Below are 54,790 nucleotides of genomic sequence, written 5' to 3' on the forward strand. Positions count from 1 at the left end.
GCCCTTCTGCGGCTGCTTGATGAAGTCCGCCGGGGCCAGGTTGAGGCCGCCGAACTCGATGGCGGTGGTGTTGATGTTGTCCACCGTGCGCCCCAGCTGCAGGGTGGGTTTGCCTTCGCGCTCCAGGTGCCCGGCGTAGTACTGGTACACCCGGCTTGGGTAGGCACCACTGTTGCCGGCCCGGGGCGGTACGGTCTGCACCGGGTTGGCGCCGACGTTGGCGCCGTCGGACTTGGTGATGTCGTAGGCCAGCAGCTGGGCGTGCAGGCCCACGTGGCTGGAGGGGCGCATCAGGTTGTTGTTGAAGGCGGTGGAGCCTTCACCGTCGAAGCGGTCGCGCTTGACCACGTTCTGCATCACGGCGGTGCTCGGCAAGTCGGGCATCACCAGCGGCAGGCGGTTCTCCAGGGTGATGCTGATGCAGTCGCCGGCGTTGGCCCGCAGCACCAGCGGCTCCACCGGCACCCCGGCCTTGAGCTTGCCGGTGCCCGGGTCGAGGTCGGCCTTGCGCACGTACAGCACCGCGGTCGGGTCGTGCAGCGGCGCGCTGTGGCCGCCGATGGTGAAGGGCTCGCCATCCTCAGGGTCGACCCCACTGACCAGCGGGATGCTGGTACGGCGGCTGTTGAACACCAGGGTGCCTCCGTTGGCCTTGAGCGCGCCGCCGACATGCTGGCCGATGCCGGCCGGGTCGTTGATGCTCACGCCGTGACGGTTCTCGAGGATGTCGTTGGCCAGGGCCGCAACGATCTCGTAGCTGCGCTTGACCGTCGGCCGGGTACCCACGCCATTGGCGTTGGCCGTGGTTTTCGGGCAGATGCCGTCGAAGTTGACGGTATTGCGCATGGCCACCGGCTGCGGGTTGTTGGGCAGCGCGAACAGGTCGGCGCGCTGGGCGGTGTAGTTGCGCATCACGCCCCAGATACCGTTCCAGTAGCCTTCCAGGGCGGCATCCATGGAGTACAGGTAATCGCCGTTGGTGGCGGCGGAGCTGGAGATCATCGACACCGGCGCCATGAAGCCCATCTGCTCGGAGATACCGATCATCTGCGACGACTTCCACCCGGAGTTGGAACTGTTGCCGAAGCCTGAGCCGTTCTGCAGCCACTTCACGCCGTGCAGGGTGACGTTGTGCTCCTCTTCATGGCCGCCGGCATGCAGGCGCAGGCGCACGTTGTCGCCGCTGTAGGTGCGCAGCATCGGCGTGAACGGGTCGCCCGGCTCGCTGCCGGCCTTGTTGATGTGCGGCGGGAACTGCGTGGTGCCGCCGGTGGGGCCGACCGCCTGGGTGATCGCCGAGGGCGCCAGGTTCATCGCCGGGATGGCGCGGTCGGTGCGTGACTGCAGGGCGTAGGCCAGGTCGCCGCCGAGGCCGTCGGCCTGCATGCCGCGCTTGCCGTCCGGGCCGACCTTGTTCGGGTCGAACACGCGCAGGGCCAGGGGCTCGTTGCGGTAGTTGACGACGAACATGCCGGGGTCATCCACCGAGATCGCCTGCGGGCATGGCCGGCTCGGGCAACCGGGGTTCAGCCCGCCACGGGACTCGACCACCGACTCCAGCAGGTTGGAGGCGGCCTGGCGCACCGGTGGGTTGATGGCGTAGCGGAAGCTGTCGGCGGTGGCCGGGTAGCTCTGCCCGTCGGGGATGCCGTTGGGGCCGGCGCCCACGTACACACCGGCTTCATAGGCGTGCTGGAAGTCGCTGTATTCGAGGAAGAACTCGCGGTAGCTGTCGTTCTTGCCGTCGCCGTCGTGGTCGCCGGTCTGGATTACCGCCTGCCACGAGGTCGGCCCGCCGTCCTGGCGAGTCGCCGGGTTGTACAGCTGCTCGCCGGTTTCGGCGTGGTACCAGGTAGACCCGGCAGGCTCCGCCAGCACGGTGGCGTACAGCCCAAGCTGCTGGTGGGTCGATGGGCCAAGGTGGTCGTGGGTGAAGATGGTGCCCAGGCCACGGTCGACGTTATGCACGTTGACCAGGGGGTCGGCGAACCAGCGTTGCATGGCGGTGCGCGCACCCAGCCAGTCGGCCCGGCCGAAGCGGCCGAAGAACGGGTGCTGCTTGGCTTTCGGGCAGGCGGCGGTGCCTTCGCGGGCATCGCCCTCGGTGCAGTTGTTGAAGCTGCGGATGGCCTGCACGCGCTCGACCACGCTGCCGGGCGAGAGGATGCCGTCCTCGTAGTTCCAGCCGTTGGCCGAGCCGTCGGCGGCGGTCAGGTCCCACTTGGGCAGGTGGATGTGCTGGCCGATCACGTCCGTGGGAGTGCGCACCTGGTAGTCGTCCATTTCATAGAACGACGGGATCAGGTTGGTGTGCACGTACTGGGTGCAGTCGAAGGTGTTCATGCGCATCACCAGCGGCTCCGGCGGGCGTTGCTTGGTGATCACCGGCCAGGCGTCCTCCCACAGGGCGAGGATGCGCGCCTGCGGGAAGTGGTAGCCGACCTTGTTGTATACCGCGTCGAACTGGATGTTGGCGGCCTTGTAGATACGTGGGCGGTCGGCGGTGAAGGCGGACGAGCCGCGGAAGCTCATGCCGGTCAGGGTCTCGCCACTGTTGAACTCGCCCACCCCGGACGACTGGGTCAGGCGCTTGCCACGGTCATCCATGCAGGGCTCGTAGAACGGCGCGCCGGCGGTGGGCAAGGCGCCGTTGGTGCGGAACGCCTTGGCCACCGGCGCGCCGCCGGGGACCAGGGCGAAGCTTGGGTGTTCGGCCTTGGCATGGAACTGCATGGCCGCCTGTTCGACCTCGGTGCCCTCTTCGGGCAGGTAGATCGGCTTGGCCTTGTGCAGCACCTTGGAGAAGTCCAGCCGGGTGGTGGTGGTGACCGCCTCGCCACCGGCGGACACGCCGTCCAGGGCGTGGCGACCGAGGCCACCGTCCCAGCCATCGACCTGGTTGGCGTCGAGGTTGGCCCACAGTGCCTTGCCGCTGTCCTTGAGCTGGCGCGCCAGGGCCGGGTCGAGCATGTCCAGTGGCGGAGTTGGCGGGCGCTGGCCGACGCTGCTTTCCATGCCGCCGATCCAGAACGGATAGCCGGGGTTTTTCAGGCTGCCGTCGGCGTTGCGGTTGCTTTCGCTGCGATCGACCAGGGCCAGGGAGCCTACGGCGCGTGGGGTGGCAGGCTGATTCGAATGATCGTCGTCGCCCTCCTCCTGGTCATCGTCGTCATGCTGGGCTACCTGCGTCTCGCCGAGCTTGGGCACCACGGTGACCTTGCCCGGCATCGGCGCCATGGCCTTGCCCGGCAGCGGCACGATGGCCGGGATCGGCGTGCCGGCGATGATCTCGCCGTCGGGCAAGGCCCGCGCGCCATTGGCCGGCTTGCCGCTGCGCAGGGCGAACGGCGTGCTGTGGAAGCCGTTCTCGCCCTCGCCGCTGACCTCGAGCCGGGTGCCTGGCTCGAACACATCGTGCACCCGCCACATGGCCCACATGCCCTGGGCGAAGTGCGGGTAGAAGTGGCAGTGGTAGATGGCATCGCCCGCGACCCGGTTGCGGTTGCCCGAACCGCCGTTGGCGATTTCGTAGGTGTAGCCCACGCCCGGGCCGATGCCCTGGGCGTCGATGTAGTCGGAGTTGTCGTCGTTGGGGTTGAACAGCCACTGGTGCCCGTGCAGGTGGAAGATGTGCTGCTCGTGGCCATTGTGGGTGTTGCGGAACTTGGTGAAGTCACCGATGTAGCTGTGGTGCACGTTGGCCGGCTCCGCCGGGTACAGGGCCATGGTGGCCTTGACCCCGGTGGCGCTGGCCGGCGGTACTTCGCCCGGGCGGATGCGCTCCAGGCCGACGTTGGCCGGGATGTCCACCAGGGTGCCGATATCGCCGACCGTATGGGCACTGAGGAAGAACTCCTCGTAGGCGCACGACAGGCAGTCGTGCATCGGCCCTACGCCGAGCCGGTTGGCCACCACCTCGGCGCCCATGCCGCCGGAGCCGTAGTTGATCATGAACGAGTCGCGGGTCGGCTCCAGCACATGGCCCATCACCGGGTCTGCCCAGTAGCCGGGGAAGGCCTGGGTGCCGGCCACTTCGTCGGCGAACTGCGCGGCGAAGTCGCGGAACGCTTCCAGGCGGTTGGGCAGCGCCGGGTTGCGCTTGCCGACGCTTTCCAGCGGGTAGGTGTTCTTGGGGAAGCTGCCGTCGGGGTTGGGGCCCATGACGATGGCGTCGGTCTCGCTGTTGAGGATCTCGTTGCCGTCGACCATGGCGATGATCGGCTTGCCGGCCTTGCCTTCGGCGATCCAGGGTTCCAGCTGCGGGTAGCGTGCTTCGTAGTTGATCACCGGCTGGCCGGTGGCGGTGCGGCCGGTGGTGGCCAGGCGCATTTCTTCTTCGGTGAGGGTGTTGCGGTAGGTGCGCCCACCTTTGGGCACTACCGCCACTTGGCCAAACAGACCGTTGGCGACGTTGCCGGCACCGCCCTGGCCGCCGAAGGTGGCGCCCTGGCTGGTGACGGCGAAGGCGCCTTCGCGCTCGGCGTACAGGGTGTAGCTGCGGGTGCCACCGGGGGCGACCAGGAAGTTGCCGTTGCGCCCGGTGTTGGCGGCGATGTCGGCGATGCTGGTGACCGCCTGCATGCCGTTGACCTGGAAGCCGACGTGACGGTCGCTGACCTGCTCGTCGGCGATGAAGTGCTCGCCGCCTTCAGCGTCCGGCAACTCGACTTCTTCACCCTCCTCGCCTTCGGGCTCCTCGGGTTCGATGCCGTGCTTGTTGGGGTTGGCCTGGTAGGCCAGCAGGTTGGTCAGGTTGACCGTCAGGCAGTCACCGGCGGCCACCCGCAGCACGATCGGCCGCGGGCGTTTGTCCGGGCGCAGGGTGACCTTGCCGGGGACGGCCGCGCCGCCTTTGCTCAGCGGCACCAGGTGCTCGTCCACCACATCCTGGCGCAGGGCGAACAGCATGCCGTTGGCATTCTGCGCGCCGAGGCGGTTGTACATCAGCGGCTGGTCGAGGGCCACCACGTTGGCGGTCAGGGTGCGTTGGCATTGCACGGCCGCTTCGCCGCTTTCCTGCCAGCCCAGCAGGGCCAGCACCAAGGTGGTCAGGGCGGGGCCTTTGCGAGGGGTCGTCATGGGTCACCTCCGTGGGGCGCAAGGACTCTGCGAGGAGGTGAGCAAGGCTCATGCCACTAAAATTTTCTTTTTATTTCAATAGCTTGAGATTGGCACTGGTTAACAATCGGGGAAGATCACCCAATTGAGACCCTTAATCGGGGGCATCAGCGCTGCATGCAGCGCTGATAGCGCTCGTCCACTCGGCCTGCGAACCAGGCCGTGGTCAGCTTGCGGGTGATCTTCGGGCTTTTCAGCTCGATCCCCGGCAGTACCGCGCGCGGCAGCGGCTTGCCTGCCTTGGTTTCGGCCAGCCGGAACACGCCCTGGTACAGCTCGGTTTCTTCAAGCTCCAGGCTACCCTCCTGCTCCAGCTGCGCACGGATCTGCGGGTTGCGCAGCCCGAGTTTCGGCCCCAGCTTGCGCGCCGCCTGCTCGGTCTTGCCGGGCAGGATTGCACCGGGGGCAATCAGGTCGCCGTCCAGTGCCAGGGTGGTTACGCTGGCGCGGCCCAACGCCGCCTGGAACGCCGCGTTGCGGCTGGCGTACCAGCCGGCGTTGAAGTCGGCGAAGCGGTACAGCGGGCGCTCGTAGTGGGTGGGGTAACCCAGCAGGTGAGCGATGCCGAAGTACATGCCGCCGCGCCTGCTGAACACTTCCTGGCGAATCGTGCCTTGATAGGCGTAGGGGTAGCCCTTGGCATGCTGCTCGGCAAAGTCGATGCTGACCTGCATCGGCCCACCGGTGTGCACCGGGTTGAGCCCGTCGAGCAGGGTGCGCCCGAGGGGCAGGCGGCCGATCACTTCGTCATACAGGGCGCTGAGCTGTTTTTCGCTGCGCACGGCGAGCAGCCGCTGCTGGTAGGTCTTGCCGTTGCTGGAGGTTGTTTGCAGCGCGCCGTCGACCAGCAGCTTGGGGATATGCAGGCGCGCGGCGCGGCGGTCGATTTCCTCACGGGCGATACGGCCCAGGTTGGGCACCTGCGGGTCGGCGTTGAAGGTCGACTCCTGCTCGGTCACCGCCAGCACGGCGCACAGGTTGCCCTTGCTCGGCGCGATACCCTGGGCCTGGAACGCCACCTGGATGTCCTCGGCCCAGCCCTGGCGGTCCTTGAGCTGCGCCGGCAGCAGGCGCAGCAGCTGGGCACGGACCTTGGCCGGGTCGCTTTCAGCGGCCTGCTCCGGGCGACCGGCGCAGCCCTGAAGCAGTACCAGGAAGGATGCGCTCATCAGTAGCAACCGTTTTGTCATCGGTCATGCTCTCCGGTTCTGTGGCTGGCAAGCATAGGCTCATTGCAAACCCCAAAAGAAGGGAGGTAGAAAAATACTGAGCTCAGGTGTTGCACTCAGCTTTCGCCCTTGGCCTCACGACCCGCACCATCAAAAGAAAAATCAACACCTAACCTGCCTCAGCGCTGCATCTGCATGAACTTGTTGCCTTGGGGGCGCACGACTTCTCGTTGCAGATGGTCATTATTTAGTTCTCAAGAAATTTCCCCCAAAAAATCTCAATCGCTTCTGCCGCGCCTTCATCTTCGTACTCATCCCACAAAAACTGCAAGACGCTTGCTATCGCTTTTTGCTTCTCAACACTCAAAAGGCTTAGCCTATATGTAGCATCCTTGCTGATATATAAGCTTAATCTATAAGCCAGGGACTGCGTCAAAACATCACCTTCCTCGTATCGCTCGGTCGCCATTAGCAAATACGCCGGAAGATAGTAATCAATGCCAAGAGGCGTCATAAACGTAAGACACGCCGACGAGTCCCCTACGTAGTCATCATGGAAGCCCTTTAAAGTAAGAACCCACCAACTCCTTCCCGAAAAATACTCTCGGATCTGTAACGGCTCGGGGCACACGGAATCCACTATACTACTTGCATTAGGCGCATCTTCCCTTCCAAAGGCAGCTTCAATCATATTCCTAATCGCTTTCTTTCTTGAGCTCAGCGAATCTTCTTCTCGCATATTGACCCCTTCTCAGGCTTCTGGGTCTGTCTCAGCTGATTACCCCTGGTGGGGGACGATTTTGCGGTGCAGGTTATCGCGTTCGTAGGCCAGCATTTCGTGATGATCAAGCATGATGCCCAGCAGGTAACTGGCCTATAGATATTCACTTCAGTGCATAGACCTTTTACAAATAATCCGCCCACATATAATTCAAGGCCTCTTGCGCATCTTCATCATCAAATTCAGACGCCAGAAATCGCAGCACTTTTGCAACCGCTCTCTTCTCATCGTCACTCAAGGTGGAGATTTTATAGTAATGATCATCCTTAGCATACATAAGCAACCTTGAAGCAAACTCCAAGGTCACAACATCACCCTCATAATAACGCTCTACAGCAAGCAACAAATACAGCGGGATATAATAGTTTCTGCCTTTTGGTGACATAAACGAAAGACATGCTGAGCTGTCCCCAGAATAGTCAGAGCACAGGATTTCGAGTGTAATATCCCACCAAGCCCTACCATTAAAAAAATCCCTGATTCTTATAGGCTCAATAAATTCAGTATTGATTATCTCGTCAGACCTTGGTGGGTTTTTCTTACCGAAAGCATGCTCCACGTCAAAGCGGACCTCTAATTGCGCATCACTTAGTGAATTATGCTCTCGCATCTAGCTGCCGCCTCCCACGCCTTAATTGATTCATTACGATATCCCAAGTCACCGCGCTGCAATTGTTTCGGCGTACGCTCGGCGTCCCACCGGGGCTGGCGCCAGGGCATCCCAATATTCATCTTGTTTCTTACGCTAGTGTGGTGCTTCAGAAATACCGCTGAAAATCTGAGCTAGGCTTTGTAGGAGCTTACTTATTCTTGCCCACCCGAGTTTATATATTCATCCCCCCAGCGCACAGCAATCGCCCTCATCGCTTCCAACGCCTCCTCGTCACCGTACTCCTTCCAAAGAAAAACCAAAACCTCAACAATTGCTTTCTTTTTTTCAGTGCCATAAAGGCTCATACGATATAAGTCATCTCTCATTATCGACCTCTTTAACCCATAAGCAAAGTCTTCCGTAACAATGCCTCCATCATAATAATGCTCAGCTGCCATCAGCAGGTAGGCTGGCAGGTAGTATTCAACACCAGCTGAAGTCATAAATGTCAGGCAAGCAGACGAATCACCTATATAATCATCAAAAAGCCCTTGCAAAGTAATATCCCACCATCTTTTGCCGGCAAAGTAATCCTTGACTTGCAAAGGTTCCAAATGTAATGAGGATATAATTTCACTTGCGTCAGGTGGATTCTCTTTCTTGAAAGCTGCCTCAACCATTTTTCGGATACTTCCCTGTCTAGCATTTAACGTATCTTGGACTCGCATAATGCTACTCCCTCCCATGCCCTGATAGCTTGCTCTCTATGTGTCGCATCACCACCGGCGAAACAACGATTATTGACAGCCTCACGGGCCATCGCGCACTGCAAATTGACCTCTCGCAACTCTGACGCCAGAACAGGATCAGTAACCGACCTGCAACTCCGCTTGCCTCCTTTGCACGAAGCGTTTACCTCATCTTGCAGTTTTCTATGCTCTCCAGGCTGACAGTTTCCTGGTGGTGGCATATCAATACTCAACGGGCTGATTTTGCGCCCAATCAGGTCACGGTCTGCATCCTCTGACTTGGCGGTGTCTCCAGAAGTGCTAAGAACTGCCCCGACCGCAACAGCACCTGCAAGCGTTCCTATCAATGCTCCTGCACCACACCCAAGTGGTCCGGCCCAAGAACCTGCTGCACATCCGACCACTGGATTCAATCCCAAGGGGTCGACATAACGCAACGGATTCAAGGAAGCGTAGCTATAAGTATTAAGCCCCCCCTTCAGTCCGGAAGGATCCCTCGACACAAATCGACCGGTCTTCGGGTCCTGGTATCTAAACCGGTTGTAGCTCAGTCCGTTCTCATAGTCATGGTACTGCCCCTGGAAGCGAAGCGGGTTGCCTAGGCCGTGCTGCTTGGCCCACGCCGAGCGCTCTTCGCGCACCTCACCCCAGGCCTTGTACTGTCCGGCCCAAGCGACATTGCCTTGCTCATCGGTCAGTTCCATCGGTGTGCCGAGGTGATCGCAGTGGTACCAGGTCATGGCATCGAACGGCACGGGCTTCACGTCTGTGTGCCACAGCGGATCCTGATCGAAGTCGTACTCGCGCTGGCTCCAGTCCGGCACCTTGTGCAGCCGGATCGGGCTCTTGCGCAGGGCCTGAGCCACCGGCACGAAGCTGTCCGGTTCATACAGGTAATGCACCGTACGCCCGGAATCGCCTTCATCGAGAGGCGGTGAGCTTTCCCAGGCCAGCGTGTCGCCATCCCAACCGAACAAGGTAAAGCCGCAGCCCAACTCGCGCTGGCGTTTGGCCCGTTGCAGCTGGTTCCAGCCGGTGCCCGCCTCGGGGCGATCCCAGAAGTGCGCCACCGAATGCTTGTGCAGGCGACGACCCAGGGCGTCGTAGCTGTAATCGACCTTGAGCTTGTCGTCGTTGTAACCGGCCAGCCGGTCGAACAGGTCCCAGGTGAAGTGGGCATGGGACCCGTTGTGCAACCGGTGGATCAGGTTGCCGCGTTCGTCGTACTTGTAGTGGGTCCCGGCGTACTCGCGCAACAGGTTGTCCATCAGTTTGTTATGGCGTGCATCGGCTTCCAGCGGGCGATTCAGCTCCTGAGTCTTCTGGTCCAGCAGGTTACCGGCCGGGTCGAAGGCAAAGGTTTCCACGCCCAGGCGGCTGGTGGCCTTAAGCAGGCGGCCCACCGGGTCGTACTGGTACTCCAACGGACCACGACGGCTGTCGTGGATGTTGGTCAGCTGGCCGGCGACGTCGTAGCGGTACTGACGCTTGAGCAACGTGGATTGGCCGTCATGGCTGCCCAGCAGCTGTTCCTGCAAACGCCCTGCAGGGTCCCAGGCCTGGGTCTGCATCAACTTATTGCCCTGATGCCGCACGACTTCGCGGTGCAGGTCATCGCGCTCGTAGGCCAGCATTTCGTGCTGGTCGAGGGTCATGCCGAGCAGGTGGCCGCTGCCGTAAGTCAGCCAGCTGACCTTGTGGCCGTCCGGGCGAATCGTCGCGGTGCGCTGGTTGAGCGCGTCGTACTGGTGCTGCCACACCGCAACCATCGGCGTGCCGGTGGCCTGGTAGTACTGATGCTCGCGGCTCAGGTTGCCGGCGTCATCAAAGAACCATTGCAGCTTGCTGGCGGCGTTCACGGCCTGGATCAACTGGCCGTTACCGTCGTAGGCGAAGGTTTCGCACTGGCTCTGGTTGCCCAGGCGGGCCGTACGCTCACTCAATCGGCCCATGGGGTCGAAGGTCAAGTCGATACGGCGCTGGCCAACCTGGGTCGAGGCGAGGCGACCGTTGTGCGGGTCGTACTGGTAACGGGTGACCAGGCCATCGAAGCCAGTCTCCTGCAGCAGCCGGCCCATCGGGTCGTAGAGGAAAGTGGCCTTGCTCGCGTTCTCGTTTTCCAGGCCGATCAAACGGCCAAGCTTGTCCCAGCGATAACGCAGGGTATGTTCATTGGCGTCGACGCGTTCGCTCAGCAGGCCTGCGGCACTGTAGGCCCAGGTGGTGCAGCGGTCGAGGGCATCGACATGCGCCAGCAGACGCCCTTCGGCGTCGTAGTTGAAGCGTTCCTCGGTGTTGTCGCGATGGGTGACCTTCGCCAGTTGTCCGGCCTGGTATTCGTAGGCGGTGGTGTGGCCGGCCGCATCGGTGAAGTCGCTCAGCTGGCCGAAGGCGTTGTATGTCCACTGGCTGCGCTTACCCGAGCAGTCGGTGTACTCAAGCAACTGCCCGGCGGCGTTGTAGGCGAGTGTCTTTTCGTTGCCCAGCGCATCCTTGATCGCCTTGACCAGCCCGGCCGGGGTGTAGGCGAACTCGGTCTTGTTGCCCAGCGGGTCGACCGTTTCGACCAGGTTGCCGGCATCGTCGTAGCCGCGCAGCCACAGGCCGTCTTCGGCATCGCTGATCTTGATCAGCTGGTCCTTGTCGTCGTAGGCGTAGTGCACCACGCTGTGGTCGGCACGGATGTGCTGCAGGCGGTTGCTGCGCTCATCGTAGGTGTAGCGATCCTGGCTGCCGTCGGCGTGCAGGTGGCGGATCACGTTCTTGCGGGCGTCGCGGAACAGCCACTCCGAGCGCTGGTCGGCGTGCTGGATGCGGTAGGTGTAGCCCTCGGCGTCGTAGTAGTGGCGGGTCTGGCCGCCGTGGGCGTCGGTCACGGTGGTCAGGCGGATGTGTTCATCCCACGCCAGGCGGGTTTCGAAGCTGCCGTCGTCGGCCCACTCTCGGATTGCTCGGGCGTGCGGGCCGCTGACGTCCCATTCCAGGTTGAGGCCGCGCTCGGTGCGGTCGGTGTAGCGGGTGATCAGGTGGTGCTGGTACTGGTAGCGCCAGGCGGCGCCGTGTTCGTCCTGGGCGGCGATCAGGTCGCCCTGGTCGTCGTAGTGGTAGGCGCACAATTGGCGCAGCGGCTTGCCGTCGACCACCTGCCACAGGCCCTGGATATGGCCGTGGTCATCGAGCAGCGTGCCCAGTTGCAGGTGCACCTTGCTCAGGTCGTTGTCGGCGTAGGTGTTGATGTCCGACAGCACCGGGCGGCCGTTGTGGTTGTGCTCGTAGTGCAGCATCGCGCCGACGCCATTGCGCATGACGATATGCACCAGGTGGAAGCGCTCGCCGACGCGCTCGTAGGTCTCGTGGCGCTCCTGCCCGCGCGACAGGATGAGCTGGGTGTCGGTGGTGCGGGTCAGGCCACGGTACTCGACCGCGTCGTAATGGGTTTTGCCGACCTTGGGCAGCGGGTAGGCGTGGCTGCGGCCGTCGATATCGTGCAGCAGCAGCCCGTCGTCCTGCACATCGATGCAGGTGGTGAAGGCGGTGATCCAGCGGGCGCCGAGGCTGCCGCTGTCGAGGGCGAAAAGGCGCGAGTGGTAGGTGCGGGTCCAGGTGATCGGGAACGGGCCGGGCAGGCTGAAGTCGGTGTGCTGCAGGGTCTCGCTGCCCAGGGCGAAGTTGATGCTGTTGCAGGTGTTGGCCGGGGCGCCGTTCTTGCACGGGTTGGCGGCCTGGGACGCGGGCGCCTGCTCTTTTTGGGTTTCCAGCTTGCCTTCAGCCAGCTGGTGGCGAGCCTTGCTGGTGCCGCCGGGCTTGATGTTGGCCACCACCACCTGGGGGTTGCGTTGGCGCCACTGTTTGACGCTGCTGGCCAGGGTCTGACTCAGGGCCTCGATGGAGCCGGGGCTGCTGGCATCGCCCAGCTTGAGGATCATGCCGCGTATCAGTGGGGCCAAGGTGCGCAGGTGCGCGCTGTGGGTGAGCAGTTCGGTTTTGGCCGCTGCGCTGAACGTAAGGCCGACACTGGTCATACCCTTGCCAGCGTGCTTGTAGGCACTGAAGGCACCGGCCAGGTAGTTGTCGAGCGTGGCCAGCGGGTTGTGCATCAGCGCGCTGTTCGTGGCGGATGCCGGGCGGGCGTTTCTTGGGCCGGCGCCTTCGGCCAGGGTGGCTAGGCCGCTGGCAATGTCGAGGATGATCCGCTCGCCGAGTGTGGCGGCCTCGGCGAGGATGCCCTTGAGTTTGCCGGCGGCCTGGGTGACGAAATTATCAAGGCTGCCGACGATATCGGCGTTGAGGTGGCCGGCCAGCAGTTCGACCGAGGCATCGCCGAGCACCTGCTTGCCCTCCTGGCGCACGAACAACAGCATCGGCCGCAAGCTCATGCGCGCCGGCGCCTCACTGGCGGGCGAGGTGACCAGGCCGATCAAGTTGAGGGCAAAGGTGGCGCAGTCGAGCGGGTCGGGCCCCTTGCTGCGAGCCAGGGTAGCGATAGCGCCCAGTACTTCGATCAGGGCGATGCTGTTGCCCGCCACCGGCACATTGCCGGCGACGGCCTTGAGGCGCTCGAGGGTGGCATGGCCGGCACTGACTTCCCGCAGCCAGGTGTCGAACACTGCGGCGCCACGGCCGACGTCCTCGGCCTGGATTTCGGCGAGTGGTGTGATCGCCACCTGCAAGGCGCAGGGCTTCACATGGGTGTCGCAAGACCTTCCGGGCATGGAATCGCTGCTCCTGGTACCTGATCATCAAGGGCATCCAGGCAGATCGATTGCGCAGCACAGACAAGTTGCATACCAGGCCGCAGCCATGGTGCCCGGCGCGCCGGGCACGCAACGGTTTACTCAGTTGAGCCAGCCATCAGTCAGCCTGAATCGAGGCGAGAGACGATACTCAGGCGCTGGCACTTGAAGGAGTCAGGAACCACCCCGGCGGAATGAGGGCGCTTTCCCATTTGGCTGTAGTGGAGTTCTTACAAACATCATCAGCAGACAAACAGCCGCCACCGACAACGCCTGCAACGAGGGCTATGCCGGCGGGCTCTTGGCCGCGTCGTACCGAGGGCAACCGTCAGGGCTGTTCACCCACCAGGTAGGTCTTGCTGATATGGCGGAACAGCGGGTGGCTGGCGCTGCCCATCAGTTCGAACAGCACCATCTCGCGGGTGACGATCTGTGCCCCGGCGGCGCGCATGCGTGCCAGGCCTGCGGCCTTGCTGGCGGCGGTACGGCTGTCGCAGGCGTCCTCTACCACGAACACCTGTTTGCCCAGGGCGAGCAGGCCGAGCACGGTCTGCAGCACGCAGACGTGGGTTTCCATGCCGCACACGATCACCTGCTCACGGCCCAGCAGGCTGGCCGGCAGGCAGTCGGCGGCGACGCAGGAAAAGTGGGTCTTCTCGACGATGACGGCGCTTGGCGCAACGGCCTTGAGGGATTCGAGGGTGTGGCCAAGGCCTTTTGGGTACTGCTCGGAAATCACCGTAGGCAGCTCCAGGTCGGCGGTGGCTGCCAGCAACCAGCGCGCCCGGGCCTCTGTGCCTGCGGGGTCGCTCATGGCGCCGATGAGTTTTTCCTGGATGTCGACCACCAGCAGCGTGGCGCGTGTTGAATCGATCAGCATTGTCAGCCCCTTGCCTGGAAAACCGTGGCCGTGACGCCACGCAGGCGACAAGCCTCGCCCAGTCAAGGGGTAACGTCAATCAGGCGGTGAGCCGCAACGGTTCGAGTGCGCCGGTGAGCGCACCCAGCACACGGTCTTCATGTTCGTGGATGAAGAAGTGCCCGCCGGGGAACATCTCGAGGCTGAACTCGCCCTGAGATTCGCGGCGCCAGGCCTGCAGCTGTTCGGCGTTGGCGCGGTCGGTGTCGCCGCCGAGCACATGCAGCGGGCAGTGCAACGGCGCCCGCTGACGGTAGGCATAGCGGCCGCACAGCAGGAAGTCGGCGCGCACCACCGGCAGCGTCAGGCTCATCAGCTCTTCGTTGGCCAGCACTTCCTCGGGCGTGCCGCCCAGCTTGCGCAGCTCGGCCAGCAGCGCTTCGTCGCTCTTCGGCTCGCGCCAGTTCGCGCCGTCGTAGTCCTCGCGCCGGGTCGGGGCCGCCGTGCCGCAGGCGAACAGCGCCAAGGGTGGCGGGCAGCCCAGTGCCTGCAGCTCGTGGGCCAGCTCGAAGGCCACCAGCGCCCCCAGGCTGTGCCCGAGCAAGGCGTAAGGGGCGTTGGCCGCCAGGCGTTGCTCGCTGGCCAGTTGCCGGGCCAGGGCCTGCATGTCGGTGTGCAGCGCCTCGCCCAGCCGCGCGCCACGGCCCGGCAGCTCCACCGGGCGCACCTGCAGCCAGGCCGGCAGCTTGCGCCGCCAGCGGCTGTAGACCATGGCGCTGGCCCCGGAGTACGGCAGGCACAGCAGGTTCACGGTGCTCACTGCGCGGCGGCTGCGGCCATCTGCTGGCGCAGGCTCAGCGGGCGCATGTCGGTCCAGACTTCGTCGATCCAGGCCAGGCAGTCCTGCTTCAGGCCGCTTTTGCCGGCCGCGCGCCAGCCATTGGGGATGGCCTTGTAGTCTGGCCAGATGGAATATTGCTCTTCGTGGTTGATCACTACCTGGAACACGATGTCGTCGCGGTCGAAAACGGAAGTCATTGCCTGTCTCCTTGGATGATGAGGGCCGAATGCGCGGGGCGCAGCGTGGCTCTCAAGGAAACGAAAAGCGCCTGGGGAAAATTAGCCGGGTACGCCGGTCGATGACCTGGCCTGGGCAATGGCGGCCTGGATCGCGCTGCGGGCCTGGGGGCTGTTCTTCCAGCAACTGGAGCCGACCAGGCTGGCGGCGGCTTCGACAATCTGCCGGGCGTCGGCCTGGGCCAGTTGTGCCAGCGAGCTGTAGCCCAGCTGTTCCAGGCGCTGCAGCACGGTCGGGCCAACGCCCTTGACCGCCAGCAGTTGCTCACGTTCATCGGTTGAAAACGCCATCCTCACCTCCTTGTGATGTTGCGGCTTTGCAAGCGCCGCGGATGATGGCATATATCGTCTTCTGCCCGCCAACCCCGCACCTGGAGAACTCCCCCATGCTCGGCGTGACCGACTACGGCGCTTTCGTGATTGCGTTCCTGATCCTGCTGGCGATCCCCGGCCCCGGCAACTTCGCCCTGATCACCGCCACCGGCAAGGGCGGCATCAAGGGCGGGCTGGCCGCCACCTTCGGGGTGATCCTTGGTGACCAGGTGCTGATGTGGCTGGCGGTGGCCGGCGTGGCCACCTTGCTGGCCGCGTACCCGGCAGCCTTCCACGTGGTGCAGTGGGCCGGCGCCGCCTACCTGGCCTGGCTCGGTTTGCGCATGGTACTGAGCAAGCCCGGCGCGGCGCCGCGCGACAGCGGCATGGCCGGCGGCCGCTACCTGCGTCAGACCATGATGATCACCCTGCTCAACCCCAAGGCGATCATGTTCTACATGGCGTTCTTCCCACTGTTCATCGACCCGGTAAAACACCAGGGCATGTTGACCTTCGGCTTCATGGCAGTGACCGTGGCAGCGCTGACCCTGCTCTACGGGCTGGTGGCCGTGCTGCTCACCCACCACCTGGCCGAGCGCATGCGTGCCAGCCCACGGGTCAGCAACCTGCTGGAGCGGTTGGCGGGTGCCTGCCTGGTAGGGTTCGGGATCAAGCTGGCGGCGATGCGCTAGGCACCACCCAGCAGGTCATGGGCATCCAGCAGGCGATATGCCACCTGCGGATTGCGCTCCAGGCCACGGCGGATGGCGGCGGGGATCGCCTGGCGGGTCTTGCGGCACAGGCCAGGCAGCGCCTCCAGCTCGATGACGATGCCGCGCATAGTGCGTACCTCGTTGTAGCCGGGGGCGATGTGCACACGGATACCGAGGTTCTGGTACAGGCGCCCTTGCAGATGGTGGAGGTCGTCGAGGTCCTTGAGGTTTTCCAGGCGTTCGACCAGGCGCTTTTCTTCCTCGCGGGTAAGCAGCAGGATGCGCCGCCCTTCGGCCGGGCCGTCGAGCAGCTGCTCGCGGCCGCAGTCACAGGCGCCTGGGGGGCATGGGTGACGTAGTGGAGGTTGGTTGGTCATGGGGCAAGGATAGCGCCTTTCATGAGGTTGGCCGCAGGCCCCACAACCTCGGCAAGCCAGGCACTGCCATCGCGTCAACCGGGGCTGCGTTGCAGCCCTTCGCGGGCAAGCCCGCTCCCACAGGTACAGCGCATGATTCAAGCAATGCGCACATCCTGTGGGAGCGGGCTTGCCCGCGAAGGGCCGCAAGGCGGCCCCAGTCACTCATGGGAACAGCACGACGTCACTTGAACGGGCCTTTCACCCAGCCACTGTGCCGGCCTGATCAGGTAGCCGTCGGGGTCCTGCACCAGGAACTGGCGCAGCCCCACTTCAGCCTCGCCCACCCGGTACCACACCTCCTCGCAGGGCCTGAACAGGGGCCAGCGTTGCTGCTCAAGACGTTCGATCAGTGGCTCGACCGCCACCACGTCGATCTGCAGGTGCATGCCCCGCCCCAGGGGTTTTTCCATCGGGCCGGTAAGCCAGTTGTCATCGGGATCGAGCTGTTCGAGCATGACCTGCGAGCCGTTCAGGTCCAGGTAGGCGAAACGCTGTTCCGGGCGTTGATAGGCGATGTCGAAACCCAGCAGTGAAACCCAGAAACCGAGGCTGGCCTCGAGGTCGCTGACGATCAGTTCGGGGACCAGGCTGTTGCGCTTGAGCATTGCGATCTTCCATGACGTGTTGGTTGGGCTAGCCCCTCACAGGGTGTCAGTGCGAACGCCGGGCGTCCACCAACGTGGCCGCGAGGTGCTGAACGAATGCGCGGTCGGCCGAAAGGCATCGGCCCCTTTCGCGTCAAAACACCCCAGCAGCAAGGCCACCGTGGGCGCATCGTCGATGGCCCCGAGCGAGCTGCCGCAGGTCGGGCAGAAAGCGCGGCTGGAGCCTTCGGATGAGCGATACAGGCTCGGCGCCCCGCCCTCCCCGGTCCACGACACGTCGGCCTTGTCGAATTCCACCCAGCACAGGGTAAGGCTGCCGGAGTGACGCTGGCACATGTGGCAGGAGCAGGTGTGTGGAAACCGCGGCGTACCGCGAGCGCTGAAGCGGATACGGCCGCACAGGCAGCCGCCGTTGTGAGTAGGCATGGGGGCGCGTCCTTGGCTGATGAAAACGCCAGGACGGTAGCTGGGCATGCTCAACTGTAAAGCGTGAAAATGTTACGGCGAAATGCAACGGCGCTATGCTGGCCTGCCAACTGGTAAAGTGCGCGCCCTCCTTTGCGCCAATGATGGAAAGCAACCGATGCACAAGATGATCGAGTTCCTCGCGGTGGTGGTGGTGTGCACCGTCATCGGCGTGGCCTGCGAACAGTACGACGTGAACCGCTACCTCAAATGGTTGCTGATGGCCCTGCCGGCGATCGTCTGGGTGCGTCTGCGCAACCCCTTCCTGCGCTGACTGGAGCCAGCATGCACGACCTGCAACTGAACGCCGACCTGTCCCGCCCCGTGACCGTGCACGGCGCCGCATTGCCGTGGCTGCCCAGCCCACTGCCGGGCGTCGAGCGGCGCATGCTGTACCGGGTCGGCGGCGAGCAGGCGCGGGCCACCTCGCTGGTGCGCTATGCGCCGGGCAGCCGTTTCAGTGCCCATGTGCACGGTGCCGGCGAGGAGTTCGTGGTGCTGGAAGGGGTGTTCGAGGATGAGCACGGCCGTTACCCGGTCGGCAGCTACGTGCGCAACCCACCGGGCAGCGCCCATGCCCCGGGCGCCAGCGAGGGTTGTGTGATCTTCGTGCGCCTGCGCCAGTTCCATCCGCAGGATCGCCAGGCGCTGGTGATGCAGTTACCCGCGCAGGGCGGCATGCTGTTCGAAAACGACCATGAACGGGTCTGGCTGCAGGTGCTGCAGCCCGCTGATACATGCCGCTGGGACAGTGGCCGTGGGCTGGAGCTGCTGGTACTGGCCGGCCAGTTGCACGGCTCGGCGGGCAGCCTGCCGACCTGGAGCTGGATGCGTCTGCCGGCGGGGCAGGCCGTCGAACTCAAGGCCGGCAGCGAGGGCGCGCGGGTCTGGCTGAAAGAGGCCGCGCTGAACCTGGGGGGCTAAGCCCCGCCCAGCGCCTCACGGAAGCGCCGGGTGCTGGCCGCAGCCAGCAGCAGCCCGACCACCGCCACGCCCCCGCCAACCATGCCGATATTCGCCACACCCGTTTGACTGCTGACGATACTGCCCAGCAGCGCACCACCGCCGATGCCGATGTTGTAGATGCCCGAGAACAGCGCCATGGCCACATCGGTTGCATCCGAGGCGAGCTTGAGGGTCTTGGATTGCAGCGACAGGCTGAAGCTGAGGATCGCGATGCCCCAGACCATGCTCAGGCCAGCGAACAGGTAGAAGTTGCCCGACAGCGGCAACAGCAACAGCAGGCACGCCGCCAGCGCACCGATCGAACCGACCAGGAAGCCATGGGGGAAGCGATCGCTGTAGCGACTGAACAGCAGCGAACCGAACACGCCCGCGCCACCGAACAGCAACAGCAGCAGCGTGGTGCGCTCGCCGCCGATCTGCGCCACGTGCAGGGCGAAGGGTTCGATGTAGCTATAGGCCGTGAACTGCGCGGTGATCACCAGCGTCACCAGCACATAGGTGATCACCAGCGCCGGGCGCTTGAACAGGATCGGCAGGCTGCGCAGCGAGCCCGAGTTCTGGCTGGGCAGCAGCGGCAGCGATTTCATCAGGCAGAGCATGGTCGCCAGCGCCACCCCGGCGATGCCCAGGAAGGTCACCCGCCAGCCCAGCGCCTCACCCACCACCCGCCCCAGCGGAATACCCATGACCATGGCCAGGGTGGTGCCGGTGGCCAGCAGCCCGAGCGCCTTGGCCTGTTGCCCCGGCGGCGCCACCCGCACCGCCAGCGACGCGGTGATTGCCCAGAACACCGCGTGGGCCAGGGCGATGCCGATGCGGCTGACCAGCAGCATGGCGAAGCTTTGCGCCTGCCACGACAGCACATGGCTGACGATGAACACCAGGAACACCAGCAACAGCAGGCGGCGGCGCTCGATGTTGCGGGTCATCAGCATCATCGGCAGCGAGGCCAGCGCCACCACCCAGGCGTAGATGGTCAGCATCAGGCCGACCTGCGCGGTGGTCATGTCAAAGCTGCGGCCGATGTCGCTGAGCAGCGCCACCGGGACGAACTCGGTGGTGTTGAAGATGAACGCCGCCAGCGCCAGGGCGATGACGCTCAGCCAGCTGCCGGTGCCGGCGGTGGGCGGCATTGTGGTAGGTACGGGGCCATTCATGTGAAGGGGTGATTCTCCGCGGGCAAGGCAACAGGGCGCGCGCCGGCGGCCGGGGATCAGGGCCGTTGACGCACGTGTTGTTATTGGAAGGATGCCAGGCATGGTACGCATCGAGGCCGGGTGTCACAACCGAACAGATGTTCGCCGGTGTTTTTGCAGCGCCTGTGAGATCGAGCGCCGCGCGGGCGGCGCTCGATCTTGAGGGCGCTGCACCTCTATCGCCCTGCACCTGGTCGCCCTCATGCACCCTCAAAGCAGGCAAACCTTCAGCCCTGCAACGTCGCCATGTCGATCACGAACCGATACTTCACATCCCCGACGATCATCCGCTCATACGCCTGGTTGATGTTGCGGATATCGAGCATCTCGATATCACAGCTGATCCCGTGCTCGGCACAGAACTCAAGCACCTCCTGGGTTTCAGCAATTCCGCCGATCAACGAACCGGCCAGCACCCGGCGCTTCATCACCAGGTTGGCGGCATGCACCGGCGGATCGACCGGTTCGATCAGCCCGACCAGAATATGCACGCCACCGAACGCCAGGGTTTCCAGGTAAGGGTTGAGGTCATGCTGCACCGGAATAGTGTCGAGCAGGAAATCGAAACGCCCGGCAGCGGCGCGCATCTGCTCGGCATCGGTGGACACGATCACATGGTCGGCGCCCTGGCGGCGGGCTTCTTCGGCCTTGCTCGCCGAGCGGGTGAACAGGGTCACTTCGGCGCCCAGCGCCTTGGCGAACTTGATGCCCATGTGGCCCAGGCCGCCCATGCCCAGCACCCCGACCTTGTGGCCAGGGCCGACGCCATGGTGCTTGAGTGGCGAGTAGGTGGTGATGCCGGCGCACAGAATCGGCGCTGCGCTGGCCAGGTCCAGGCCCTGGGGAATGCGCAGCACGAAGTGTTCGCTGACCACGATGCTGTTGGAGTAGCCGCCCATGGTGTTGCTGCCGTCCACACGATCAGGGGTGGCATAAGTCATGGTCGGGCCTTGCAGGCAGTACTGCTCGACGTCCTGACGGCAGGCCTCGCAGTGCCGGCAGGAGTCGACCATGCAGCCCACGCCGACCAGGTCACCGACCTGATAGCGGCTGACTTTTTCGCCCACCGCCGTGACCCGGCCAACGATCTCGTGGCCCGGCATCAGCGGGTACACGGCAATGCCCCACTCGTTGCGCGCCTGGTGAATGTCGGAGTGGCACACGCCGCAGTAGAGGATTTCGATGGCAACGTCATCGGCGCGCGGGCTGCGGCGCTGGAAGGTCATGGGAGCCAGGGGGCTGCTAGGGGTCTGGGCGGCGTAGCCGATGGCGTTGTACATGGGGAACCTCGCAGGAGTGAAACGATTCAGGCGGCGCATTTTGGGCGCCCAAACCGCCCTCGCCCATCGCCGATTCTCCGGCATGCATGCCTGATTCTCCGGAATCGCCAGGCCACCTCTGGCGCTGAACTGCGATTCTGCGAAGATGCCACTGTCCGATTCTCTGCCCAGGTTGACCATGCACCTCACCCGCCATGTGGATGCCAACGCCACGCTTTGCTCATTGATACGCGGCCTCGCCACGCGCCCAGGCTTCGTCCCAACCATGCTGTCTCAGGTAAAGGTGCTGACCTGGGACCACTACGTGGCCAGCAGCCCGCAGATCTACGAGCCCAGCCTGATCATCCTGGCCCAGGGCAGCAAACTGGCTCGCCTGGGCCCGCGCACCCTGGAGTACGGAGCCGGGCATTACCTGATCCAGGCGCTGTCGGTCCCCTTCATGTGCGAAACCTTCGCCACCCCGGACGCGCCGCTACTGGGTGTAGCGGTGGACATCGACCGGGCGCAGCTGGGTGAGCTGGTGCAAAGCATGAACCTGGCACCGGATCCGGCGGTGCAGGTGCAAACCCCGCAGTCGATGAGCTCGGCGGCGTTGGACGCGGCCATGCGCGACAGCGTCGAACGCCTGCTGCAGTGCCTGCAGGACCCACTGGACGCCAAGGTGCTGGGCCCGGCACGGGTGCGCGAGGTGCTCTATTGCGCCTTGCGCGGGCCACAGGCCGGGGTGCTGCGGGCGCTGGTCGAACAGCAGGGGCACTTCGCCCGCATCGGCGCCGCCCTGGCCTTCCTGCGCGAGCATTACGCCCAAGCCCTGAGCGTGGAAGAGCTGGCCAGCCGGGCCAACATGAGCGTGTCGACCTTCCACGAGCACTTCAAGCGCAGCACCGACCTGGCGCCGATGCAGTACCTCAAGCGCCTGCGCCTGCTCAAGGCCCAGCAGATGCTGATCGGCGAAGGCCTGGGTGTGGCCCAGGCGGCGCACCGGGTCGGCTACCAGAGCACCTCGCAGTTCAGCCGCGAGTACAAGCGCGAGTTCGCCCGCAGCCCAGGGGAAGAGCAGCCGTACCAGAGCTTGCCGGTGTAATGCTGGCAGACCGCCCGGGCACCAGACGCGCAAAAGCAAGAAGGGCGACCCTTTCGGATCGCCCTTCTTGATGCCCGTAAACCGGGACTTTGTTTGGTAGGCACAATTGGACTCGAACCAACGACCCCCACCATGTCAAGGTGGTGCTCTAACCAACTGAGCTATGTGCCTGTCGTGTGGTGCGCATATTAGTGATCGAAGCCCTACCTGTAAAGCGTTTTTTTCAAAAAAATCAAAAACTTTGCGAAACAAGCCAGATTGGCCGGCAAATGGCCAACCTGTGGTTGCTGCAGACCAGCGACATGCTGTCGGTGGCGTCCGGTCGGGTGGAAGGTACAACGGTCGACACAGTAACTTGCATAATGAAAGTTACTAGAGGATAGTCACTCCATCCAAGGCATGACATCCAAGGTCAAGACCATGAAGAAAGCCAGCTTCCAACCCATGCCCTGCCCGGTGGCCCGCGCCCTCGAACACATCGGCGACGGCTGGAGCCTGCTGATCCTGCGCGACGCCTTCTACGGCCTGCGCCGCTTCGATGAGTTCCAGCACAGCCTGGGCATCGCCAGCAACACCCTCACCCGCCGGCTCAACGACCTGACCGCATCAAACCTGCTCGTGCGCCAGCCCTACCAGCACAACCCACCCCGGTTCGAATACCACCTCACCGAGGCCGGCCGAGACCTGCGCCCGGTGATCCTGACCCTGATGGCCTGGGGAGCGAAGCATGCCGAGGGCTCGAAGAAGGTCTACCTCGCCGACGAGCACACCGGCGAGCCGGTTGCCCTGGCGCTGGTGGATACCAACACCGGCCGCCCCATCACTGCGGACGACCACCGGCTGCGCATTTCGCCCGATGCCGACCCGCTGACCCATTGGCGCGCCGAAACCGGGCGGGCCCACCGCCAGGGCGATGCCCTGGCCAGCCCCCTCCCCAGCCAAGCCTCTGCAGAGGACTGAACGCCATGAACGCTCACGTTGCCCCCACCCCCGAGCAGTCCGCCCCGCCCACGACTAACAAGCCGGGCAGGAAAAAAGCGGCCTTGCGCCTGGCCGCGCTGGCACTCGCGGTGGTCGGCGCCGTGGGCTATGCCGGCCACTGGTGGTCGAGCGCGCGTTTCATCGAAGACACCGACGATGCCTACGTGGGCGCCGACGTCACCGTGATCAGCGCCAAAGTGCCGGGGTATATCAGCGAAGTCGCGGTGCTGGACAACCAGTTCGTCAAAGCCGGTGACCTGCTGGCGCGCATCGATGTGCGCGACTACCAGGCGGCACTGGCCAAAGCCGACGGCGCCGTGGCCGCGCAACGGGCTCGCCTGGCCAACCTGGATGCAGTCGAGCTGCTGCAGCAGGCCATCATCAGCCAGGCCAAGGCCCAGATCGACGCGCGCAGCGCTGAGGCGCAAAGGGCCCAGCACGACCGCGCCCGTTACCAGACCCTGGTGAACAGCCAGGCGGTGTCGGTGCAAAGTGCCCAGCAGGTCGAAGCCACCTGGAAAACCGCGCTGGCCGACCGCGCCCACGCCGATGCAGGGTTACTGGCGGCGCGCCAGCAACTGGCGGTGATCGGCACCCAGCGTGAGCAGGCCCTTGCGGCCCTGGCCCAAACCGAAGCGGACCGCCAGCAGGCGCAACTGAACATCGGCTACACCGAACTGCGCGCTCCGGTGGACGGTTATGTGGGCAACCGCCGGGCCAAGGTGGGGGCTTATGCCGCCGCCGGTAGCCAGTTGATTTCGGTGGTACCCGCCCACGGCCTGTGGGTGGACGCCAATTTCAAGGAGGATCAGCTCTCCCGCATGCAGGTGGGCCAGGCCGTCAAGGTTACCGCCGACATCCTGCCGGGCCGCACCTTCCAGGGCCACGTCGAGAGCATCGCGCCGGCTACGGGCGCACAGTTCAGCGTGCTGCCCGCCGAGAACGCCACGGGCAACTTCACCAAGATCGTGCAACGGGTGCCGGTACGCGTTCGCCTGCAAGGCAGCGATGCCGAATTCGGCGCGCTGCGCCCGGGCCTGTCGGTGGTTGCCGAAGTCGATACCAGGCCCCAGCCCCTGCCGCAGCCTGAGGTTGCGTCGGCAGGCCGGCCGTGATCAGCGAACTGCCCGCCCTCAGCCCCGCGCAAAAGGTCACGGCCTTTGCCTGCATGTGCGTCGGGATGTTCATTGCCCTGATCGATATCCAGATTGTCTCGGCGTCACTGAAGGACATCGGAGGCGGGCTCTCTGCCGGCGCCGACGACACCGCCTGGGTGCAGACGGCCTACTTGATCGCGGAGATCATCGTCATCCCATTGTCGGGCTGGCTGTCGCGGGTGATGAGCACACGCTGGCTGTTCGCCGCCTCGGCCGCCGGCTTCACCCTGACCAGCCTGCTGTGCGCATTGGCCTGGAACATCCAGAGCATGATCGCCTTTCGCGCACTGCAAGGGTTTCTCGGCGGGTCGATGATCCCGCTGGTATTCACCACAGCGTTCATCTACTTCAGTGGCAAGCAACGGGTGATCGCCGCCTCGGTGATCGGCGCCATCGCTTCGCTTGCCCCCACCCTGGGCCCGGCGGTGGGTGGTTTGATCACCGATATCTCGTCCTGGCACTGGCTGTTCTACATCAACCTGGTGCCCGGCCTGTTCGTCACCGTCGCCGTGCCGCTTCTGGTCAAGGTCGACCGCCCCAACCTGGCCTTGCTCAAGGGCGCCGACTACCTGGGCATGGGCTTGATGGCGCTGTTTCTGGGCTGCCTGGAATACACCCTGGAAGAAGGCCCGCGCTGGAACTGGTTCAGTGACAGCATCATCGCCACCACGGCCTGGGTGGCCGCCATCTGCGGTGTGTTGTTCGTCTGGCGCAGCCTGAAGATCGACGACCCCATTGTTGATCTGCGCGCCCTGCGCGAGCGCAACTTTGCCCTGGGCTGCCTGTTTTCCTTCATTACCAGGATCGGGATTTTCGCCACGATCTACCTCACACCACTGTTCCTCGGCCGGGTTCGCGGCTACGGCGCACTGGATATCGGCCTGGCGGTGTTCTCCACCGGGGTGTTCCAGTTGCTGGCCATCCCGGTCTACGCCTTTCTGGCCAACCGCGTGGACCTGCGCTGGATCCTGATGCTGGGGTTGGCGCTGTTCGGCATTTCGATGTGGGACTTCTCGTCGATCACCCATGACTGGGGCGCCAAGGAACTGCTGCTGCCCCAGGCCATACGCGGGTTCGCCCAGCAGATGGCGGTGCCGCCGACCGTCACCCTGACCCTGGGCGCACTGTCGCCGGCGCGCCTGAAACTGGCCTCGGGACTGTTCAACCTGATGCGAAACCTCGGTGGCGCGATCGGCATCGCGGCCTGTGCGACCGTGCTCAACGATCGCACCAACCTGCACTTCCTGCGCCTGGCCGAACACCTGAACGCCAGTAACGAGGGCATGAACCGCTGGCTCGAGCAATGGCGCGACAACGCCCAGGCACTGGGCCAGAACAGCCTCGACGCCGGCCAGGCGGCGTTGCACCAGCTGTGGGGCCTGACCTGGCGCGAAGCGCAGACGCTGACCTTTGCCGATGCGTTCCTGGTGATCATGCTGTGCTTTGCCGTCGCCACCCTGCTGGTGCCCCTGATGCGCAAGGTCCAGCCGCCGCCACAGCCATCAGCCGACGCGCATTGATACCCCGCGCCCGGACAAGGTGCACAGGGCGTGCCCTTCAAGGAATGACGAAGTTCACCTCGATGTTCCCACGCGTCGCCTTGGAGTACGGGCAGATCTGATGGGCTTCGTCCACCAGGCTCTTCTTGTCCACTTGCGCCAGGCCTGGCAGGTGCACGGTCAGTTGGGCGGCCAGGATGAAACCGCCGTCGGCGCTGTTGCCCAGGGAGACTTCGGCATCCACCGCCACACCTTCCGGTAGGCGTAATTCGAGCTTCTGCCCCGCCCGGCGCAAGGCGCCGATGAAGCAGGCCGACCAGCCAATGGCCAGCAGCTGTTCAGGGTTGGTACCAGGGCGGCCGGAGCCGGGCGGGCTCAATGCCAGGTCAAGCTCGCCGTCGATGGCCTGGCCGCGTCCGTCGCGGCCACCGCTGGTGTGGGTGCGGGCGGTGTAGAGGATGGTGGTCTGCTGGGTCATGCTGCTGCTCCTTCACAAAGGTAAGGGAAGGCTTGGCCGGGCCAGTGGCCCGGCGCCGTGCCTTGGGTATTGCCGAGGTTCAGTTCTTGGCCTGGCTCAGCTTGCTGTACAGGTCGGCCGGGAATGGCTTGCCATTGGCGTCGAACTGGCCCTTGCGGAACTGGTACACCTCGCCTTCCGACAGGTAGCCGTCGTGGTTGGCGTCGATGGCGTCGAACTCGGCATTGGCCTTGGGCGCCACCGCCAGCAGTTCGGCGCGCGAGACACGGCCATCGTGGTCGGTGTCGGTACGGGCGAAGGAGGCATCGCCGCACTTGCCTTCACCGCACTTGCCTTCCGCCTGGGCGCCCTTGGCCTGGGCTGCGCCGGCGCCGCACTTGCCTTCCGCAGCCTTGCCGGCAGCGACTTGGTAGCCCTGGGGCAGCGCCTCCACGGCGAAGGCCGAGGCGCTGAGATTGATACCGCCCACCAGGGCGATGGTGAGCAGGCCGATACGAGTCTTGGTGTTGGACATGTGTTGCTCCGATAGCGGTTGGGTTGTGCCATGAGGGCCCGGAACATCGCCGGCAGGCTTTTCGTTCGGGCTGACGCATTTGGCCCCAGGCGTGTATCCGGGGCGTATCCATCGGCAGCGGTATTTGTAAGCGAGGTTGCAAAGGCCGGGGGCGGATACAAAGCGATACATCCTCGGGTCGAGGTGGGTACCGGTGCCCGCTCGACCGCCAGGGTGAACCGGGCATCGCCTTTTTGACATGTTTATTTTCACTGCATTGATTTATGAAATTAATTGTGTCAATTTCAGTTCCGCCGCCCCCTCGCCCATGCAGCGCCGGGCGGCATTGCCCACCCACCGGAGTCGATAAAATGAACAAGACCGGACTTCTTGGCGCACTGGCCTTCTGTGCCTGCAGCGCCCTCGCCCACGCCGATGAAGCAAGCCTGCGGATCGGCATCGAGGCGGCCTACCCGCCCTTCTCCTACCGCACGCCCGAAGGCGAGCTTGCCGGCTTCGACTACGACATCGGCAATGCCCTGTGCGCGCAGATGCAGGTCAAGTGCCAGTGGGTGATCCAGGAGTTCGACGGGATGATTCCGTCGCTGAAGGTGCGCAAGATCGACGCCGTGCTGTCGTCCATGTCGATCACCGAAGACCGCCTCAAGTCGGTCGATTTCACCGACCGCTACTACCACACGCCGGGCAAGTTCGCGATGAAGGCTGGCAGCCAGCTCAACGTACCTGCCGTGGACCTGAAGGGCCGCAAGGTGGGTGTGCAGCGCGCTTCCACCTATGACCGTTTCGCCACCGAGCAACTGGAGCCTGCGGGCGTCGAAGTGGTGCGCTATGCCTCGCAGAACGAAGCCTTCCTCGACCTGGTGTCCGGGCGCCTGGATGCCACTCTCGCCGACATCGTCAACACCGAGGAGAGCTTCATCAAGACCCCCGCCGGCCAAGGCTTTGCCCTGGTCGGGCCGGACATCAGCGACCCTCAGTACTTCGGCCGTGGCGCCGGTATCGCCGTGCGCAAAGGCGACACTGCCAACCTGGCGCGGCTCAACGCCGCCATCGCCGCGATCCGCGCCAACGGCACCTACCAGCAGGTGCAGAGCAAGTACTTCCCGTTCGATATCTACGGCCAGTAACGCTGGCTTGCGAGGGTTTTCATCATGCTTCACGGCTATGGATCGAGCATTCTCGAGGGTGCCTGGCTGAGCATCGAACTGGCCCTGCTGGCCATGGCACTGGCCATCGGCCTGGGCCTGTTCGGCGCCGCCTGCCGGCTTTCCCCCCTCAAGTGGCTGGCGGCGCTGGGCGAGGTCTACACCACGGTGGTGCGCGGCATCCCTGACCTGGTGCTGATCCTGCTGGTGTTCTACGGCGGCCAGGACCTGGTCAACCGCCTGGCGCTGGCCTTGGGTTACTCGCAGTACATCGACATCAACCCCTTCATCGCTGGGGTCTGCACCATGGGTTTCATTTTCGGCGCGTACCTGTCGGAAACCTTCCGCGGCGCCTTCCTGGGCATACCCAAGGGCCAGGCCGAGGCTGGCGCGGCCTATGGCATGAGCGGCCTGCAGGTGTTCTGGCGGATCAGCCTGCCGCAGATGGTGCGCCTGGCGCTGCCGGGGTTCACCAACAACTGGCTGGTGCTGACCAAGTCCACCGCGCTGATCTCGGTGATCGGCCTGCAGGACATGATGTTCAAGGCCAAGAACGCGGCCGACGCCACCCACCAGCCATTCACCTTTTTCCTCGCCGTGGCGGCGCTGTACCTGCTGCTGACCAGTGTGTCGCTGGTGCTGCTGCGCGGCGTGGGACAACGTTACTCGGTCGGCTACAAAGCCGCCGAGCTGTAAGGGAGCCGCTGCGATGATGCTCGACTACCAGTTGATCTGGCAGAACCTGCCGCTGTACCTGAACGGCATTGCCCTGACCCTCAAGGTGCTGCTGATTTCATTGGCCTGCGGCCTGGCGCTGGCAATCCCCCTGGGGCTGATGCGGGTTTCGCGCAGGTGCCTGCTGCGCTACCCCGCCTGGCTTTACACCTACGTGATCCGCGGCACGCCGATGCTGGTGCAGCTGTTCCTGATCTACTACGGCCTGGCCCAGTTCGAAGCCGTGCGCCAAAGCCCGCTGTGGCCGTACCTGTCCAGCGCAACCTTCTGCACCTGCCTGGCGTTCGCCCTCAACACCAGTGCCTACAGCGCCGAGCTGCTGGCCGGCAGCCTGCGGGCAACCCCGCGCGGCGAGCTGGAAGCGGCCCGCGCCATGGGCATGTCACCCCTGACCCTGTACCGGCGCATCCTGCTGCCCTCGGCCTTGCGCCGGGCCCTGCCGCAGTACAGCAACGAGGTGCTGATGATGCTGCAGACCACCAGCCTGGCCTCGATCGTCACCCTGGTGGACATCACGGGCGCTGCAAAAACCTTCAACGCGCGCTATTACCTGCCCTTCGAGGCGTTCATCACCGCCGGGCTGATCTACCTGGCCCTGACCTTCCTGCTGGTGCGCCTGTTCAAACTGGCCGAGCGCCACTGGCTGGCCTACCTGGCCCCACGCAAGCACTAAGGAGCCTGCATGCAGCACATTGACCATACCTTGCCCTGGAGCGCCTGCGGCACCCAGCGGAGCCTGCGCGTGTTGCGTTTTGGCAGCGGGCCGCGCAAGGCCTACATCCAGGCTGCGCTGCACGCCGACGAATTGCCGGGCATGCGCGTTGCCGTCGAGCTCAAGCGGCGCCTGCTCGAGCTCGAGGCCCAAGGCCGGCTCAGCGGGACCATCGAACTGGTGCCCCTGGCCAATCCGATCGGCATCGGCCAGATGTTCCAGGCCACCCATCAGGGCCGTTTCGAATTCAACAGCGGCAAGAATTTCAACCGCGACTTCCCGGCACTGACCCAGGCGCTGGTCACGCGCCTGGAGGGTCGCCTGGGCGACGACGAGGCCGGCAACGTGGCAACGATTCGCCAGGCCATGGTCGAGCTCATCGACGCCCTGCCGCCGCCGCAGTCGGAGCTGGACGGCTTGCGCCGGCTGCTCTTGCGCCACGCCTGCGACGCCGACCTGGTGCTGGACCTGCACTGTGATTTCGAATCGGTGATGCTGCTCTACGCCATGCCACAGCACTGGCCGCAGCTGCGCTCGCTGGCCGCGCGCCTGGGCGCCGAAGCGGTGCTGCTGGCCGAAGGTGCCGGCGGCGACGCGTTCGATGAAGCCTGTGCGGCGCCGTGGTTGCAACTGCGCGCGCACTTCCCCCAGGCCGAGATCCCCCTGGCCTGCGTGGCCACCACCATCGAACTGCGCGGCATGGCCGACACCGGCCGCGAGCAGTGCCAGGCCAGCGCCGAGCAGATCCTCGGCTACCTGGCCGAGCAAGGCCTGATCAGCGGCCACTGGCCGAGCGCACCGGCGCTTGGCTGCCAGGCCACGCCATTCGCTGGCGCCCAGTACGCCTACGCCGAGCACCCCGGCGTGGTCAGCTACCTGCAACCCCTGGGGGCGCAGGTGCGGGTCGGCGACCCGCTGTTCGAAGTGATCGACCCGCTCAGTGACCGCCACAGCGTGGTCCGGGCCAGCACCGACGGCATTCTCTACGCCCGCGAACGCCTGCGCTTTGCCCAACCGGGCCTGTGGCTGGCCAAGATCGCCGGCAATACCCCCATCCGCCAGGGTCGCTTGCTCAGCGACTGATACCTACGAGTACCGACCGATGAACAAACTGCACATCCAGGACCTGCATAAAAGCTACGGCAGCCACCAGGTGCTCAAGGGCGTGTCGCTTGCGGCCAACGCCGGCGACGTGATCAGCATCATTGGCTCCAGCGGCTCGGGCAAGAGCACCTTCCTGCGCTGCATCAACCTGCTCGAACAACCCAATGCCGGGGAGATCGTGGTCAACGGCGAGCAACTCACGTTACGCGAATGCCCGCGTGGCGGTTTGCGGGCGGCCGATCCGCGGCAATTGCAGCGCCTGCGTTCACGGCTGAGCATGGTCTTCCAGCACTTCAACCTGTGGTCGCACATGAGCGCACTGGACAACGTGATGGAGGCGCCGGTGCAGGTGCTGGGCATCAACCGCAAGGAGGCACGCGAAAAGGCCGAGCACTACCTGAACAAGGTGGGCGTCAGCCACCGGCGCGACGCTTACCCTGCGCACATGTCCGGTGGCGAACAGCAACGGGTGGCTATCGCCCGGGCACTGGCCATGGAGCCCGAGGTGATGCTGTTCGACGAGCCCACATCGGCGCTCGATCCGGAGCTGGTCGGCGAAGTGCTCAAGGTGATGCAGGACCTGGCCCAGGAGGGCCGCACCATGGTCGTGGTCACCCACGAGATGGGCTTTGCCCGCGAGGTGTCGAACCAGCTGCTGTTCCTCCACCAGGGCCTTGCCGAAGAACGCGGCGCCCCGCGCGAAGTGCTGGCACGGCCGCAGTCCGAGCGGCTGCGCCAGTTCCTTGCCGGCAGCCTCAAGTAAGCCCCCCGGCGCTCTGCGGCCATCCGCCGCGGGGCGCCTTGGGATACACTACGGCCCAACTTTTCAGGGAGCTTCGCGCCGGATGCCGAGCCATTCGAAGAACACCACCGTGTATGCCTCGCCGGTCATGCGCAAACTGTCGGAAAGCCTGCCCGAGCTGCCGCCTTCGCTGCGCAAGGTCGCCGACTACATTCTGCGCCACCCCTTGAAGGCCGCGACCCTGACCATCGAAGAGATGGCCCAGGCCACCGCGACCTCGCCGGCGGCGGTCAATCGCCTGGCCAAAGCCCTGGACCTGGGCGGCTACAGCGGCATGAAAGCAGAGCTGGTGACCACCCTGCAGCAGATGGTCTCGCCGGTGGACAAGCTGCGCAACGAGCTGGCCCAGCGCCCCGATGGCGATTTTGGCCTGCACGAGCAGATCCAGAGCGCCAGCAGCAACCTGGCGACCACCGCCAGCAACAACCAGGCCGACACCTTCGAAACCTTCGTCAAGCGTCTGCTCGCGGCACGCAAGGTCTATGTGCTGGGGTTTGGCAACAGCGCCTACCTGGCCAGCCTGGCAGCCTCGACGCTGGTGCCGTTCTGCAACGACGCCCTGGCCATCAGCATGGAAGGTGGCAACGAGAACGCCGCTTATAGACTGGCGGTGATCGACGAGCAGGACGTACTGCTGGCGATTGCCCTGCCGCGCTACTCCCAGGACACGCTGCAACTGTCGCGCTATGCCCGCGAGCGCAACGCCACGGTGCTGGCGATCACCGACTCGCCGGCCTCGCCGCTGACCGCCATTGCCCACCATGTGCTGTTCGCGCCCGCCGACCATCCGGTGCTGACCAGCTCCAACATCGCCGTGCTGGCGTTGATCGAAGGGTTGGTGGCCGGGGTGATGGCACGTAACAAGGAGGCGGTGAAACTGGCGACCGAACTGACCGAGAGCGTGATGGCCTATCTGCATGTGCCTGGCGGTAAAGGCAGCAGGGGTTAGCGGCGGGGCTGGCGCCCCGTACTGAAGTGACCAGCCAAGGATCTTGCGCAAAACAAGAAGGACGACTCTTCCCGAGTTCGGCGCTATGAAGCCCGGCGGGAAGGCCGGGTTACAGGTTTGCAGCCCGGTCAGGGCTCCTCCTCTGGGAGTATCAGGACGCCAATCATGTCCGCCAGCGCCAGCAGCTGGCCGAAGGTGTCCGGGTCGTGTTGCAGGTCCCGCCCCACATCGTGCTCTACGAGCGCCCCCTCACCAAGACGATCGCCAAACAGGACATAAGCCTCGGCTTGGTCATCCTGGCGAGAAATCCAGCGCAATCCTTGCGCCTCGAGCATGAACTGATGAAGCGCCTTCGCCCAGGACCTGGTGTAGCCATACTCCGATGCAGGCGTATCTATCAGGTGCTGGCGCTCGATGCCCAGCCGGCGGAGTGCCTTGGTCGAAAGGTCGACGAGTGTCAGGTCCCGGGCGGTACAAATGACAGAGTGCTTCAGACCATTGAGTCGCTTCTGCTGAAAAGTCTTCAGGCCAGCCGAGTAGCTCACGTCATGGAATGTCGTCTCCATCACCGCGCAATGGAACGTGCTGCCGGCGTAGAGGGTCGGGACTATCGCTCCTGCGGCAGTGGAGATCGGGCTGAATCGAGCATTGCCGCCCCCAGTGGCGTTGTGTTCAGTCGCACCGAAGCGTCCTTGGTGTACCCGGTGCAGCAAGGTGCCAGCGGGAAGGATGAAACGGGATACGTGGAGTGTGGTCGGTGGCTTATCAGGTTTGCACTGATCAGCCATGCGAAATCTCCGACACTTCCTCCCGGGCGGCTTCGAGCACACGGTCCGGGTCAGTGCGCAGCAGATCCTGCGGGCGCTTGGAGGCCAGCCAGCTGTTTTCGGACATGAACCAGTAGGCCATCTGCCAAGCGTCCTTGGCTGACTCAAGCACCATGATCACATCCTTCAGCTGAGACAGGGGCCTGTAGCTACGCGCCTCATCCAGCCCGTACAGGGGGAAATAATCCGCGCCATTGTGGGTGATGGCAAAAATGCGCTTCTCCCGCTTCCATTTACTTGGCTGCGAGGATGGATTGCTGGCGCTGAGCTTGGCCAGGCCCGCAATCTCGGACGCCGTGACCCAATCACCGCTTTCCAGAACAGCGGTCTTGGCCTTCATCAGCATCTGGGCTTGGTGGAGCTTTGTCGAGGAGATCGGCTCCAGGGGAACCATGACCTCCACGAGGCGTTGTATGGACTCACAGCTCACCGAACGCGCACGCCGCTGGAACTGCTGGTTCACCATGTCCAGGGTATATAGATACGCCTGCGCCGATGTCTTCGAGTTGCTGTTTACGGCTATGACGATATGGAAGGATTGCGTCTCCCCTTCCAGCTCTTCTATGTGATGGACTTCAGCGCCCCCTTCCAACGCCTCGAGGCCGTGATACTGATCCAGTTCATCGAACAGCACGACGGAGCGGCTGATCTTGATGACCTCTGCAGGCTCTGCCATGGCGAACTCCCTGATGATAGATATTACCGCTTTCGGCAATAACCAATCTAATCCTAGGAAGGATGGAGAGCAAGCCAAGGCCGATGGCTGGTGCTAGCTCGGAACGCGGTAATGAATTGGCCGTTGCCGCACCAATAAAGGATGTAGGTACACCGCCGCTCAGATATGGGCAGGCACGATCAGCGCCTCGGGGTGTGCGCGCAGATTTCGCGATCCAATGGCTAACAATGCCGACTTGAGCTGCCCGTTAGTGGCAGGGCTGCAAAAAATCCTGAAAATGCAAAAAGGACGACCCTCTCGGATCGCCCTTTTCGATGCCCGGTTACCCGGGACTTTGTTTGGTAGGCACAATTGGACTCGAACCAACGACCCCCACCATGTCAAGGTGGTGGCCGCACACCGCATAAGTTATTGATTTAATTGAAATTATTTAGACTTCCGATGACCTGAAAAGCGCGAAAACCCGCCTATAACAATCAATAACTTAGCGAGGGGTTTTGCAAATAGAACTGCGTAAAGAATATTTCACACCTCGTCCGCGCCATGAAACCGATGCTCGCAATTCTGTGGCGCAAGACTTCACGAAACCATCGTAAACCTATCCCCCAAAAATTCTCCACGCGTTTCCCCTGGCATAGCAGCCGAGAATGGTGCTATTGTTCGGCCACTTCGAGATGCTGGCCAGTTACTGGCCACAACAAGCCAGTTGGGCCGCCGTGCCACCCCTCGCTGGAAAAACCCATCGTAGCTGGGAAATCGGGAAATTACGGCGAAGTCTGAACCTCCCCGCCAACTGCTACATGAGACCGGGAGAAACAGCTAGAGGAGGGCGCCCCATGGGTGTTTTGAATCAGGCTGGTTCAGCAGCTTTACCTAAACGTCTCACGGCGTTTGGTGGCGTAGTCTGGGGTCTTTGCACCTACGGGCTCGACCCGGTGACCGCTGTTGTACTGGGTCTCATCGCTGCTATCGTTTTAGCGAAGGTGTAAAGCTAGGCCGCCTGACGCGTGCGATTCGGGCGGCCGGAACTACTCCCCCTTCTAAAAATTGCAGGAAGCAATGGACATCCTCAACATTGTCGGGCTTTGCCTGAACATGATTGGCGTCATTCTCATTTTCTTCTGGGCTCTACCTCAAAGCTTCGCTGATGCCGAAACCGGCCGCGGCTTAGAGGATGGGACAGTGATCAACGGAAAAACTGTTGGGCAGTGGAGAGAAGAAGCCAAACGTCAAAAGGCGCTAGCGAAAACAATTGCGTGGGTAGCCTTGGGCTTGATGTTTTCCGGCTTTTTCTGCCAGCTCATTGCCGCTGTATGGCCTCACCTGCATGCATGGATTGCAGCCTTTATCTGACGCTCGTAACCAATCCTCTGCCGCCTCTCTGCCAGCAGCGCCCGCACCTTCACCTCCAGGCTGTCGGTCTTGCGTAGTCCGGCAGCCGCCCACGGCGGCACCGCAACCTCCGGCGCCCGGCACGGCACCTGCACCGGCACCTCAACGCGCACGTACTGGACCAGCGGTTCAATCTTACCAGCGCACCCGACAAGGCCAAGGGTCAGCACCAGCCCGCTCCTACAGGCAAGGCCACGGATTGCGCGGCGTGCAGCCAAGAAAATGCTCGCTCCGATCCCACAGCTCCGCAAGCTCAGCACCAGCGTCATAGCCCAAGCTCCGTATCAATGATCGAGGTAGCGGCCTCGCACTGGTCGCCGCCAGTGCGCTCCTGCTGCAGTCGGTTCGCCGCGGCATAGTCGACTTTGGCGCTGTCCGCCGCTTCGTCCACGGCCTTCTCTGCCCCGGCCTGACGTACCTGCGCGGCCAGGGTCAGGTCGCCCAAGGCCTTGCCCTGCTCCGTCGCCAGGCCTGCAAGGTTCTCTCGGGCGGACGCGCAGGTGGCCACCTGGACCTGCTGGTCGTCCAGCAGCGGCCGGAAGTGGGTGGTGGTCGCCCAGACACCAACAGCCATACCCAGCAGCATCAGCAGGCCGGAGCCGGTGAGGCGCAGCGCCCAGGCCTTCACGCCAACACCCCGCCAATCTTCGCCCACTGCGCCAGCAGCTTGTCCAGGCGGTGCGGGTTCTGCCCGTAGCTGTTGCCAGGTAAGCTGGCCCAGATGTTCGAGCACTTGGCGATCGCTTCGGCAATGCGACCGGCCCTGATGTCGGCCAGGGCGCCACGCTCACGGATCTGCTGCAGCGCGACACGGTCCTGGTTCTCCGGCGTGAATCCACCCTGCAGGCGCAGGCTCACGCGGTAGGCGTCCCAGTAACGAGCCAACAGCTGGTATCGGCCTGCCGCCGTGCTGGTCACCGGCTTGCCATTGATGGGGAAGGTAAGCTTAAGGCGGGGATGATCCAGATAGCCGGTGAACAGGCCGCCACCGTATAGGACGTTGTATCCGTCATCGCTGCCCTTGACGGTCGTGGTGCCTTCCGAAAAGGCGATCAAGTCCAGGAAGCGGAGCATATTCGCGCCGCCCACCTGGACCTCTGTCAGTCGAGCCATGGTTTTCTCCAGGCAAAAAAATACCGGCATTAGCCGGCTGGTTTCGATTCAGGAGTGATCAGGCGGGGCGACTGGGCCGTTGCTCGACCTGCGGGAAGCCCGCGGCGCCCTCCTTCCAGGCGCGCAAGGCTCGACCATAGGCCTTCCAGTCGTCCGCAGTGCCTGGCACATTAGGGTCGTCGAAGGTGATGGCCTCCAGCTTGTCCTTGGCGTCAGCGATCTCGGCCGCTGCCCAGTCCAGTTCGCCCTGTGGATCTGGCCTGATATCGACAGAGGGATCGAACTCGAAGAACCCATCCGGAACATCTTCGAAGTCGGCGAGCGACAACACCACCCAATTTTCATCTCGGTAGCATTTGCAATCTACCTCTAGTTGCTCACCTGTTAATGCGTTAACAATAAGCCTTTTCATATTTTACTCCCATGCAACACTAACTGTGCCGGCCGTCCAGTTTTGTCCTGCTGTGAATCTGTACATATCAATACCTGTTACGTCAGAGCTAATTGTGATAGCCCCACGGGCATCGTAGACGTTGATAGATGCGTCAGCACAACCATTGAATTCCATGACCCAACCGCCAGAGCCAGGTGCATTGACAGTCTTAGTAAGCGTTATGGTGCCGTGCGCTGGAGCACCTACGTTAGTTGGCGTCAGAAACCAAGCGTCGGTTTGGGTCAAAAAACCTGCCAAAGAAGAGGCAGCGTGGTTTATTAATGCGCCCTTATAGCCAGTAGTTACCGCTCCAGCTGCTGTCCGAAGACGTATAGCTTGGGCACCTGTGGCGGCAGCGTGATCTTTAAGGATGATGGTGATTTTCGTTACCCAGCTTGGAATGCCCTCAATGGTAATGGAGTTCAGCCCGACAACGCTCGCCGGGGCGCCTGCTGCATAAGTCCTTCGCTTAGTTTGAAGGTTGGTAATAGCAGCCTGCTGGCTTGCGTAGCTGTCGGCCAGCGCAGCTACATCTGCAGCGCTGGGGGCCACGCCCCATGTACCATCCCCACGCAACACCTTGTCTTGATCGCCGGCAGCTGGTGCTGGAACCAGGCCAGGCGCCCCCGGCGCTGCGGCGTTGGCCCCAGTGAAGCTTGCTGCTGCAGCCTCCAAGCCGAGGTTATGCCTCGCCTCCGCTGCAGTTGCCCCGCCGGTGCCGCCTTGGTCGATAGGCGCCTTATCAAGAGTCGCAAGGGACTTCAGGCCGAGGTTGGCGCGAGCCTGCTCGGCAGTGGATCCCCCGGTGCCGCCTGCGTCGACAGGCAAGGGTTCGCCCGGGGCAGCGCCGCTACCGATAATGACCCACGCCGACCAGGTATCGGTGGATGCCGTGTACACGCGGTTCGCCACCCGGCCCGTGGACTTGTCGGTCGCCTGCTGCATCAGGTCGCCGGAGACTTCTTCGACGACGTCGATGCTCGAGCGCGTGAAGCCTGCGGGCCGGTTCGCGGCCGCAGCGGTACCGATCCATTTACCTGGGCTGCTGGCGTCGTTGAGGTTGGCAACCTCGCGGGCTGCGGCAATAGGGCCGGTCAGGCCCGTGTCATCCAGCTGCTTGAAGTTGCTGTTGATGCGCGTGAACGCGGTGCGTGGATCGTCACCGTCTGAGCCGGATGGTGGCGTACCCAGATTTACAAGCTGCATTGTCATGACAGCTCTCCTAATAGTTAGTTACGTCGATGGTCATGATGTAATACTGGTTGAATGCAGCGTATCGATACGGGATCTGTACGTTGGATGGCCCAAGTTCTCTCATCCCCGAAAACCCATCGGTGAAAGTTAGGTTGCCTCCATAATTGCCAATCACCAAGTAATACACCCATTGCCTGGACCACCACTGGAGGCCATTAAAAGTGAAGGGCTCGTTTAGCTGATAGCCAACTGGGCCTCCAACAAACACGGCCCGGTTCGCGCTATACGATTCAAGCACCCGTCTCCTGTTTGGGGCCTGCTGAGCTTCAGCTAAGAAGTTTTGACCGCTCCACGCCCCTACTGGCTTCATGTACTTCCCGTTTGACGAGAACGCTAGGACGCCTGACGCGGTATATACCTCAAGTCCATATGTAGCCGGGTCTGGCTGGATGTTCACCGAGAATTTATAAAACACGCACTGAGGAGACGCCGAGCCCGGCGTGCCGAGCCCTGACTGCGGGGTGAAGAAGCGATAGACAATGTTGTTGCCGGACACCGACGCGCTGTACAGGCCGACATCCACACCGATGCCTCTAAAGGCTACGACCCAGCCAACGGGGATGGTTACAGTGTAGAAGTACGCCTGCTCGGGCCATGCATTAATCCACACCCCTGTTATCGTCTGTTTGCCCGCGTAGATATAGTTGCTGTAGTTTTCCGTAACTTGCAGCACCCCATCATTATTAACCACCTCAAATCCTGCCGGCATCAGTAGTACCCGTACCTGACTTTATAGGAAGTGCGAGGAACTGCGAACGTGTCGTCAAATGCCCAACGGACGACCCTGCCATCAAGCCATATGCCAGGACCTGACCTGTTGAATATCCGCACCTCGCCTTCCACCATGATGAAAGGAGTGCCCGAATGGTCGGGCAGCGTATAGGAGCCGTTGGATGTGCCTGTATCGAGGCTCCCTACAAGTCGAGTAAGCCTCGTAGTGATATCAAGCACCAGGACCCCATTGGCATCCCACACCTGCAATCCTGCCGTCATGCCCAAATCCCCAGCCGAACCCGCATAGTCCCAGCGGGGTCGTAGACCCTGACAACCTGGTTGGTGATGTTCATCCGCCCCTGGTCTGGCTGATACCCGTTGATCTCAAACTCGTTTGTCACGAAGTTGATGCGGATACCCTGCTGGCCTGCGATGTAATTCGCACTCTTCAACTCCCCGGTGATGATCAGCTGAATGATGTCGGCCTGGTTGATGATCGCGCTGTTCATGAACACCTGGCCGTTGTTGATCGCGAAGACCGACTTCGGCACGCCGCCGGGCTGGTGCATGACTGCGAACAGGTCGGCCAGGAACACGATCATGGATTGCATGCCTTCCGGCGTGTTCTCCACGCTCAGGCCCATGCCGGCGCCGTAGTAGGTGCCGTTGTCGTCCACGCCCACCTTGATGTTTCGGGTAGCCCGCAGATCGCCATCGAGGCCGACCACAACCTCGGCCGTGTCCTCCGCCATGGCCTTCGTCTCGCCGACCTGGGCCGTCAGGGTTTCGCTGTCCCTGGCAAGCGCCGACACGTCGTCGGTGAGCGTTTCAACGGTGCGCACGACCCGCGCCAGGTTGTTGCCGACCTGGGCCTTGACCTCGTCCACCTGCTTGGCAATCGCCATGTCACCAGCGGCGAAGGCCGAGTAGACGGACCAGGCCCCGGCGTAGGAGCCAGTTTCGCCCGGGTACCAGCCTTCGGTGGCGCCGGCCATGTGAGGGGCCACCGCCGCTTCGACGCCGAGGATCCGGCTGGCCATGGCCGTCAGCTCGCCGTTGATCTCCTCGACGCTGGTTTCGACGCCGTCAAGGCGCACGGCCAAGGCCGCGACCATATCGCCGAGGCTCGCGTAGTCGCCCAGGTACTCCCAGTAGGCGGCGTTCGTAACCGGCGTACCGGCCGGCACATCGACACGGGCGCGGTACAGCTTGCCCTCGTGCTTGACCAGGCTGCCGGACAGGTAGGCCTCGCCAGGGTCCCAATCAGGGGCGCCCGCGAGGTCGGCGAGCTGCGCGGACAAGCTGTTGATCTGCGCCTGCAGCGCCGCGTCACCGGCCTGGAAGCGCTCGTTGACCGATCCGGGACCATCGCCGCTGACTTTGCCGATCTCGGTCAGTAGGTCTTGCCCAAGCTGGCTCTCCGTGATCTTGCCGTCCAGGTACTCGAGGAGCGCAGAGGCATCCGCGCTGGACTGCCCGTAGACCCAGGTCGACCAGGGTCCGATATTGCCCGTGCGGTCCACCAGGCGCGCGCGGAAGAACCGCACCACCGCAGCGGCCATGCCGGAGTTAACGTAGAGAGAGGTCGGGTAGGCGAACATGCCCAGCGCGATCGGATTCTGCCCCATGCTCTCCGAGGCCATCTCGACCTGTGTAAATGCGGTGTCCTCGGCGCCCTCTGGGAAGCCCCAGCGCAGCTTGATGCCCAGCACCTCGGATTCGGTTTGGAGAAACGCCACCTCCGGGGGCGGCGTGGTCTTCCCCTCGACATCCGTCAGTACGGAGTTGGTCGGGATCGAGGTCACATCCATTGCGTTGACCGCACGCACACGGGCCAGGTACTGGCCGGCATACACCCCGCGCACATCCACGGCCAGCTCACCGGTACGCGGCACTTTGATCCAGTCACGCGAACCCCATCGCCATTCCACGTCATAGGCTACGGCGCCGGGCGCTGCGTCCCAGCCTATGGTCATCGTGGTAACAGCAATGCCCTGCTCGACTGCTGAGTGGCTGCTGATCAGCACGCGGGCCGGCGCATCTTGCACGCCGGGTGGCAGCACGCTGATCGGCCTGTCGTCGATCATGGTGCCGTGATCGATGGCGTCGAACTTGCTCGGCTCGTGCTGGATCAGCTCCAGCTGGAACCGAGTCCACTCCGGCCGCGTCACGTTGCGGACATAGAACTGCATCAACTTGAGGTCGTCGTAGTCGATCGCCCAGCCGCACTCAGGCTGCGGGGCCTCGCTGTAGTCGGCCATAACGGTGATCCGCCGGCCGGATACTGAACGCACCTGGCGTGCTTCGGCCTTCCCGCTTGGCAGGTTGATCAGCAGGCGGGCGCCGGTTGGCACGTCGGCGTCACGATCGAGTGTCACGACGCGCCCAGCAACTGCAGCGATCCGGCCACCGTTTGCCCTGCCGGCCAGCATCGGGTCGGACAGCGCGATCACCGTGCCGGGCTTCGGAATGTAGCCGTCGAGGCCGACGTTGATTGTCGCGCCGCGGATCTGCAGCTGCTCAGTCAGCAGCGCCCACTTGCCGGCGCGCTGGGCCTGGCCACGACTGGTGCAGCCGACGGCCTCAACGGAAACGTCACGCACGCCATACTCGGCCATGGCGTCTTCGTCGAACACCGGCTCCTTGTCGGTCTCAAACCCCTGATCAGGGTCATCGAACGAGACCATGGCCAGGCTGTGTCGGTCGCGCCATTTGCTGCCGGTGTACTTGACCACGCCATCGCCGAGGATCTGCGACAGTGTGTAGGTGTACGCCGGATCCTGTGGCATATCGGCGTTCACGGCGATCTGGCTGCCATCCCAGTAGGCCAGGCCGTGAAAGATGGCGGCCAGGTCCTGGAGCACCGCCCAAGCCTCGGCCTGCTTCTGCAAATACAGGTTGCATGTGAAGCGCGGCTCCTGACCACCCTGCCCGTCCGGCACCATCTGGTCGCACCACTGGGCGATCCGGTACAGCGACCAGCGGTTGATCATCGAGGCGTCGATGCGGTCGCCCAGGCCGTAGTACGGGTGCAGCGCCAGGTCGTAGAACACCCATGCCGGGTTGTTGGTGTAGGCCTCTTTGAAGGAGCCATCCCAGACGCCGTTGGTGGTGCCGGCGCCGGAGGTGGCGTAGGTGCGCGTCGCTGGGTCGTAGTTCATTGGCACGCGGATGATGCGCCCGCGCATCAGGACGGCGATTTTGGCAATGTCCCCGCCGAACTGCTGGGCGTCGTACTCGATGCAGCCGACGGCTGTCAGCGGGTACTCTTGATCGCTATCGACAACCTCGGCGATAGCTTCGACGTACATGGCATCTTGCACCAGCGAGCTATTGGCCTCCGATGTCAGGCGGCGTGCGCGAATAGTCCATCGGCTACCTTCTGGCAGCTCGATGCGATGCGAGCGCTCATATTTGGTGACGTTCTTGCGCTCGACCGCAGAGCTAAGAACCTGCTGGTATGCCCCGCCATCGGTGGACACATCGATGGCATAGGCTATGTAGACCCCGCCGATGTTTCCGCCGCTATCTTGAGCTTGCAATTGCGGCCAGGAGAAGCGGACGCGAACCGCGTCGATCATCGCGTTGTTGATGGAGTGCACCCATGGAATGGCGCTGCGCAGCTCCTGCCCTACCTGAATCTCGTTGCTGGACTCGGTTACGCCAGCGAGCCGATCCTGGTGCAGCTCACCCGACCGAAACTGCCACTTCACTCCTGGATAGTTGATCGTGCCATCGTTGGCCATGATCGGCGTCCCGCCCAGCTTCACCGAGCGCAGGCCGTTCACCGGCCCGACGATGGGCCCCCAGCTCCACAGGTAGACCATCCGCGCCGTGGCGATCGAAGGCACGCTGTTTGAGGCGATGCTTGGCTGGACTGGCTTCTTCGAACCGCCCTTGCTGCCACTTACCTTCCGGCGGGGCGCAGCAGGTGCCTGCCTCGGTTTCCGCGTCAGTGCTTCACCCATTCAATCCTCCAGAAACGCGAAAACCCGCCTGAGCGGGTCCGTTGATTTGGGCCGTCACAGCCGGTCTTGCGTGTAGATCCCGCCAGACTCGACGGCGCCCCCTATCTCCCTTTCCCCGTAAAGCACTGGATAGGGATTGCCCTGGGCGATGGTGGTCACGGCTGAGCCGAAGCCGTAGCTGGGGTTGTTGCCGTCTTCGTTTCGATCGAGGCTGCCGGTCTTCGCCGTCGGCGACAGCATCTGCACCACGCCGCCGAGAGCCATGGCAGCGCCGCCCGCGATCAGTGCGAGACCTATGCCCGAGGACAGGCCGCCGGTGAAAACGCCAGCAACTACCAGCACAGCTCCGAGAACGACCTGGAACAGACCACCTTGCTTGCTGCCCTGGATGATCGGCGCGATGCGGATCTCTTCGGCATCGCTGCCCTGCAGGTCTAGCTCTTCCGGCGCCAGATTGCGGCGGCCGGAGAACACCGTGAACACCAGTCCGCGCTCCTCCCCCGTGGCAAGGAACTTCTCGAAGCCAGGCACCATCACGCAGAGCGCTTGCACGGCTTCGCGAGGGCTGTGCACGTCCAGCAGGTACTCGCGACCGAAGTGCTTGCGCAGGACACCGTAGAGCTTCACGGTTCGCTTCATGGCTGGTAGTCCTTGTGCCGCAGGATCAGCCGGCAGCGGCTGGCCATCGACCAGCCGTAGATATCGCGCGTCGAAGCGCGGCCGGCCATGTGGTGGTAGATGAATGGGCCGGTGCCACCCAGCGCCGCAGCGTCTTCGCTCGCCAGCGCCGGCTCGTCGCCCAGGTAGATCGCCGCATGGTTCGGGTGGAAGCACGGGCGGCCCGGTGACGGCACCATGAAAACGAGCATGTCGCCGCGGCGCGGCTCGTCTACCTGGTAGAAACCGGCGCCCCTGAAGTTGTCCTCGTAGAGGCTCGGGCCGTCAGCCTCTTCCCACCAGAGGTCCTTGCGCTCGAAGTTCGGCAGCTGCAGGCCGGCCTCGCGGGCGTACCAGTCTCGGCAAGCGCCCCAGCAATCGAGCAGGCCGTGGGAAAATTCGCGACCCAGCAGCGGCGCCGAGTAGCCGGAGGGCTTGAACCACTCCATATCGCCGCCGGGCCAGGCGACGATGCCCCACGGCACCTCATGCAGCTCGCAGCTGACGCGATCGGCCATGCTCGGGCGCGGCGTGGCGTCAGGGTGGCTGTGGATGATTGCCAGCAGCTCACCGCGCTCTTCGGCGTCGGCCAGGTCTTCATGGTGGAGCGTGAACTGGTCCCGCGGCGTCCTGGCCAAGTTTCGGCAAGGCACGTACTCGCGGCCACCGGCGGTCTTGATCAGCACCCCGCAGGCCTCTGCCGGGTGCGCGCGTTCGGCATGCTCGCGAATCGCGGCCTGCAGCTGTTGGTTGATACGCATGAGTTACCTCGAACTTGCGATCAGGCTTGCGCCCATCGAGCCGCCGAAGCGGCGGGTGTTGCCGCGCAGCTTGCAGCTGTTCCAGCGGCCCGCGCACCGATCAAGCGCCGGGTTGTCGGTGGGCTCGTTCTGCTTGGTGAACATCGCCGCGCCGGTGTAAGCGCAGGCCTCGCCCCGGTATCCGTTGCGCGTGGCCCAGCGGCACAGCTTGGTGATCTGCTGGCTGGGCAGCTGCACCCCGCCGAGATCGAGCGGGCTCGACAGCTGGAAGGTCACCTGCTCGCGGTCTTCCTCGGTCTTCTGCTCGATGAACCAGAGGTTTTCCCGCGCCTGGTTGGATGCGCTGGGGTTGCCCTCGGGGAAGTTGGCGGCGTCCAGAAAGTGCCGGAAGGTCTCGATGACCTTCACCTTGGCGCCCGCCAGATCCTTGAGGGCCAGGCACAGGGCCGAGACTGCACCGCGCACGCCGGAAATCTCGTTGGCCAGCTGCAGGGTTGGCGTTGCGGGGCGACCATCGCCGCGGATGTCGAAACCCTTGGCCTCGATCTGGATTGGCTCATACAGCTGGCCCTGCCAGATGATGTCGCCGTCCTGGGCGTGACCGTGGAAGCGCATCATGTTGCCGCCTAGGCGCGTGGCGTCCACCTCGTAGAGCCTGATCAGATTACCGGGCTCAAGCTTCTGGATATCGGATTCGAAAGTCATGAGGCCTCAGAAAGAAGAAACCCCGCAAGGGCGGGGTCAGTAGGGGGTGAATACCTGCTTCATGGTGAAGCTGATCTTGAACTGGCCGGCGCCCTGGGGGTCGAGCTTGTAGCCATTGACCTTGTAGCGGCCCTGGCTGCCGCCGGGCGGAGTCCAGAAGAACGACTTGTAGCCCTCGTGCTGGTCCAGGAAGTCACGCATCAGGCGTAGCTCTTGGCCGGTGTCGAGGCTGCCTACAGCCTGGTGCGACCACTCCTGTGACTTGCCATTTATCCCGGTGCCGCCCGACTGGACGTAGCCGTCGCCAAAGTCGTTCTCCCATACACGCTGCTTGATCTCTCCGGTCGCCCCCACCCGTGTGCAGAAGCTGAATGTCTCTGCCATTATTTTCTCCACATGCTGCCGCCCTGGCCGAACTCCTCGTTAACCACCTGGCGGATGGTTTGTCGTAAGCCCTCGCCCATCATTTCGCCCTGCCGGCGGGCAGCTTCATCGCTCATCCCTGGCTGGGCCTGGACGTTCACCGGCGCGTTGATCGTGATGCCGCCACCGCCAAGGCCGCCGCCAGCATCGTTCGCATTGCGCAGGTACTGGGTCAGGTCGCGGTTCTGGCCGGGGTTCAGCACCCGCTCGCCGCCATCGAGCAGCCAGGTGCCCTCCCGGGGAATGCTGTCGATGCCGTCGTGGGCCATACCCATGAGGGATGTGGATGCCACACCGGCCACCATCGGCGCAGTGGCCATTGCTGCGGTCATTGCCGCTGCAGGCGCCATCGCCGGGCCAACCATTGGGATAGCCGCGGTCGACGCGTAGGCATTGAGCTGGGCTTGGAACGCCATCGATTGGGCGTTGGCCACCATGCCCATGCCCGCCATCGACTGCGTGCTCTTGCCGACCAGCAACTGCACGGCCTGGTAAACCAGCCATTGGGCAGCCATGTCGGCCAGCGCCTGGACGCCGGCCTTCGCGAAACCGGTGACCATGTCCATCAGCGCATCGCCAGCATCGGCCGAGCCGGTGGCAACGTCGGACATGAACGTGCTGAGCTCGCTGCGGGCGCTGCCGAGAACGGATGTTGTAGCGTCGGCGGCCATGCCTGAGTAGTTTGTCGCTGCGTCGGCGAAGTTCTCCCAAGCGCTGGTAACGCCATCCATCCAGTTGTTCTGCGCTTCGTCGAGCTGGCTGTAGTAGTCGTTTTGCAACTCCAGGCGCTCGGCCAGGGCATCGCTCAGCACTTGCGTTTCCTGGTCGTACAGATCCTGGCTGATATCACCGCTGTTGCGCTGCAGCACCAGTTCACGCTGCTGGCGGTTGAAGTCTTCCTCGATTGCCAGGCGCTCTTTCAGTCGGTCTTTGTACTTGTCACCGCGGCCGGCACCAGCAAGCTCCTGATCGAAACCACTTTTCGCGGTCTGATAGTCCTCGTTTACGCTGGACCGGAAGGAAGCCAGTTTCTTGGCATCTTCCTCGGCCTGCTTCAGCTTCTTCAGCACATCAAGCTCAGCCGCCAGCCCTTCCAGGCGCTTGCGCTGCTGGGCGTTGACCCCTTCAAGCTTTCCAGTTGAAACCTCAAAGGCCAGCTTCTCGACCTCAGTGGCGTTCTTGCGCTTGTCGGTCGAGGTGTTGATCAACTCGATCTGCCGCTGATACCCCTCCTCCATCTCCTCGAAGCGCCGGCCGAGCGCCTTGCTGTCCTTGTCGCCAGCCTTCGACTCTTTCAGGGCCTTGCTCGCTTTGTCGATCGCCGCGGCGGCACTCAGGGCCTTCCTCTCATCGTCCGGGGAGAACTTCACCGCGCCGGCAGCGATCTGCGCCCGCAGCTTCTCGACCTCGGTCAGCTTGCCCGCGACGACGGCTTGCTTTTCGAGATTCTTGAGATAGGTGCTGCCCTCCTTATCAGACGCCAAGCGGGAGCTGTTCAGCTCCTTCTGCACCGACTGGATGGCCAGCTTGAGCGCGTCAGCCTTCTCCTTCGAGGCGTCGAGCGATGTTTCGAACGGCACATCGTTTTTGTCGTCGACGCCCTTCTGGAATCGCTCCTGAAGCTTTTCGGTTTCCTTGAGCTCGGCCTGGAGCCCCTTCAGCCGATCCTGCAACTGGTCGTAGGACTGGGTGCTCAGGTTCTCCGGAAGCATCGACCTGGAGGCCTGGCGGATGCGCGTCGAGGCGTCCTCGAACGCGTTCGCTGCCTTGCCTGCACCCTCCTCCGCCTTGTCGCCGAAGTCGATGAAGGACAACGCCAACGCGCCGACGGTCAGGATCAAGCCTGGCCAGCCTGCGGCCATTCGCAGCACACCGCTTGCCGCATTACGCAGCGCGAGCATTGAGGCGCCCATGGCGGTGCTCGCGGAGAACCACGCCCCCATGGATGCAGTGGCTGCAATCTGTGTAGCGTTTACTTGGGTGTTGGCGACCGCCAGCGCCTCCTTGGCGACGGTCTGCTGGTTAATTGCCGCAGTGACCTGGGCGGACGTTGCAAGCGTAGTTGTCGCCAGCTTTGCTTCGGCAGCTGTCAGCTGGTTGGTGATCGCCACCTCAGCAAGGCGCAACTCCGCCATGCGCGCAATAGATTGCTGCCGGCCAACATCTGATATCTGTGCCTGCAGGCGCTGCGTTTCAAGCAGCTTCTCCGATGCCAGTGCTGCCTGAACAGATTCGAGCCGGGCAACCTCAGAAGTGATCACCTGTCGATCAGCAGTTACTTTGGCCTTGGCGCTGGCAACTGCCCTGGCCGCTGACTCGACATCCGCAGCTGCGCCAGCTTTAACTGCTTCCGCTCTTCTTAGCTCGCCGGCCGTCGCAAGGGAATTCGCATAAAGCTGCTCCTGCGTAGCCTTGATGTCGAGATACTTGGCACCGGTAGCGCTCACGAATCCAGCTGCGACGCGCGCAAGCGCAACGTACAGTCCGGTTTTCAGTACCTGGGTGAAGGCCTCGACGCCAGAGGCATCCCAGGCCGCAGAGACTGATAGCGCGGCTTGAACGAAGCTCTTGGTGATTCCAAGCGTCTCGTCCAGCGTGCCAAAGAACTTGGCAGCGCTGTTTTCCATCACCTGGAAGGCGCCCGACACCGTTGTCTGCGACCTCGCGAAAGCATCATCAATCGACCTGGTCTGGCTCAGAATGGCGGAAAACACTTCTTTCGAGGTCAGCTTCCCAGCTTCACCCATCGAGCGAAGTGACTCTCGGGCCACCCCCAATCCGTCAGCAATAGCCTGAGCCAGCCCGGGAGCTTGCTCGAGTACAGAGTTGAGCTCTTCCCCGCGAAGCACACCCGACGCAAAAGCCTGGCCGAGCTGGACTAGAGCGGCCTGGGCTGACTCAGCGGACACCCCGCTGGCAGACATAGCCTTGCTGATGTTCTGCGTGACTTGGGCGACCTTCTCCTGGGTTGCGCCAAGCTGTCCCGATGAAGCTGCAATCCGTTGATAGAGCTCGGCGGTTGCCTCAAGGGAGGATTGCGAGTTCTGCGCGATCGAGAATACCGCAGACGACTGCTTGGAAAATTCTTCAAAGGTCTCAGAAACCTGCTTTATGCGGTTCTGCACCCCTACCCAGGTCTGCGAGTACTCGACAACCTGCTGAACGCTAAGAAACGCAGCAGCAGCCCCAGCGATGGTCTTGAACGAGCCAGTAACACTCTCCGAGGCCGACTCGGCATGCCGGGCAACCTGACCCATGCTTCTTTGCGTAGAGCGCGCAGCCTGATCCATCCCTTGCTGAAACCCGCCAATTCTGGCTATCAGATCGAGGGTGAGCGTGCCAAGCGACCTGCTTGCCATAGGTTTTCTCCGGGCATAAAAAAACCCGCTCTCGCGGGTTTCGTATGATTCTCGTCTATATGGGCTTTTTGCCGCAGACGGGGCAGAACATGCTGAATTTTTCGACCTCTGCAGAACAAGAGCGGCAGATGATCAACCTTATTGACTTGGCCTGAGCCGGCTCGCTGGGAGCGGAAGCCGTGGCGCTGGCTTGTTCGGCCTCCTTCCGCCGGAACTCCTCATTCACGCGCTCTATTGCTCTCTCGGATTCACTCGATATCACCGGCTTCCTCGCCCAATAGCCGTGGTGCCAAGCCATACCAACAGCGATGACGAAAAAAACAACACCTATAGCTACGACCCACACGCCGTAAGCAACAACAGCTGCAGCGGCGAGCGCTAGCACCCATGGAGAAATGCAAACCAAGATGAGTATGAGCACTACAAGGATGGCGAGTTGCATGGAGTCCCTCCCGAAAAGCTGGGACTCTACCATGTCATGACCATTCCGCCATGGCTTGCTCCAGCGCAGTCCCCGGCCTTGCAAAGTGCGGCATGAAGTCGTAGAGCTCGGCCTTGCCCCCGCCTCGATGGTTGACCTGCAGCGCAATCAGCGCCGTGGCCAGCTCGATCCGGCGGGCCAAATTCAGCGACCCATGCTTGTCCCGATAGGCGACCCAGGCCAGCACCTCCGCGTAGGAAAGCGTGGCCTTGGCCTCTGCAATTGAATTGCCGCCGATCCCATTCAGCACCAGTTCATGCCACAGTTCGTCGGCCAGGGTCAGCTCTTTGCTGGGGGGTTGTTCACCTCGTTGACGGCGTTGAGCAGTACGATGCCCAGGGCCGAGTCGAGGTTGACGGCATCGTCGAACGGCAGTTCTTCGGTGCCGTCCTTGCCCAGCATGATCGAGGCAGCCAGGTAGCGAGCGTTCTTGAAGCGCTCGGCTTCGCCACCGGCGAACATGGCCTCCATGACACCAAAGGCGTGCCGGCGGACGTGCACGGTGAACTTGTCGGTGATGGGTTTGCCGTTCTTGTCGGCGTGCTTCCACTCGACTTCCTTCGGCACCAGGGCGTCAGCAATGACGCCCCCTTTTTTCTTCAGTTGCGCGAGATCCATGGTTACCCCTTAGGCGGTCTTTTTGATCCAGGCGGAGCCGCCCGAGCGTTGGATGGAGACCGCGGTGCTGACCACGGCGTTGGCTGCGAAGTCGAACGGGAAGTCGGCGACATAGCCTTCGTAAACGAACCAGGTGCGGGACGGCGGAAGCACGAAGTCGGCCTCGAGGTTCACCGATGCAGTTGCAGTAGCACCGGAGCCGGCCCCGCCGGTGAATGCGACCGTCGGCGCGCTGGTGTAGCCCGCGCCCGCACTGGTGACGTTGATGGCCACAACTTCATCGCCATCCAGGACCGCCACCGCCGTGGCGCCGCTGCCGCCGCCACCAGTGAGGTTGACGGTTGGCGCGCTGGTGTAGCCACTGCCGCCGTTGGTCACTGCGATCTGATCCAGACTGCCGGAGGCCGCCACAGTGGGGGCCGCGGTGCCGTCGGACCAGCCCACAGCCCACTTGGTGGTGGTATCACCGTCGGCCTCCGACATCTGGTGCAAGCGGATGTGGCTCGCATTGTTCGGGTCGGCGTTGATGGTCAGGGACGCCTGGCCAGGCGTGCGCAGCCCCGGCTTGTAAGTACGCTCCTTGGAGCTGAGGCAGGTGTCCTCGATCTGCTCCTTTGGAGAGCCGCCGGGGTTGAACGCTGTAGCACATTCGACCTCCATCACGGAGCTTGGGCCAGTGCCAGTGAACGGCCGGTCCAGGACGTAGACCTGGGTGCCTTGGGTCAAAATCGACATGGTGATCTCCTGTCGGGCAAAGAAAAGCCCGCTCGAGGCGGGCCGACTGAAAAGCATGCAAACCCCGGGTAAAGGACGCTGTTGCGGGGCCCTACCATGTGCTTGCCAATCCGGCAAAACATGGAAATGAAGAATGAACTACTTGAAAAATCTGGTACGCAAACTGCTCGGGAAGCCTGAGCCAAAAACCCCCGAAGAGATTCGAAGCGAGCAGATCGACGACTACTTGGAAGCCCTTGAGGACTGGGCCGACATGTACAAGCGCATGTAGCGCTGGCCGGCGCTCGGGCTACCTGCGGACTATCCAGTCCACATCAAAACTTCGATGGTAGTCCTTCGTTCCTGAGTCGCGATCAGTGGCTCCCCAGCGAACGACATAGGCTCGCGGCTCGATCGCTGCGCATAGCGCTTCGGTCACGGCACGAACCGGCCCGGCGGTGGCCGCATACACGTCCACTTGCAGGGTGAAGCTGTCGACGTCGGGCCGGCCTGCCAGGTAGTTCTCGGGGGAGCCAGTGATCAGGCTCCAAACTACGTACGGCCTCGCGGGTTTCTGCGGGGCCTCACCGAACGAGTACAGCCTGCAGTCGATGCCCGACCCGAGCAGCGCGGCGACTCCCGGATCAGCCGAGCAAACGGCGAAAATTGGCGCTTCCATCGATGCCCTCAGAGTGCTGCGTCGATTTCCTGGCCGAACACCTGCACGAAGCGGTCGGTCACGGCGTTGACGTTGCTGGAGAATGCCGGGCGCATGAACGGGACCGGCGGATTGTGCTGCGTGCCGAACTCGAGGTAGCGCCAGTGCCGGGTGTCGCCACCCGGGTTACCGCTGGCATCCTTGCTGTGCTGGTTCGAACCGGCACCGCCCCGAACCCCCACCTTCATAACCACGCCGCCCTCCCGCCGCCCCTGGCGACCAGATTCCTGGGTGATGATATTGCGGAAGATCTTCTCGGCGGTGTCGGGGTCATCCAGCGCTTTGGCGCGCGCCCTCGCGTCGTCGCGGACGATGTTCATGGCCTGCCGGGCAGCCTTGCGCAGCCCAGAGCGGCGTAGCTTCGGGGTGAGCCCAACCATCTTGTCGGTGGTGGCCTTCAACCCCTGCAGCCGCACGCTAATCTCGTCAGCCATCCTTCACCCCCTTGGAGGCCAGAATCGTCAGGTACTCCAGGCCGGACTTCGGGTCCTCGAGGGGAGGCCCCTCGAAGCTGTATACCTCGCCACGATAGATGGCTCGCATGGTTGGCAGAACACCGGCCCGGTACCGGATCACGATGCGGGTGGTGGCCTGCGATTGAGCAGCTTGCGCGGCCACTAGGTCGCGCGCTGACAGCGGCTCGATGCGCGCCGGGCATTTCTCCCAGCGCGCCACCCATTCCGGCTCTCCATATTCTCCAGTGGCCAGGTCACGGGGAGTAGTCTTCTCCTCGATGTCGATCCGGTGTCGCAGCTTGCCGGCCTGCATCACACACCCATCCGGATGCGGTAGGGCATCAGCAAGTGCTGGGACGCCAGCGGCAGCTCAGCTGCGGTCGTTCCGGTGACTACCTCCTCGCGGTTGGCGAACAGGTGGCCCAACTTGAGCAGGCAGGCAGCCTGGATCGCAGAATTGAGCACCATGCCGTAGGCGATGGCGTCTGCCTGGTCGTAGGCGTCTGCCAGCGCCTGCCGGGCGTGTTCGAGCAGGCGGCAACGCAAGGAATGATCCTGCTCCGTCTTGGCAGCCTCTACCGCCGCGCCATTCGTGCTTTTGGCGGCCTGAAGCGCGTCGTGGACGCCAGCGCGAGCGGCGTCGAGCGCGACCTGATCCAGGTAAAAGCGGCGATTCAGGAACATCATCGCCGCCTCTTCCGCCGCATCAAGCTGCGCCTGCACCAGCACCTGGTCCTCTGGCTCGGCCAGCAGGTGATGCATGGCCAAGTCGATGGCGATCACGGACATGGCTTACTCCTCGGCCTGCTCTGGATCGCCACCGGCGATCAGTCGCTCAGCTTCAGCCGCGGCTTCTTCCTGGTTTCCGGAGAACTCGCCAACCTGGTTGCCTTCAGCGTCCACCACAATGTACTTGCCTGCGCCCTTGTGCTTCGCCTTGAAAGCGGCGACTGGCTGAGCAATCGGCAAGGTGACGGCGCCCGAGCTGCTGGTGGTCAGCACGCCCGCGCCAACTGCATCTTCCTGCGAGATGGTTACCACCACCTCGGCTTCGGAGGTGTCCAGTTCGGCATAGCCCTTCTGGATCAGTTGGCGTCCGTGCTGCTCGATGGTCTCGAAAGGCGTACCCTCCACCAGCGTTTGGCCGCCCAGGTAAAGAGGTTTCAGGGTCTTCAGTTTCATGAATGCCTCCAGGGGCCGCAACTTGTGCGGCCATCGCATTGGGTTACGGAGCGACCGGGGCGGCGAACTCGCCGAAGATGAACGCTTCCGGACGCTTGACCGCCAGCGCCGCACGCTCTTCACAGCGGATCGAGATCAGGTTCTTCTCGAAGTCGTCGGCGTTTTCGGTCGAGATCACCACGTTGGCGTCTTCACGGTCGAACAGCTGAGCACCGGTCTGGAATGCGCCAGTCAGGAACTTGCCCAGGAAGGCGGCGACCTCGGTGGCCACGACAGGCAACCCCCACAGCACAGGGCCCGCGAGACCCAGAGGGTTGGCGAGGATGTAGCGGCCCAGGGTGTCCTTGGTCAGCTCGATCTTGGCCCAGTCCATGAAGTGCAGGACGTGACCGGAGGCCGGCAAGCGCGCCAGCTGGGCTTGCAACATCGCCAGGCGAAGATCATCGATGCCCGACCGGTTCTCCACCTCGAATGCCGGGACATATTTCGAGGCCTGAGGGACGATGCCGTGCAGATGCACGCCAGTGCCGTCACCGAACAGGATCTCCTGCTCCTCGACGTACTTGAGGCCGTAGCGCATTTCGACATCGATGGTCGAACCCAGTTGGGCGAAGTCGTCCAGGATCTGCTTGGAGGCTTTGAACATGTGGGCGATGGTCGACACCGCGGTGAGCTTCGACGCGAATTCGATGCTCGAGTACGGCTTGGAGGTGCCCTCGGCCACGACCTTGGCGGCGTTGGTGAAGCCGGTCTGCTGCACCCAGAAAATCGCCGGGGCGGTGGTTCGGCCTGGGGCGATCAGGTCGCGGATGAACAGGCGCTGCTTCGGCGCGGTGTCGATGCCGGGCAGGCGCTGAGGCTCGACGATGCCCGCGGGAACATCGGTGGACAGCAGGGCCGCGCTGACCGGAATGTTGACGCGCTTGCCGCCTTCGATGCTGGCCGCGAACTGCTTGAGCGCTTCGCTCTTGATCACCACGCCGCCAAGGCTGTCCTGGGGTTGCGGAGTGCCAGCCGAAGGCAGGCGTGCGAACTCCTGCTCCAGCTCGCCAAGCTGAGCTTTCAGCTGCTTCTCGGCCTCGGTCAGGCTGTTGAACTTAGTCGCCAGTTCGTCGACTGCGGCCTTGGTTTGCTCGGACAGGCCGCCGGCCTTCTTGGCTTCGGCCAGGGCGTTTTCGGCCTGCTTGCTGAAATCGCTGGTCGCCTGCTTGAGCTCGGCGGAAACCTGCTTCAGCAGGTCAGCGGTGTTATCTGCCATGGGATCTTCTCCGATTACTTGAGGGCTGCTGCCGAGAACCGCGACATGGCGGCCTGTAGCTCGGCAAAGTGGTTGGCCAGGTCGGCCGGGGTTTCGGCAGCGCTGCGCGTACCGGAGGGGGCAGCGCCAGGCGTACCCCCTTTGAGTTCTTGAATCAGGGACCGTCGCTCGGAGCGGGGCATGCCCTGCTTGGCCAGGATGGTGTCCAGGCGCCTCGCCGCGACTTGCTGGGGCGCGATAGCCTGCGGATCTTCCTGGGCGGCATCGGATGGGAGCAGGCCGTCAGCGAAGCCGGCCTCGACTGCCGCGCTGCCACCCATCCAGGTTTCTACATCCATCAGGGTGCGCATCGCTGCGGCTTCATCTCCCGTCCTGACCGCGTAAATGTCGGCCAGGGTTGCGTCGATCTGGTCGAGGAAGTCGGCCACCTCGGTGAAGTCGTTTCGGTCGCCAGCCGCGATGGTCCAGGCGTTGTGGATCATCATGAAGCCGGCTCGGGCGATCTGGATTTCATCACCGGCCATGGCGATAAACGACGCAGCCGAGGCGGCAAGACCAAGCACCTGCACGGTTACCTTGCCCTTGTGCTCGCGCAGCAGGTTGTAGATCGCCAAACCTTCGAAGACATCGCCGCCTGGACTGTTGATCTTCACGGTGATGTCTTTGTCGCCGATGCTGCGAAGTGCAGCACTGACGCGCTTGGCGGTGACGCCCTCGCCCGTCCACCAATCCATGCCAATCGGGTCGTACATGGTGATGGTGGTGGAGTCGTCACCGGCTGCCGCCTTGATTGCTGGGTTCCAGCGCTCCATGGCCTTTGGCAGGAGATCGGATTCGACGCGCGCGTGCGGCCGCACCGCCGGCGCTGCCGGTAGTGTCTTGAGAGTC

General features: G+C 63.4%; 56 protein-coding genes, 1 tRNA gene and 2 pseudogenes (2 of these 59 running past the window's edge). 15 read left to right on the top strand and 44 right to left on the bottom strand.

What is annotated here, in order from left to right:
• The 10 genes from mnxG to EJA05_RS16175 form a co-directional block, all read right to left on the bottom strand.
• Positions 1 to 5,079: the 5' portion of a manganese-oxidizing multicopper oxidase MnxG gene (gene mnxG, locus EJA05_RS16130; protein ID WP_125859000.1), read on the bottom strand. 771 nt of this gene lie to the left of the window's left edge; only the first 5,079 of its 5,850 coding nucleotides appear in the window; it begins with the start codon at positions 5,077 to 5,079; its stop codon lies off the left edge, out of view.
• Positions 5,080 to 5,225: 146 nt separating this feature from the next.
• Positions 5,226 to 6,308 (bottom strand): DUF1615 domain-containing protein, encoded by a 1,083-nt coding sequence (locus tag EJA05_RS16135; protein ID WP_125859001.1) that lies wholly within the window; start codon positions 6,306 to 6,308, stop codon positions 5,226 to 5,228.
• Positions 6,309 to 6,534: 226 nt separating this feature from the next.
• The gene (locus EJA05_RS16140) at positions 6,535 to 7,026 is read right to left on the bottom strand and encodes a DUF6714 family protein (protein WP_125859002.1); all 492 of its coding nucleotides are present in this window, start codon (positions 7,024 to 7,026) and stop codon (positions 6,535 to 6,537) included.
• A 166-nt stretch (positions 7,027 to 7,192) separates the two neighbouring features.
• A complete protein-coding gene (locus EJA05_RS16145) occupies positions 7,193 to 7,678 on the bottom strand; it encodes a DUF6714 family protein (protein ID WP_125859003.1) in 486 nt (161 codons plus the stop codon).
• A gap of 194 nt (positions 7,679 to 7,872) precedes the next feature.
• On the bottom strand, positions 7,873 to 8,388 hold the full coding sequence (locus tag EJA05_RS16150) for a DUF6714 family protein (RefSeq protein WP_125859004.1): 516 nt from the start codon (positions 8,386 to 8,388) through the stop codon (positions 7,873 to 7,875).
• Positions 8,367 to 13,121: an RHS repeat-associated core domain-containing protein gene (locus tag EJA05_RS16155; protein WP_125859005.1), complete on the bottom strand. Its 4,755-nt coding sequence runs from the start codon at positions 13,119 to 13,121 to the stop codon at positions 8,367 to 8,369. Before EJA05_RS16155 ends, EJA05_RS16150 begins: the two co-directional genes overlap by 22 nt.
• A gap of 349 nt (positions 13,122 to 13,470) precedes the next feature.
• Positions 13,471 to 14,022, bottom strand: coding sequence for a hydrolase (locus tag EJA05_RS16160; RefSeq protein ID WP_125859006.1), 552 nt, complete (start codon positions 14,020 to 14,022; stop codon positions 13,471 to 13,473).
• 79 nt (positions 14,023 to 14,101) lie between these two features.
• A complete protein-coding gene (locus EJA05_RS16165; protein WP_125859007.1) occupies positions 14,102 to 14,821 on the bottom strand; it encodes a thioesterase II family protein in 720 nt (239 codons plus the stop codon).
• Positions 14,818 to 15,039, bottom strand: coding sequence for an MbtH family protein (locus EJA05_RS16170; protein ID WP_110994763.1), 222 nt, complete (start codon positions 15,037 to 15,039; stop codon positions 14,818 to 14,820). Before EJA05_RS16170 ends, EJA05_RS16165 begins: the two co-directional genes overlap by 4 nt.
• Positions 15,040 to 15,120: 81 nt before the next feature.
• Complete coding sequence (locus tag EJA05_RS16175) at positions 15,121 to 15,369, bottom strand: helix-hairpin-helix domain-containing protein (protein WP_125464469.1); 249 nt, start codon at positions 15,367 to 15,369, stop codon at positions 15,121 to 15,123.
• Between the two features lie 95 nt (positions 15,370 to 15,464).
• Here EJA05_RS16175 and EJA05_RS16180 point away from each other — a divergent pair, with 95 nt between their 5' ends.
• Positions 15,465 to 16,082 (top strand): LysE family transporter, encoded by a 618-nt coding sequence (locus EJA05_RS16180; protein ID WP_110994761.1) that lies wholly within the window; start codon positions 15,465 to 15,467, stop codon positions 16,080 to 16,082.
• Here the strand turns inward: EJA05_RS16180 and EJA05_RS16185 are convergent.
• The 3 genes from EJA05_RS16185 to EJA05_RS16200 all read right to left on the bottom strand — a co-directional run bounded on the left by EJA05_RS16185 (position 16,079) and on the right by EJA05_RS16200 (position 17,553).
• On the bottom strand, positions 16,079 to 16,480 hold the full coding sequence (locus EJA05_RS16185; protein WP_125859008.1) for a hypothetical protein: 402 nt from the start codon (positions 16,478 to 16,480) through the stop codon (positions 16,079 to 16,081). The genes EJA05_RS16180 and EJA05_RS16185 overlap by 4 nt on opposite strands.
• Before the next feature lie 200 nt (positions 16,481 to 16,680).
• Positions 16,681 to 17,127 (bottom strand): bleomycin resistance protein, encoded by a 447-nt coding sequence (locus EJA05_RS16195; RefSeq protein ID WP_125859010.1) that lies wholly within the window; start codon positions 17,125 to 17,127, stop codon positions 16,681 to 16,683.
• Between the two features lie 36 nt (positions 17,128 to 17,163).
• On the bottom strand, positions 17,164 to 17,553 hold the full coding sequence (locus EJA05_RS16200; protein ID WP_125464473.1) for a GFA family protein: 390 nt from the start codon (positions 17,551 to 17,553) through the stop codon (positions 17,164 to 17,166).
• Positions 17,554 to 17,710: 157 nt separating this feature from the next.
• Here EJA05_RS16200 and EJA05_RS28260 point away from each other — a divergent pair, with 157 nt between their 5' ends.
• Both EJA05_RS28260 and EJA05_RS16205 read left to right on the top strand, forming a co-directional pair.
• The gene (locus tag EJA05_RS28260) at positions 17,711 to 17,866 is read left to right on the top strand and encodes a hypothetical protein (protein ID WP_153788526.1); all 156 of its coding nucleotides are present in this window, start codon (positions 17,711 to 17,713) and stop codon (positions 17,864 to 17,866) included.
• Between the two features lie 11 nt (positions 17,867 to 17,877).
• On the top strand, positions 17,878 to 18,516 hold the full coding sequence (locus tag EJA05_RS16205; RefSeq protein ID WP_223811833.1) for a cupin domain-containing protein: 639 nt from the start codon (positions 17,878 to 17,880) through the stop codon (positions 18,514 to 18,516).
• Here the strand turns inward: EJA05_RS16205 and EJA05_RS16210 are convergent.
• Together EJA05_RS16210 and EJA05_RS16215 are read right to left on the bottom strand one after the other, a co-directional pair.
• Positions 18,513 to 19,715: a sugar transporter gene (locus tag EJA05_RS16210; RefSeq protein WP_110994757.1), complete on the bottom strand. Its 1,203-nt coding sequence runs from the start codon at positions 19,713 to 19,715 to the stop codon at positions 18,513 to 18,515. The genes EJA05_RS16205 and EJA05_RS16210 overlap by 4 nt on opposite strands.
• Positions 19,716 to 19,981: 266 nt before the next feature.
• Complete coding sequence (locus tag EJA05_RS16215) at positions 19,982 to 21,034, bottom strand: NAD(P)-dependent alcohol dehydrogenase (RefSeq protein ID WP_125464475.1); 1,053 nt, start codon at positions 21,032 to 21,034, stop codon at positions 19,982 to 19,984.
• A gap of 178 nt (positions 21,035 to 21,212) precedes the next feature.
• On the opposite strand from EJA05_RS16215, the gene EJA05_RS16220 reads away from it, so the two are divergent.
• Complete coding sequence (locus EJA05_RS16220) at positions 21,213 to 22,118, top strand: AraC family transcriptional regulator (protein ID WP_125859011.1); 906 nt, start codon at positions 21,213 to 21,215, stop codon at positions 22,116 to 22,118.
• Between the two features lie 94 nt (positions 22,119 to 22,212).
• Here the strand turns inward: EJA05_RS16220 and EJA05_RS16225 are convergent.
• Positions 22,213 to 22,289: transfer RNA gene (locus EJA05_RS16225), tRNA-Val, on the bottom strand.
• 249 nt (positions 22,290 to 22,538) lie between these two features.
• On the opposite strand from EJA05_RS16225, the gene EJA05_RS16230 reads away from it, so the two are divergent.
• Genes EJA05_RS16230 through EJA05_RS16240 form a run of 3 tightly spaced genes read left to right on the top strand, consistent with a single transcriptional unit; the run spans position 22,539 to position 25,776 of the window.
• Entirely contained in the window at positions 22,539 to 23,078 is a 540-nt protein-coding gene (locus EJA05_RS16230) for a winged helix-turn-helix transcriptional regulator (RefSeq protein WP_125859012.1), read from the top strand.
• Positions 23,079 to 23,083: 5 nt separating this feature from the next.
• Positions 23,084 to 24,214: an HlyD family secretion protein gene (locus EJA05_RS16235; protein ID WP_125859013.1), complete on the top strand. Its 1,131-nt coding sequence runs from the start codon at positions 23,084 to 23,086 to the stop codon at positions 24,212 to 24,214.
• A gap of 53 nt (positions 24,215 to 24,267) precedes the next feature.
• Entirely contained in the window at positions 24,268 to 25,776 is a 1,509-nt protein-coding gene (locus tag EJA05_RS16240; protein WP_223811935.1) for a DHA2 family efflux MFS transporter permease subunit, read from the top strand.
• A gap of 37 nt (positions 25,777 to 25,813) precedes the next feature.
• Here EJA05_RS16240 and EJA05_RS16245 read toward each other — a convergent pair whose 3' ends face one another.
• Together EJA05_RS16245 and EJA05_RS16250 are read right to left on the bottom strand one after the other, a co-directional pair.
• A complete protein-coding gene (locus EJA05_RS16245) occupies positions 25,814 to 26,233 on the bottom strand; it encodes an organic hydroperoxide resistance protein (protein ID WP_125464480.1) in 420 nt (139 codons plus the stop codon).
• 79 nt (positions 26,234 to 26,312) lie between these two features.
• Positions 26,313 to 26,747, bottom strand: a complete 435-nt coding sequence (locus EJA05_RS16250; RefSeq protein ID WP_125859015.1) for an HvfA family oxazolone/thioamide-modified RiPP metallophore — start codon at positions 26,745 to 26,747, stop codon at positions 26,313 to 26,315.
• A gap of 350 nt (positions 26,748 to 27,097) precedes the next feature.
• On the opposite strand from EJA05_RS16250, the gene EJA05_RS16255 reads away from it, so the two are divergent.
• From EJA05_RS16255 to EJA05_RS16280, 6 genes are all read left to right on the top strand, one after another.
• Entirely contained in the window at positions 27,098 to 27,874 is a 777-nt protein-coding gene (locus EJA05_RS16255; protein WP_125464482.1) for an ABC transporter substrate-binding protein, read from the top strand.
• A gap of 24 nt (positions 27,875 to 27,898) precedes the next feature.
• Positions 27,899 to 28,588, top strand: a complete 690-nt coding sequence (locus EJA05_RS16260; protein WP_125859016.1) for an ABC transporter permease — start codon at positions 27,899 to 27,901, stop codon at positions 28,586 to 28,588.
• A gap of 13 nt (positions 28,589 to 28,601) precedes the next feature.
• The gene (locus tag EJA05_RS16265; RefSeq protein ID WP_110994742.1) at positions 28,602 to 29,300 is read left to right on the top strand and encodes an ABC transporter permease; all 699 of its coding nucleotides are present in this window, start codon (positions 28,602 to 28,604) and stop codon (positions 29,298 to 29,300) included.
• Between the two features lie 9 nt (positions 29,301 to 29,309).
• Positions 29,310 to 30,422: a succinylglutamate desuccinylase/aspartoacylase family protein gene (locus EJA05_RS16270; protein ID WP_125859017.1), complete on the top strand. Its 1,113-nt coding sequence runs from the start codon at positions 29,310 to 29,312 to the stop codon at positions 30,420 to 30,422.
• 19 nt (positions 30,423 to 30,441) lie between these two features.
• Positions 30,442 to 31,206: an ABC transporter ATP-binding protein gene (locus tag EJA05_RS16275; protein WP_125859018.1), complete on the top strand. Its 765-nt coding sequence runs from the start codon at positions 30,442 to 30,444 to the stop codon at positions 31,204 to 31,206.
• An 82-nt stretch (positions 31,207 to 31,288) separates the two neighbouring features.
• The gene (locus EJA05_RS16280; protein ID WP_125859019.1) at positions 31,289 to 32,194 is read left to right on the top strand and encodes a MurR/RpiR family transcriptional regulator; all 906 of its coding nucleotides are present in this window, start codon (positions 31,289 to 31,291) and stop codon (positions 32,192 to 32,194) included.
• A gap of 128 nt (positions 32,195 to 32,322) precedes the next feature.
• On the opposite strand, the gene EJA05_RS16285 is transcribed toward EJA05_RS16280, so the two are convergent.
• A complete protein-coding gene (locus EJA05_RS16285) occupies positions 32,323 to 32,982 on the bottom strand; it encodes an RES family NAD+ phosphorylase (RefSeq protein ID WP_125859020.1) in 660 nt (219 codons plus the stop codon).
• Positions 32,975 to 33,697: a hypothetical protein gene (locus EJA05_RS16290; protein ID WP_125859021.1), complete on the bottom strand. Its 723-nt coding sequence runs from the start codon at positions 33,695 to 33,697 to the stop codon at positions 32,975 to 32,977. Before EJA05_RS16290 ends, EJA05_RS16285 begins: the two co-directional genes overlap by 8 nt.
• Positions 33,698 to 34,756: 1,059 nt before the next feature.
• Here EJA05_RS16290 and EJA05_RS16295 point away from each other — a divergent pair.
• Positions 34,757 to 35,050, top strand: a complete 294-nt coding sequence (locus EJA05_RS16295) for a hypothetical protein (protein WP_125859022.1) — start codon at positions 34,757 to 34,759, stop codon at positions 35,048 to 35,050.
• Here the strand turns inward: EJA05_RS16295 and EJA05_RS16300 are convergent.
• The 17 genes and pseudogenes from EJA05_RS16300 to EJA05_RS28435 all read right to left on the bottom strand — a co-directional run.
• Positions 35,017 to 35,358, bottom strand: a complete 342-nt coding sequence (locus EJA05_RS16300; protein WP_223811834.1) for a hypothetical protein — start codon at positions 35,356 to 35,358, stop codon at positions 35,017 to 35,019. The two genes, EJA05_RS16295 and EJA05_RS16300, sit on opposite strands and share 34 nt — an antisense overlap.
• A complete protein-coding gene (locus EJA05_RS16305; protein ID WP_125859023.1) occupies positions 35,355 to 35,717 on the bottom strand; it encodes a hypothetical protein in 363 nt (120 codons plus the stop codon). The genes EJA05_RS16300 and EJA05_RS16305 overlap by 4 nt, the downstream gene beginning before the upstream one ends.
• The gene (locus EJA05_RS16310; protein WP_125859024.1) at positions 35,714 to 36,202 is read right to left on the bottom strand and encodes a glycoside hydrolase family 24 protein; all 489 of its coding nucleotides are present in this window, start codon (positions 36,200 to 36,202) and stop codon (positions 35,714 to 35,716) included. Before EJA05_RS16310 ends, EJA05_RS16305 begins: the two co-directional genes overlap by 4 nt.
• Positions 36,203 to 36,260: 58 nt before the next feature.
• Complete coding sequence (locus EJA05_RS16315) at positions 36,261 to 36,614, bottom strand: hypothetical protein (RefSeq protein WP_125859025.1); 354 nt, start codon at positions 36,612 to 36,614, stop codon at positions 36,261 to 36,263.
• 3 nt (positions 36,615 to 36,617) lie between these two features.
• Positions 36,618 to 37,847, bottom strand: a complete 1,230-nt coding sequence (locus EJA05_RS16320) for a pyocin knob domain-containing protein (RefSeq protein ID WP_125859026.1) — start codon at positions 37,845 to 37,847, stop codon at positions 36,618 to 36,620.
• Positions 37,848 to 37,857: 10 nt separating this feature from the next.
• Complete coding sequence (locus tag EJA05_RS16325; protein WP_125859027.1) at positions 37,858 to 38,598, bottom strand: hypothetical protein; 741 nt, start codon at positions 38,596 to 38,598, stop codon at positions 37,858 to 37,860.
• Positions 38,599 to 38,878: 280 nt separating this feature from the next.
• Entirely contained in the window at positions 38,879 to 42,571 is a 3,693-nt protein-coding gene (locus EJA05_RS16330; protein ID WP_125859028.1) for a phage tail protein, read from the bottom strand.
• A gap of 54 nt (positions 42,572 to 42,625) precedes the next feature.
• On the bottom strand, positions 42,626 to 43,210 hold the full coding sequence (locus EJA05_RS16335) for a tail assembly protein (protein WP_125859029.1): 585 nt from the start codon (positions 43,208 to 43,210) through the stop codon (positions 42,626 to 42,628).
• The gene (locus EJA05_RS16340) at positions 43,207 to 43,989 is read right to left on the bottom strand and encodes a C40 family peptidase (RefSeq protein WP_125859030.1); all 783 of its coding nucleotides are present in this window, start codon (positions 43,987 to 43,989) and stop codon (positions 43,207 to 43,209) included. The genes EJA05_RS16335 and EJA05_RS16340 overlap by 4 nt, the downstream gene beginning before the upstream one ends.
• 3 nt (positions 43,990 to 43,992) lie before the next feature.
• Positions 43,993 to 44,694, bottom strand: a complete 702-nt coding sequence (locus EJA05_RS16345) for a phage minor tail protein L (RefSeq protein ID WP_125859031.1) — start codon at positions 44,692 to 44,694, stop codon at positions 43,993 to 43,995.
• Positions 44,695 to 44,730: 36 nt separating this feature from the next.
• Complete coding sequence (locus EJA05_RS16350; RefSeq protein WP_125859032.1) at positions 44,731 to 45,078, bottom strand: phage tail protein; 348 nt, start codon at positions 45,076 to 45,078, stop codon at positions 44,731 to 44,733.
• On the bottom strand, positions 45,078 to 48,476 hold the full coding sequence (locus tag EJA05_RS16355; RefSeq protein ID WP_125859033.1) for a phage tail tape measure protein: 3,399 nt from the start codon (positions 48,474 to 48,476) through the stop codon (positions 45,078 to 45,080). Before EJA05_RS16355 ends, EJA05_RS16350 begins: the two co-directional genes overlap by 1 nt.
• Before the next feature lie 55 nt (positions 48,477 to 48,531).
• Positions 48,532 to 48,918: a hypothetical protein gene (locus tag EJA05_RS16360; protein ID WP_125859034.1), complete on the bottom strand. Its 387-nt coding sequence runs from the start codon at positions 48,916 to 48,918 to the stop codon at positions 48,532 to 48,534.
• 34 nt (positions 48,919 to 48,952) lie between these two features.
• A complete protein-coding gene (locus EJA05_RS16365; protein ID WP_190305992.1) occupies positions 48,953 to 49,207 on the bottom strand; it encodes a phage tail assembly protein T in 255 nt (84 codons plus the stop codon).
• A 29-nt stretch (positions 49,208 to 49,236) separates the two neighbouring features.
• Positions 49,237 to 49,575 (bottom strand): phage tail assembly chaperone family protein, TAC, encoded by a 339-nt coding sequence (locus EJA05_RS16370; RefSeq protein WP_054886651.1) that lies wholly within the window; start codon positions 49,573 to 49,575, stop codon positions 49,237 to 49,239.
• Between the two features lie 9 nt (positions 49,576 to 49,584).
• Positions 49,585 to 49,737: pseudogene (locus EJA05_RS28805) on the bottom strand (phage tail tube protein); the annotation flags it as partial.
• A gap of 234 nt (positions 49,738 to 49,971) precedes the next feature.
• Positions 49,972 to 50,310 (bottom strand): annotated as a pseudogene (locus tag EJA05_RS28435) (phage tail tube protein); the annotation flags it as partial.
• 133 nt (positions 50,311 to 50,443) lie between these two features.
• On the opposite strand from EJA05_RS28435, the gene EJA05_RS28265 reads away from it, so the two are divergent.
• Positions 50,444 to 50,581 carry a hypothetical protein gene (locus EJA05_RS28265; RefSeq protein WP_190305993.1) on the top strand — a complete coding sequence of 46 codons (138 nt, stop codon included), beginning with the start codon at positions 50,444 to 50,446 and terminating at the stop codon, positions 50,579 to 50,581.
• 18 nt (positions 50,582 to 50,599) lie between these two features.
• Here EJA05_RS28265 and EJA05_RS16380 read toward each other — a convergent pair whose 3' ends face one another.
• The 7 genes in view from EJA05_RS16380 to EJA05_RS16410 are tightly spaced (at most 43 nt apart) and all read right to left on the bottom strand, a layout consistent with a single transcriptional unit that may run on beyond the window.
• Entirely contained in the window at positions 50,600 to 50,968 is a 369-nt protein-coding gene (locus EJA05_RS16380) for a DUF3168 domain-containing protein (RefSeq protein WP_125859036.1), read from the bottom strand.
• Between the two features lie 8 nt (positions 50,969 to 50,976).
• Complete coding sequence (locus tag EJA05_RS16385) at positions 50,977 to 51,441, bottom strand: HK97-gp10 family putative phage morphogenesis protein (protein WP_125859037.1); 465 nt, start codon at positions 51,439 to 51,441, stop codon at positions 50,977 to 50,979.
• Positions 51,434 to 51,775 carry a phage head closure protein gene (locus tag EJA05_RS16390; protein ID WP_125859038.1) on the bottom strand — a complete coding sequence of 114 codons (342 nt, stop codon included), beginning with the start codon at positions 51,773 to 51,775 and terminating at the stop codon, positions 51,434 to 51,436. The genes EJA05_RS16385 and EJA05_RS16390 overlap by 8 nt, the downstream gene beginning before the upstream one ends.
• Entirely contained in the window at positions 51,775 to 52,251 is a 477-nt protein-coding gene (locus EJA05_RS16395) for a head-tail connector protein (protein WP_125859039.1), read from the bottom strand. Before EJA05_RS16395 ends, EJA05_RS16390 begins: the two co-directional genes overlap by 1 nt.
• A gap of 3 nt (positions 52,252 to 52,254) precedes the next feature.
• A complete protein-coding gene (locus EJA05_RS28270) occupies positions 52,255 to 52,644 on the bottom strand; it encodes a hypothetical protein (protein WP_190305994.1) in 390 nt (129 codons plus the stop codon).
• Between the two features lie 43 nt (positions 52,645 to 52,687).
• On the bottom strand, positions 52,688 to 53,902 hold the full coding sequence (locus tag EJA05_RS16405) for a phage major capsid protein (protein WP_125859040.1): 1,215 nt from the start codon (positions 53,900 to 53,902) through the stop codon (positions 52,688 to 52,690).
• 14 nt (positions 53,903 to 53,916) lie between these two features.
• On the bottom strand, positions 53,917 to 54,790 hold the 3' portion of the coding sequence (locus EJA05_RS16410) for a head maturation protease, ClpP-related (protein ID WP_125859041.1). The gene runs 2 nt beyond the window's last position; 874 of the gene's 876 nt are visible here — the last part of the coding sequence; the start codon is cut by the window's right edge — 1 of its three bases falls inside, at position 54,790; the stop codon is at positions 53,917 to 53,919.

The sequence above is a fragment of the Pseudomonas oryziphila genome (assembly GCF_003940825.1).
Taxonomy (GTDB): Bacteria; Pseudomonadota; Gammaproteobacteria; order Pseudomonadales; family Pseudomonadaceae; genus Aquipseudomonas; species Aquipseudomonas sichuanensis.

Bases quoted from the DNA above. Each gene is read 5' to 3' on its own strand.
- EJA05_RS16135 (WP_125859001.1), bottom strand. From the start codon at position 6,308: ATGACAAAACGGTTGCTACTGATGAGCGCATCCTTCCTGGTACTGCTT.
- EJA05_RS16140 (WP_125859002.1), bottom strand. From the start codon at position 7,026: ATGCGAGAAGAAGATTCGCTGAGCTCAAGAAAGAAAGCGATTAGGAAT.
- EJA05_RS16145 (WP_125859003.1), bottom strand. From the start codon at position 7,678: ATGCGAGAGCATAATTCACTAAGTGATGCGCAATTAGAGGTCCGCTTT.
- EJA05_RS16150 (WP_125859004.1), bottom strand. From the start codon at position 8,388: ATGCGAGTCCAAGATACGTTAAATGCTAGACAGGGAAGTATCCGAAAA.
- EJA05_RS16155 (WP_125859005.1), bottom strand. From the start codon at position 13,121: ATGCCCGGAAGGTCTTGCGACACCCATGTGAAGCCCTGCGCCTTGCAG.
- EJA05_RS16160 (WP_125859006.1), bottom strand. From the start codon at position 14,022: ATGCTGATCGATTCAACACGCGCCACGCTGCTGGTGGTCGACATCCAG.
- EJA05_RS16170 (WP_110994763.1), bottom strand. From the start codon at position 15,039: ATGACTTCCGTTTTCGACCGCGACGACATCGTGTTCCAGGTAGTGATC.
- EJA05_RS16175 (WP_125464469.1), bottom strand. From the start codon at position 15,369: ATGGCGTTTTCAACCGATGAACGTGAGCAACTGCTGGCGGTCAAGGGC.
- EJA05_RS16180 (WP_110994761.1), top strand. From the start codon at position 15,465: ATGCTCGGCGTGACCGACTACGGCGCTTTCGTGATTGCGTTCCTGATC.
- EJA05_RS16185 (WP_125859008.1), bottom strand. From the start codon at position 16,480: ATGACCAACCAACCTCCACTACGTCACCCATGCCCCCCAGGCGCCTGT.
- EJA05_RS16195 (WP_125859010.1), bottom strand. From the start codon at position 17,127: ATGCTCAAGCGCAACAGCCTGGTCCCCGAACTGATCGTCAGCGACCTC.
- EJA05_RS16200 (WP_125464473.1), bottom strand. From the start codon at position 17,553: ATGCCTACTCACAACGGCGGCTGCCTGTGCGGCCGTATCCGCTTCAGC.
- EJA05_RS28260 (WP_153788526.1), top strand. From the start codon at position 17,711: ATGCACAAGATGATCGAGTTCCTCGCGGTGGTGGTGGTGTGCACCGTC.
- EJA05_RS16205 (WP_223811833.1), top strand. From the start codon at position 17,878: ATGCACGACCTGCAACTGAACGCCGACCTGTCCCGCCCCGTGACCGTG.
- EJA05_RS16210 (WP_110994757.1), bottom strand. From the start codon at position 19,715: ATGAATGGCCCCGTACCTACCACAATGCCGCCCACCGCCGGCACCGGC.
- EJA05_RS16215 (WP_125464475.1), bottom strand. From the start codon at position 21,034: ATGTACAACGCCATCGGCTACGCCGCCCAGACCCCTAGCAGCCCCCTG.
- EJA05_RS16220 (WP_125859011.1), top strand. From the start codon at position 21,213: ATGCACCTCACCCGCCATGTGGATGCCAACGCCACGCTTTGCTCATTG.
- EJA05_RS16230 (WP_125859012.1), top strand. From the start codon at position 22,539: ATGAAGAAAGCCAGCTTCCAACCCATGCCCTGCCCGGTGGCCCGCGCC.
- EJA05_RS16235 (WP_125859013.1), top strand. From the start codon at position 23,084: ATGAACGCTCACGTTGCCCCCACCCCCGAGCAGTCCGCCCCGCCCACG.
- EJA05_RS16240 (WP_223811935.1), top strand. From the start codon at position 24,268: ATGTGCGTCGGGATGTTCATTGCCCTGATCGATATCCAGATTGTCTCG.
- EJA05_RS16245 (WP_125464480.1), bottom strand. From the start codon at position 26,233: ATGACCCAGCAGACCACCATCCTCTACACCGCCCGCACCCACACCAGC.
- EJA05_RS16250 (WP_125859015.1), bottom strand. From the start codon at position 26,747: ATGTCCAACACCAAGACTCGTATCGGCCTGCTCACCATCGCCCTGGTG.
- EJA05_RS16255 (WP_125464482.1), top strand. From the start codon at position 27,098: ATGAACAAGACCGGACTTCTTGGCGCACTGGCCTTCTGTGCCTGCAGC.
- EJA05_RS16260 (WP_125859016.1), top strand. From the start codon at position 27,899: ATGCTTCACGGCTATGGATCGAGCATTCTCGAGGGTGCCTGGCTGAGC.
- EJA05_RS16265 (WP_110994742.1), top strand. From the start codon at position 28,602: ATGATGCTCGACTACCAGTTGATCTGGCAGAACCTGCCGCTGTACCTG.
- EJA05_RS16270 (WP_125859017.1), top strand. From the start codon at position 29,310: ATGCAGCACATTGACCATACCTTGCCCTGGAGCGCCTGCGGCACCCAG.
- EJA05_RS16275 (WP_125859018.1), top strand. From the start codon at position 30,442: ATGAACAAACTGCACATCCAGGACCTGCATAAAAGCTACGGCAGCCAC.
- EJA05_RS16280 (WP_125859019.1), top strand. From the start codon at position 31,289: ATGCCGAGCCATTCGAAGAACACCACCGTGTATGCCTCGCCGGTCATG.
- EJA05_RS16285 (WP_125859020.1), bottom strand. From the start codon at position 32,982: ATGGCTGATCAGTGCAAACCTGATAAGCCACCGACCACACTCCACGTA.
- EJA05_RS16290 (WP_125859021.1), bottom strand. From the start codon at position 33,697: ATGGCAGAGCCTGCAGAGGTCATCAAGATCAGCCGCTCCGTCGTGCTG.
- EJA05_RS16295 (WP_125859022.1), top strand. From the start codon at position 34,757: ATGGACATCCTCAACATTGTCGGGCTTTGCCTGAACATGATTGGCGTC.
- EJA05_RS16300 (WP_223811834.1), bottom strand. From the start codon at position 35,358: ATGACGCTGGTGCTGAGCTTGCGGAGCTGTGGGATCGGAGCGAGCATT.
- EJA05_RS16310 (WP_125859024.1), bottom strand. From the start codon at position 36,202: ATGGCTCGACTGACAGAGGTCCAGGTGGGCGGCGCGAATATGCTCCGC.
- EJA05_RS16315 (WP_125859025.1), bottom strand. From the start codon at position 36,614: ATGAAAAGGCTTATTGTTAACGCATTAACAGGTGAGCAACTAGAGGTA.
- EJA05_RS16320 (WP_125859026.1), bottom strand. From the start codon at position 37,847: ATGACAATGCAGCTTGTAAATCTGGGTACGCCACCATCCGGCTCAGAC.
- EJA05_RS16325 (WP_125859027.1), bottom strand. From the start codon at position 38,598: ATGCCGGCAGGATTTGAGGTGGTTAATAATGATGGGGTGCTGCAAGTT.
- EJA05_RS16330 (WP_125859028.1), bottom strand. From the start codon at position 42,571: ATGGGTGAAGCACTGACGCGGAAACCGAGGCAGGCACCTGCTGCGCCC.
- EJA05_RS16335 (WP_125859029.1), bottom strand. From the start codon at position 43,210: ATGAAGCGAACCGTGAAGCTCTACGGTGTCCTGCGCAAGCACTTCGGT.
- EJA05_RS16340 (WP_125859030.1), bottom strand. From the start codon at position 43,989: ATGCGTATCAACCAACAGCTGCAGGCCGCGATTCGCGAGCATGCCGAA.
- EJA05_RS16345 (WP_125859031.1), bottom strand. From the start codon at position 44,694: ATGACTTTCGAATCCGATATCCAGAAGCTTGAGCCCGGTAATCTGATC.
- EJA05_RS16350 (WP_125859032.1), bottom strand. From the start codon at position 45,078: ATGGCAGAGACATTCAGCTTCTGCACACGGGTGGGGGCGACCGGAGAG.
- EJA05_RS16355 (WP_125859033.1), bottom strand. From the start codon at position 48,476: ATGGCAAGCAGGTCGCTTGGCACGCTCACCCTCGATCTGATAGCCAGA.
- EJA05_RS16360 (WP_125859034.1), bottom strand. From the start codon at position 48,918: ATGCAACTCGCCATCCTTGTAGTGCTCATACTCATCTTGGTTTGCATT.
- EJA05_RS16370 (WP_054886651.1), bottom strand. From the start codon at position 49,575: ATGGATCTCGCGCAACTGAAGAAAAAAGGGGGCGTCATTGCTGACGCC.
- EJA05_RS28265 (WP_190305993.1), top strand. From the start codon at position 50,444: ATGAACTACTTGAAAAATCTGGTACGCAAACTGCTCGGGAAGCCTGAG.
- EJA05_RS16380 (WP_125859036.1), bottom strand. From the start codon at position 50,968: ATGGAAGCGCCAATTTTCGCCGTTTGCTCGGCTGATCCGGGAGTCGCC.
- EJA05_RS16385 (WP_125859037.1), bottom strand. From the start codon at position 51,441: ATGGCTGACGAGATTAGCGTGCGGCTGCAGGGGTTGAAGGCCACCACC.
- EJA05_RS16390 (WP_125859038.1), bottom strand. From the start codon at position 51,775: ATGCAGGCCGGCAAGCTGCGACACCGGATCGACATCGAGGAGAAGACT.
- EJA05_RS16395 (WP_125859039.1), bottom strand. From the start codon at position 52,251: ATGTCCGTGATCGCCATCGACTTGGCCATGCATCACCTGCTGGCCGAG.
- EJA05_RS28270 (WP_190305994.1), bottom strand. From the start codon at position 52,644: ATGAAACTGAAGACCCTGAAACCTCTTTACCTGGGCGGCCAAACGCTG.
- EJA05_RS16405 (WP_125859040.1), bottom strand. From the start codon at position 53,902: ATGGCAGATAACACCGCTGACCTGCTGAAGCAGGTTTCCGCCGAGCTC.